This is a genomic window from Dethiothermospora halolimnae (genome assembly GCF_037577855.1).
In the GTDB taxonomy this organism is placed as follows: Bacteria; Bacillota; Clostridia; order Tissierellales; family VENL01; genus Dethiothermospora; species Dethiothermospora halolimnae.
This window is the reverse complement of sequence record NZ_JBAKFX010000016.1, coordinates 1-57,671: the sequence shown is the minus strand read 5'-3', so window position 1 is coordinate 57,671 and position 57,671 is coordinate 1. Positions and strand designations below refer to the sequence as shown.

Genomic DNA, 57,671 nt, shown 5'->3' with positions numbered 1-57,671 from the left:
TTAAGCTCTCAGAAATAAGATTAAACTTATGTCTATCATCATCATCATGTTTAGAGTGGATTACCTCAATGCCATCAAACTTAAATTTTAATATCTCATCTAATGTAATGTTATTTCCTATAAGACCAGGGTGAGCTAATACTGCTACTCCCCCTGTAGCATGTATAATATCTATAGCTTCTGGTATAGTTGGCTTAAATCTTTCCACATAACCAGGCTTATTATTACCTAGATATTTATCAAATGCCTCGCCTATAGAACTAACATAGTTTTTATTAACTAAAACTCTAGCAATATGGGGCCTTCCTATATAATCTTCACTGGATATTTCATTAACTTCATCTATGGATATATTAAGCCCCATAGCATTAAGTTTATCTACTATCTTTTCCCCTCTTTTAACCCTATCATCTTTTAATTTTTTAGTTAAATCGGACAGTATCTTTGAGTTATAATCTATAAAATATCCAAGGATATGTATTTCATTATTTTTATAATCACAACTTAGCTCTATACCTGGTATAACTAAAAAATTTTTATACTCCTTTGATCTATCAATTGCTTTAGCTATTCCCTCAACCGTGTCATGGTCTGTTATAGCTATAGCTTTAAGTCCCTTCTTTACAGCAGTATCCACCACTTCCTCAGGAGATAAAATTCCATCTGAAGAGGTAGTATGCATATGTAAATCAATTTTATCCATAATATCATCCTCTTAAAATAGTTTATAAAATATCTTTTATAACCCTTACAAAGTTATTTCCCATAACTTTATTAATGTCATCATGGGAAAAGCCCCTTTTCTTCATTTCATCCTTAATCTTATAGGTTTTAGATATATCAGAAATGTCCCCAGGAGTCTTAGCACCATCAAAGTCTGATCCTAGACCCACTGACTCTATTCCACCCACATTAGCTATATACTCTATATGATTTACTATAGATTTAACATTGGCTTTTTTAGGATCATTCTCTAAAAATTCAGTATAATAATTAACTCCAATTACTCCTCCTAATTCAGATATTTTTCTAATCTGATGGTCTTTAAGATTTCTTTTGTGATTACATAGCCTATAGGCACAGGAATGGGAAGCTATAATAGGCTTTGTAGTTAAATCTGCAACGTCCCAAAAACCAGGTTCAGATAAATGGGATACATCTATTATTATACCCAATCTATTCATTTCTTTTACTACTTCTTTTCCGAAGTTAGTTAAACCACCATTTGTTATAGATTCTCCTACTCCATCAGCTAAATTATTTCTATGGTTCCATGTTAGAGTAATACATCTAAGTCCCAACTTATATAAAACCCTAAGTACTGCTATATCATCGGTTAAAGCTTCTCCACCCTCCAAGGAAAGTAGAAGGGATATTTTACCTTTAGATTTATTTTCTTTAAGTTCTTTATAGTTAGTGATTAATGATACATACTCACTATTATTATCTACCTTTCTATTTAACAAATCGATATAATGTAAGCACATCTTCAAAGAGGAATGGGGATTAAATATCGGACTTATAAAGACAGCCATAAACTGGAGATCATGATTAGCTTCTTGCATCTTGCGTATATCAACCGCTATAGAATCATTACTATAAAAGCTTCCTTCTCTAGAATCTGATTTTATAAAGGATTTGTCAAGACCTAAAAGAGTATCACAATGGGCATCAACTCTATAGTTTTCCACAAAAACACCTCCATACTTTATATAACTACACTAAAAAAGATAAAAACCTGCTTAGCAATTAGCAGGTTTTTTAACAATTATCTAGGTTCTACAATTAATTTTATAGCAGTTCTTTCTTCACCATCAATCTCAATATCGGTGAATGCTGGAACGCAAATTAAATCTACACCACTAGGAGCGACAAAACCTCTGGCAATAGCTACAGCTTTTACAGCTTGATTTAAAGCTCCTGCACCTATAGCTTGTATCTCGGCATTACCTCTTTCTCTTAATACGCCAGCTAATGCTCCTGCAACAGAATTTGGGTTTGATTTCGCTGATACTTTTAATACATCCATTATTAAAGCCCCCTCTAATTATTTTATTTTATATTATATCTCCTATTCTTTATTCTACAAATAACAAAAAAATCCTCTTTTTCCATTGAAAAAATTTCTAATAGTAGATAAAAAAATAAAGAGGAGATAATTCTCCTCTTATTTTGCATATTCTATGGCTCTTGTTTCCCTTATTAAGTTTACTTTTATTTGTCCAGGATATTCTAGCTCATTTTCTACCTTCTTAACAATATCCTTGGCTATATGAATCAACTCAGTGTCATCAATTATTTCAGGTTTGACCATAATACGTATTTCTCTACCAGCCTGTATTGCATAGGATTTCTCAACACCTTCAAAGCCATCAGCAATACCTTCTAGTTTTTCCAAACGTTTTATATAGGCCTCTAGGGTTTCACGACGAGCACCTGGTCTCGCTGCGGAAATGGCATCTGCTGCTTGTACAATAACTGCTTCTATAGTATTAGGTTCTACATCACCATGATGGGCCTCGATGGCATGTAGAATGTCTTTGCCTTCACGATATTTTCTTGCTAAGTCCACACCTATAGCTACATGGGGACCTTCCATTTCGTGATCTACAGCTTTACCTATATCATGTAATAAACCTGCTCTTTTGGCAATTTTCACATCAGCACCTAACTCAGATGCCATAATTCCAGCCAAATGAGAAACTTCTATAGAGTGTTTAAGTACATTTTGACCATAACTAGTTCTAAACTTCAATCTTCCTAATAATCTTATGAGTTCTGAATGAAGTCCATGAACTCCTGTATCAAATGCAGCTTCTTCCCCTTGTTCTCTAATATGGCTATCAACTTCTTTTTTCGCCTTCTCAACCATCTCTTCTATTCGAGCTGGATGTATTCTACCGTCTACAATTAATTTTTCCAATGCTATTCTAGCTATCTCTCTCCTAATAGGGTCAAATCCTGAAAGTATTACAGCTTCAGGAGTATCATCTATTATTAGATCGATTCCTGTAAGGGTTTCTAAAGTTCTGATATTACGTCCTTCTCTACCGATTATTCTACCTTTCATTTCGTCATTTGGTAATGACACTACTGTTACAGTTGTTTCTGCAACATGGTCAGCTGCACATTTCTGAATTGCATATCCAACGATTTCCCTAGCCCTCTTATTAGCTTCGTCTTTAGCTTTATTTTCAATTTCTTTAATCATTAATGCTGCTTCGTGGCTAGTTTCTTTCTTAACATCGTTTAATAATAATTGTTTAGCTTCTTCTGAGGTTAAACCAGACAGTCTTTCAAGTTCTTCTAATTGCTTATCATACAACTCGTCAATTTGTTTTTCTTTATTTTCAAGTTGTTTGATCTTCCTATTTAAACGTTCATCTTTTTTCTCTAGGTTTTCACTTTTTCTATCTATAGTTTCCTCTTTATGAACAAGCCTTCTTTCTAGCTTTTGAAGTTCATATCTTCTTTCTCTACTTTCTTTATCAATTTCATTTCTCATTTTATGAACTTCTTCTTTAGCTTCAAGAAGGGTTTCCTTTTTTGTTGTTTCAGCTTCTTTGTTGGCATCTTCAACTATTTTTTTAGCTAATTCCTCTGCGCTATTGATTTTACCTTCAGCTATTGTTTTTCTAATATAAATTCCTACAAAAGCACCTACTACAACACCTAGTACTCCTATTGCTAAATAATAAATGGTAAAGCACCTCCTTCGTATTCAGTTTTCAAGTTACATTTTCTTTTTACATTTAATCATTACATCAGAAATAAAGCATAGACCAGTTAATATCAGTCTTTTAAATTTAACAATGACACTTGATATTAAAGTAAATATAATAAAATAAAATACTAATATTCGTATTTTATTTTATTACTTTTACGTAAATATGTCAAGATGTATTACTATGGTTCCATAGTAGATACTATGCTTTCGCTTCCCTTTAATTCTACTCTGTAAGAGTTTGGAGATATGGAAGCTAAATGGACGTTATGGGTAACCATTATTATTTGTCTATTAAACATTTCAGATATTTCTTTTAGGAAGTTTGCTACGTTAAAAATATAATCTTGACTAACATGTTTTGCCGGCTCATCTAAAATTATTGGGCCCTCCACATTTGGCTTATGTATTTGTAAGAAAGCAATCCGAAGAGCCAAAGAAATTATATCTATAACACCCCCACCCCTTGATAGCTCTGGTTTAGTTTCTATGGTCTCATCTTCATATTTAGATATTACATAAAACTCCGCATTTGGTTTCCCGTATAATTCCTCTATTTCAATTTTAAATTCTATATCCGATTCAAAAATATATTTCAAACAATTTGTCACTAGCTTTTCAATCTGCTTTTTAGATTGTTCCCTTGCATACTCTGAAGTTTTTTGAAGAAGAATATTAACTTTTTCTAATATATCTATGTCTTTTATTAAAACCTTAAGTTTTTTAGAATTTTCTTTAAGTTCCTGTTTAATTCTCTCCTTTTTTATAGACTCCCTAGTATAAAATTCTTTAATATGGACTAAATATTCATCCAACTCTTCAATATTTTTAACAGAATTTTTCATCTTAAACACCTTACTTTCTATTTAAAATATCCCTTGGCAATAGTTTATTAGCTTCCTTAAATAATTCTGTTATTTCATTATCTAATTTTTTAATTTTATCATCAACTTCATCGGGTTTAACTCCTAATTTATTTAATTCCTTAGTCAGTTCTTCTTTTTGTTGCGTTAATTGTTCTAGTTTTGCTTCTGCTCTATATTTTAATGATTTCGCCTTTTCTAAATCTTCCTTTAAAGACGTTAATTTTTTTTCATGATCTGTCATCCTTCTTACCTCCAGTTTATTATTTATAACTATTAACTATTTTTTTTATGGCATCAATATCAATTTTATTAAAACACACAGGACAAACCTCTATCTCACCTAATAGCTTTTCATAATCCTTTAATAAATAAGTTATATCTTTACTATATCTTGCTAAGCTTTTTCTTGTATTTGAGATTTCTTTATTATTATAATTTACTTTATCCTTAAGTCTAATCATTTCATTTAAAGTGTCTACCTTTTTTTTGATATTATTAAGATAAGATATAACCATATCTATAGATTTAAACTTTTTAACATACTTTTCTCCTAAGGTTAGTCTTTCAAATATATCTTTGATTTTTTCATTAACTTTTTTCAGATCATTATAAATTGTACATGTGCTTTCTAAATTAGCAATTAAAGAATCGATTTTATTAATATGTTTTAATTTTTCTAAATAATGATTTATATAATTTATATTATTATTTAATGTTTTATATTTTTCTGCCAGTTCTACTATTTTTTCTTCCGTTGATATTCTATCCTGTAATTTTTCAATTGTAGTATTAAGTTCTGAGGTTTTAGAAAGTTTCTTTTCAATTTCATTATATAGTTCAATATCAGATATAACTCCATTATACTGTTTATATATTTCCTTAAGTCTAGCTAAATTATAGATTTTCTTTTCTATTGTAAAGTTTATCTTTTCTATTTGTTCCACAGTATTAAGTTTATTTATTAGTTCTTTAGTTTTTAATATTTCCTGTTTATTTAATTGTAATTTTTCTTTTATTTCATTCAAATTTTTATGTCTTTCTTTTTTTACAGCTATCTTTGATTTTAATTTTTCTAATTTATCAATTTTATTCTTTAAATCATCTAAGTAGTCATATTCATTTAGTTGAGATTCCAATGATTTTACTTTATCTGAAATGTTTCTCTTCTCCATATTAAAATTTCTTAAATCTTTTAATGTGTCTGAAACAGCTTTATCCACGATATGAACACCAACAAGTCTGCCTATGGCATTAGCCCTTGTGGAATTCTTTTCTGATAATAGAAATGGTCCTTCTAACTGTTCCCCTATATTTATAGCCGACGAATTATTTCCACTAAGTAGAATTTTTTTTATTCCCGTTGCTATTAAGATTTCTTGGGGAACATTTGTTCCAAACCCTTCATACGTTGACTCTTTTCCATCTTTATCGTATAAAATATATAGGTTTTTACTAGGTGTTCTTAACCTTTTTATCTTTGTTCCATCATTTAATATTAATATAACACTACATTCCTTTTCCCCTTGTCTTATGAAAAAAGTTCCCGTGGGTTCATTAAAAAGCACCCACTTTATACCCCTTATTATTGCTGACTTTCCCTGATCTGAAGGTCCGACTATAACATTCAAATCCTTTGTTAGCTCTATTTCACTATATTTATGAGACTGGAAGTTATTTAAAACTACCTTTTTTATATATTTCATCTTTAGTTCTCATCCTCTCTATAGGACATTTGAGCCTGTGTTATTCTTCTTATGGCCTCTTCTTTTATTTCCTTTGATACTCCATCATTTATTGTTATACCCTCTAGTATATGATTTATATCTAGCTTATTAAAACTTGATGTCTCATCAATGGACTGTTTAAATTTATTTATTTTTTCCTTTCTAAACATTGATAATTCTATTTGCTTCCTATCTAAAACCTCTTTACCAGGTTTAGCAGTGTTTAATGGTATCATATCTACATTTATGCCATTAGAAAAGTCTATTAATACAATTTTAGGAGTCCTATCTATTTCTCTTAAACTATTAGTTATTCGAATTAAGCTACCGGGATTAATAAAATATTTATCATTTTTCGTTACAACACCAAACCCGGAATGATAATGACCACTTAAGGTTATATCAGCTTTTGTTTTATCAATATCATCCACTAATGTATAAGGAATTCCTTCTATAAAAGGCTTATTTAAAAGCATCCCATGAACCATATGTATAGAATAGTCTACTTTATTTTCTATTCTATCTATTATATATCCTGATCTTTTAGGGTCACTATCTAAATCATAGACATATGGCTGTCCTGTAAGCTGAACTTTAATATTATTCTTTTCTAGGATAATAGTTTCTTCCCTACCTATAATATTAATTAAATTTATAGCATCAAAAATACCTAACATTGTCCTATGTATAGTGTTGGGATTATGTCCAAAGGTATCATGATTTCCCGCTATAGCATATATGGGAGCATTAAATTTCCTCAAGATAATAGCAAATCTTCTAACAATAGAAGGGGAAATATCAGGTCTATCAAATAAGTCTCCACCATGGAGAATGTAATCGACCTTATGGATTTCGGCTAACTTTATCACTTCTAAAAACTTTTCTTCTAAAGTTTCAGTTAAATTATCTTTTCTGTTTTTAGGAGTTGTACCCCTAATATGGGTATCAGTAAAAAATAATAGTTTCATATATAAAACACCTCTTTTGGTTTCCATAAAAGTATTATGGAAACTTCTCATACTTATATTTAAATCTTAATATATATTATAACAAAATATAACCTCCTATAATAGGAGGTTATATTTTGTCTTTATTTTTTAGTCTTTTTATTGTCATTTTCCTTTTCTTTATTATTACTATCCAATTCAGGTACATCTAATCCATTTTGTTTTCTTACTTTAAGTTCTATTTCCCTAGCTATCTTAGGATTCTCCTTTAAGAAATCCTTAGCATTTTCCCTTCCTTGACCTAGCTTATCATCGCCATAGCTATACCATGAACCGGCCTTCTTTATTATTTCACATTTAACTGCCACATCTAAGATATTACCTTCCCTAGATATTCCTTGTCCATACATAATATCAAATTCAGCTTTTTTAAATGGAGGGGCAACTTTATTTTTTACAACCTTTACTCTGGTTCTATTACCTATCATCTCATCACTATTTTTTAGAGTTTCTATTCTTCTAACGTCAAGTCTTACCGAAGAGTAGAATTTTAATGCCCTTCCTCCGGGAGTAGTTTCAGGGTTACCAAACATTATCCCAACTTTTTCCCTTAACTGGTTTATGAATATGGCTGTTGTATTTGACTTTTTTATAGCTCCCGCTAATTTTCTCAAGGCCTGGGACATTAATCTTGCCTGTAATCCCACGTGACTATCTCCCATTTCTCCTTCTATTTCTGCTTTAGGAACTAGGGCTGCCACCGAGTCAATTACTATTACATCTATAGCTCCACTACGTACTAAAGCCTCTGCTATCTCTAAACCCTGTTCTCCAGTATCCGGTTGTGATACTATTAGGTTTTCAACATCTACTCCAAGTTTTTTAGCATATCCAGGGTCTAGGGCATGTTCTGCATCAATAAAAGCTGCAGCTCCACCATTTTTTTGAGCTTCTGCAACAATATGTAATGCCACAGTAGTTTTACCCGATGATTCTGGTCCAAATATCTCCACAACTCTTCCCCTTGGAACTCCTCCGATTCCTAGGGCTATATCCAACTCCAACGAACCTGTAGAGATGGACTCAATATTTAATTTAGTATCTTCTCCTAGTTTCATTATAGAACCTTTTCCAAAGTTCTTTTCAATTTGATTTATAGCCATGTCTAAGGCTTTTTTCTTTTCAATCATATATACCCAGATTTCTCTGGTTCTCACCTACCTTTCTAAAGGTTGCGAACGTCTGTTCTGATACTATTATATAACATTTATATATTTTGGTCAAATATTATATAACATTTTTTCTTCTTTTATAAAGTCCAGTACTATAAACTCTACTTCATACTAAATATTTGCTTAAATACCAATCATTTAGTAAGTATTTCCATTTAAAAGAAAAATATAATGCTTAGTAAATTGATTATTTTGAACTTGATAAAAATACATTTCTATTGCCATATAAATAGTCCACACCGGATATAATCGTAAAAATAACAGCTAGAGCCACCGATATTTTATCAAATGGAATCCCTATATACTTAAATGGATAATTATCAAGTAATAATGCTACTATTGCCACTATTTGAGTAATGGTTTTTATCTTACCCCACCAATTGGCAGCAAGGGTTATGCCCTCTGAAGCAGCAATAACCCTTAATCCTGTTATAGCAAATTCCCTAGCTATAATTATAACAACAATCCAAGCTGAAATTTGATCCTTTTCTATTAAGGATATTAGAGCCGAAGAAACTAGTAGCTTATCAGCTAAAGGATCCATGAGTTTGCCAAACTTAGTTATCTGATTTCTGCTTCTTGCAATATACCCATCTAGACTATCGGTTAATGCCGCCAATATAAATATCCCCGCTGCAATATACTCTCCATAGGGTATATTTACCAATAAAAAAAACATAAATATAGGAACCAGAAAAATTCTAACCAAAGTTAGCTTATTTGCTAGATTCATTCTCGATCTCCCCCATTAAATCATATTCTAAACAATCCTTTATTAAAACCTTTTGAAAACTTCCAATTTCTAAATTTTTGTCAGAATCTATATAAACAATGCCATCGATTTCTGGACTATCCATATAAGTTCTTCCTATATATACTTTTTCATTTTCTATTTTTTCTTCAATTATAACTTCAAAGTCAGACCCTATCTTATCTTTATTTTTCTCGTATGATATGGTCCTTTGTAACTCCATTATTTTACTTTGTCTATTAGATTTAATTTCTTCATCAATTTGGTCTTCTAGCTTTGCTGCGGCAGTACCTTCTTCTTTAGAATAGGTAAAGGCTCCTAATCTATCAAACTTAATTTCCTTAGCAAAATCATATAACTCATTAAATTGGTCATCTGTTTCTCCTGGAAACCCTACTATAACTGTGGTCCTTATTATAATATTAGGGATTTCTTTTCTTATTTTTAAAATAAGTTCCTTTATCATCTCTTTTGAAGTATTTCTATTCATTCTCTTTAATACTGTATTATTTATATGCTGTATCGGCATGTCCACGTATTTAACTACCTTATTATTTCTTTTAATACTATCTATTAGATTTTGATCGAATGCATCTGGATACAAATATAGTATTCTAATCCATTTAAGTTTTTCTATTTTATTTAATTCATCTAATAGTTTAGGAAGCATAAATTTATCATATAAATCTATCCCGTATCTACTTGTATCTTGAGCAATTAATATTAATTCTTTAACCCCTTGGTCTGCTAATCTTGATGCTTCATCTATTATTGACTCTATTTTTCTACTTCTGTATTTACCCCTTAGTTTAGGTATTATACAGTAAGTACAATAATTATCACAGCCTTCAGCTATTTTTATATATGCTGTAGCAGATTTTGATAAAGGTAATCTAGTTAAATCATCATCATATTCAATGTCTACTTTCCCTGTTCTAATTAATCTATTACCCTTTAATGTTTCATTAATTATTTCAGGAATTTCTTTAATGTTCCCTGTTCCTATTATTGCATCAACCTCTGGAAGTTCATCTAATAGCTCTTGCTTATATCTTTCTCCTAAACATCCACACACAATTAACACCTTGCATTTTCCATGCTCCTTATACTGTCCCAACTCAACTATTGTATTTATGGACTCTTCTTTAGCAGCATCAATAAAGCCACATGTATTAATAACAATTATATCTGCCTCATCCATTTCTTCTGTTAAATTAAATTGGTGTTTTTTCAGTATTCCTAACATTATTTCTGAATCTATTAAGTTTTTAGAACACCCAAGTGACACCATTGCTATGTTGTAACTCATATAAATATCTCCCTTCAGCTAATATGTTCTTTGGCAAATTTAATTAATTTATCCTTAGCTTCTTCTATAGTCTCATACTGAATTATTGTATCATATTCTTTGATTTTATCAATGGAATAGTCATAAAGAGGATCATAATAGTCTGTCATTAATGTCTCTATGACAAAATTATAATCCTTATTAGTTATACTTTCAATCAGTTTATTAGTTTTAATTTTCCCAAGTCTCTTATTTAACTTTTTAATAGCTTTTATTATTTTTTCATCTTTATCATTAATATCACTACTTATATAATCTTCTACAATATTATTAACCCTATTTTCCATATTTGTTTTTATTAAAACATGATAACCATCTTTCATATTTTTATGCAGAAAATTAGGCAATATAACCTTACCTATTCTTTTACTTTCACTTTCTATGAAAAAGTATCCATGATCTGAATTATAAAGGTTATTAAACAGTAATGTTTCAAATTTTTTTTGTGAAGTAGAAGGGTTATCATATGTCATTTCTCCAAAGACAGATCCACTATTACTTGCAAGCTTCTCTAAATCCACTACTGGATGTCCCTCGTCTTCTAGTCTTTCAAGAATCTTTGTTTTACCAACACCGGTGTACCCATGGATTACTATATATTTAAATTTATCTTTATATTTAGGTAAATTGTTAACTATAAATTTTCTATAACTTTTATAGCCTCCATTTAATACGGAAACATTGACCCCCATTATATTCAAAACATTAGCTACTGAATTACTTCTCATACCCCCTCTATAGCAAAATAGAACTATTTTCTTACCTGTTTCTTTGATTTCTTTAATTCTCTTATATATATCAACTAATTTTTCAGAGGCATAACCTAATCCAAGTTCTTTAGCTTTATTAGAGTCTACCTGTTTATAAACATAGCCAACATATTCCCTTTCTTTATCGGATAATATGGGAATATTAATAGCTCCTGGTATAGAGTCATTATCAAATTCCTTAGGACTTCTAACATCAATTAAAGAATAATCTTTATTAAATATTACTTTATCTATATTAATCAAATTTATCATTTGCTTCACCTTCTTTTCTATGCTAACCTTCTAATTCGTCCTCTGTTACTAGCACTCTTCTAGGTTTACTTCCCTCATGTCCCCCAACGATTCCCCTTTCTTCCATTTCATCTATAATTCTTGCTGCCCTATTATATCCTATTCTAAGCTTTCTTTGAAGCATTGATATGGATGCTTGCTGATCTGATATTACTATATCTATTGCTTTAGGCAATAATTCATCGGAATTATCGGTATCTAAATTAACATCTTTTTCTATATCATTGATTACTTCTTCCTTATAATCTACATTATATTGTTGCTTTAAGAAGTCCACTATACTTTCTACCTCTTTTTCATCTATAAAGGCTCCTTGGATACGTTTAGGTTTAGCCGCCCCCACAGGATAAAATAACATATCTCCTTTTCCCAGTAGTTTCTCTCCTCCGCTCATACCTAAAATCGTCCTAGAATCCTGTTGTGACGATACTGAAAAGGATATTCTAGAGGGAATGTTTGCTTTTATTGTTCCTGTAATTACATCCACAGAGGGTCTTTGGGTTGCAATTATTAAATGTATTCCTGCAGCTCTAGCCATTTGGGCAAGTCTACATATGGAATCTTCAACCTCTGATGGAGATGCCATCATTAAATCTGAAAGCTCATCTATCACTACAACTATAAGTGGTAATTTATCTTGATCTTCTGTTTTTTCAATTTTATTATTATAGCTTGAAAGATCCCGAACACCTTCTTTTGCAAATAATTTATATCTTTTTGTCATCTCTTGGACTGCCCAATTTAGAGCTCCTGCAGCCTTATTTGGATCTGTAACTACGGGAATTAGAAGATGGGGTATCCCATTATATACACCAAGCTCAACTACTTTCGGGTCTATCATAAGGAGTTTTACTTCCTCTGGATTTGATTTATATAATATACTAGTTATTAATGTATTTATGCAAACACTTTTCCCTGAACCCGTCGCCCCAGCAACCAATAAATGGGGCATTTTATCTATACTTGCTATAATAGGTTTTCCTCCTATATCTTTTCCCAATGCAAATGGTAATTTAGAAGAAATATTTTTATATTCATCGGATTCAATTACCTCCCTAATGGGAACTGATATTTTCTTATCATTTGGGACTTCTATCCCTATTGCAGATTTTCCAGGTATCGGAGCTTCCATTCTTATACCAGAAGCGGCTAAACTAAGGGCTATGTCATTAGATAAATTAACAATTTTGCTAACTTTAACTCCCGGTGCCGGTTGTAATTCAAACCTTGTAATTGTAGGTCCTTTACTAACTTGAGTAATATTAGCCTCTATCCCAAAATTACTTAATGTAGTTTCTAGTTTTTTTGCTTTATTTAAAATTTCCTTCTTTTCATATTTATCTGTCTTAGTTTTTACATCAGATAATAAATCTATAGGGGGTATTTGATAATTTTTATATTCATTACTAAAAGTTATTTCTAGTTCTTCTATATCTTCATTGTTTTCCTTAGTTTTCTTTAAATTTTCTTTCTCATTAATATCTTTTCTATCAACAGCCTCTACAGCGGTAGACGCCACTTCTTCAGTGTTACTTTTAGTATAATCTAGTATTTTAATTTTTTGCTCTATTTCATCATCCTTTTCGGATATTTCTTTTTTATTCATCCTGTTTTTTGAATTTTTAAATTTACCTTTTTTAGTTTTCTTTAACTTATTGTTATTTTTATTATCTACATATACAAAATTCTTTAAACCTGAATAGGAGTATGAAAATAATTTTCTTAATTTTATCATAAATGTTTTAATGACATCTATTATACTTGTATTAGTTATTATTAAAAAGCAAACTATAAGCATAGAGGCTATTATTATGTAAGTCCCTATAACTCCAAATATCTTTAATAGGAAAAATGAAAAAATGAAACCTAATATACCACCGCCTTCTCCAATCTTCCAGTATTCAACCGATAATTTAATTTTTTCAATTAAATTTATCTCTGTATAAGGAATATTTTTAATATCTAATATGATAAGGTAACATAAAAATATTATGCTAATAGATAGTATTTTTTTATTATAATCTATCTTTAATCTATTAATTATAAATAAAATACCAATTACTAATACTACAAAGGGAATAATATAACCTCCATAGCCGGTTATATAAAATAAAATATTTTTTATTATCTTTCCAAAAGGTCCCGTTCTATCTGTATGAAGACTTAGTAATGCAAATATACCCATTGTCACTATAATAATCCCTAATATTTCTTTATTAATTTCTTTATTAGCCTTCTTATTTTTACCTTTTTTATTTTTTAAACTTCTAGCCATTAAAATCACCCCATAGAACTAATTCTACATCTATTACTATAATCCTTTTATACATAGGGAAAAGTAATATTAAGACCAATATTGACTTAATATTACTATTACTCCAAGTGCCCATACATAATAAGAAAAATAATGTAACTTACCCTTTTCAAGGGCTTTTGTTAATATTTTAATAGCAAAAATACCTGTTACAGCAGATAATATAATACCTATTATTAAAGGAGCATTAAATGCAGCTCCACTACTTTCTTTTAATGCATCAGGAACTTCAACAATTGTTGCTCCTAATATAGCAGGTATAGCCAATAAGAATGAAAACTTCGTTGCTAGCTTTTTATTTAAGCCTCTAAAAAGTCCTCCCACAATAGTGGAGCCTGATCTAGATACCCCGGGTATAATTGCGAAACTTTGAAAAAGGCCAACTATTATAGCATCTTTAACCTTCAATTCAGAAGCACTCTTTCTTCCTGATGCTTTTTTCTCTGAAACCCATAATAGTATACCAGTTATTATAAGGGCTGTCCCCACTGCAGTAAGTGAGTCATATAGACCTTCAAAAAAGTCTTTAAAAAATATTCCTATTAATCCAGTTGGTATTGTAGCTATAATTATCATGATTGCCAAAACCCTATATTGATTATTTAGCAATAATCCCTTTTTAGAAAATACCTCTTTAACCATCTTTAAAAACTCAATAACTATTTTAACTATATCTTTAAAATAGACAATAAAAATTGAAATTAATGTGCCGAAGTGTAGCATGACACTAAAAAAAAGTTTACCCTCTTCTACAGTTAATAAGTTTTGCAATAATACTAAATGACCAGAACTACTAATTGGTAAGAATTCAGCAACTCCTTGAAAAATTCCTAATATTATTGCATGTAAAATGGACATATATATTCCTCCCTTAAACGAAGTTAAAGTGCTAATGGCAACCATTAACACTTTACTAAATAATTATATCACAATCTATTCAATTATACTATTGTTACCTATTCCTTAGTTTCTTTTTTTTCATCTATCATACCTTTTAATTTATTAAGTGCCGAACTAAATCCTCCAACTTCATTTATTAATCCATGCTTTACAGCCTCTTCACCTATCAAAATAGTTCCTATATCATTTGCAAGTTCATCGGTGTCATACATAAGTTTCATAAATGTTTCTCTACCTATTGTCGATGTTCTTAATATAAAGTCAACTATTCTTTCTTGCATTTTCTGAAAATATCTAAAGGTTTGGGGTACTCCTATAACTAAGCCAGTCATTCTTATGGGATGAATAGTCATACTGGCTGTTGGAACAATAAATGAATAATCACTTGATGTAGCAAGGGGTACCCCTATACTATGTCCTCCTCCTAATACCAAGGATACCGTTGGCTTACTAACACTATTTATCATTTCAGATAATGCTAGACCAGCTTCCACATCTCCTCCTACAGTATTAAGTATAACGAATATGCCCTTTATCTTAGGATTTTGCTCTGCCGCTACAATAAGGGGCATTATATGTTCATATTTAGTAGCCTTCTTTTGAGGTGGTGATACATTATGACCTTCTACCTGGCCGATTATTGAAATAAACTGAATATCTTCCTTTGGAGTTGGAAGATTAGGAACTCCTACTGCTTTAAGATTTTGTAGTTTTTTATTCGTTACATTTATTTTTTTGTTGGGATTCCCTCCAGGAGGCTTAATTTTTCCAGAGTTTTCATATATATTTTCATTTGTTTTGTTATAGTCCATATTAGACCACTCCTTATATTTTATTATATCTAATTGAGAAATTTATTTTTAAACCTATAATTATATTGTTTACTAAAGATATTATTATATGCTAAAAATAAAGGGAGAAAAATCATTTCTCATTTAATTGAAATTCTTTATGGAGAGATCTAATTGCTTTAGTAGCATTTTTTTCTTTTATTAAACACCATATGGTAGTATGGGAATCCGATGTTTGCAGGATGTCAATATTTTCTTTACACAATGACTTTACTATTTTATTCATGACCCCGGGACGTCCCTTCATTCTATGGCCAATTATACTTATCTTAGAACAATTATTGGTTATTTTAAATTTATCATAATTATTTTTAAGAATCTCTTCTATTGTTTCTAAATCATCACTGTCTATGGTAAATATTATTTTATCCCATAACAGATTAATCAAATCAATACTAATATTATTTTTTGATAGTTTATCCATTAATTTTTCTATAGAAGGATTTCTTTTATTCCTATATATTATTATCTGGGATTTATTGTTCTTACAAGTTATTGCATTTATAATTTTGCCACGGGGCTCAGCTAAATTATCATTTTTCTTATTATTAATTATAGTGCCTTTAGAATCTTTTAGTGTATTCTTTATAACTAAATTTAAATTACTTCTCTCTGCCACTTCCACTGCTCTTGGATGAATTACTTTAGCTCCATTTTCAGCTAACTGATAAACATCTTTATAGGATAATTTCTCTAACAATTTGGCATCGGGAACCACCCTAGGATCTGCTGTCATAATTCCATTTACATCAGTATAAATTTCTATACATTTACACCCCATAGCTTCACCTAATAGTACTGCAGTGGTATCACTGCCGCCTCTACCTAATGTGGTCACGTTACCATCTTTCGTAATTCCTTGAAAACCTGTTACAATTACTATATTATCCTCTTTTAATTTATTCACAATAGCATTGGGATTAACTTGTAATACTTTAGCATTTGTAAATGTGTCGTTTGTTACTATACCTGCTTGACTTCCCGTTAACACTGTATTTTTCATATTCTTAGAATTTAATAGGCTTGATAGTACCGCTGCAGATATTATTTCTCCACAAGACATTAATAAATCTAATTCTCTTTTTTTAATATTCCGTTTATCTATTAAGGAAATTAATGAATCTGTAGAGTAAGGATTTTCTTTTCTACCGATAGCCGATACTACTATAACCATTTTGTATCCTTCTCTATGTTTTTTTATTATCTTTTCTGCTACTTTCTCTCTATTTTCTTCATTAGCTAAAGATGTACCTCCAAATTTTTGAACTAGTATCTCCATTCTATCACCTTCTAAGATAGTCATATTATAATGATGTTAATATTACATTATAATATATTATATGATAATCTTAGAATAAGGTAACTAAAACCATCCTTCTTTATTATTTTCATCAAACTCAATTATAATCATATCATTACCTATTTTTCTAATTGAGTTCCAAGGTATTTCTATTTCACTTTTATCCCCAAATAATTTAAACTGACCCCTTCTATCAGGTATAGACATAGATATTATTTTTCCAGACTTTTCATCTATTATTAAATCTGAATCTGCTATAACCCCTAATCTACCTCCGTCGTTTAGATTTACTATTTCCTTTCCACCTAATTTACTTAATCTCATTCTCTCACCATCCTTATTTTGATTTGTTTATTATTATATTTTATTTCTTCTTCTCTTTAAATATTATTTTATCATTTATGATAACATTAGATATGATATTAAAGGGAATAAATTAGAGGATTATAAATCCCCTAATAATATTAACAAATTACCATATTTTATTTCCCTGTATGTCCAAATCCCCCTTTTCCTCTATCAGTTTTACTAATATCAACAACATTTTCTAAGGAAACTTTTTCGTATTTCATTATAACCATCTGAGCTATTCTTTGACCCCTTTCTATAGTGAAGTTTTCATTTCCTAAGTTAATAAGTATAACCTTTATCTCTCCCCTATAATCGCTATCTATGGTTCCTATTCCATTTACCAATGATATACCATGTTTTAAAGCTAAGCCACTCCTAGCCCTTATTTGTCCTTCAAAACCTTTAGGGATTTCAACAAAGATCCCTGTTGATATTAATTTTCTCTCCATTGGTTTTAAAGTTACTTCTTTTTCAATATTAGCATAAAGGTCTAGTCCCGATGAGCCTTCCGTTTTATATTTAGGTAATGGTAAATCACTTTTATTCATTATCTTCATTTTCATATAATCACCTCTTAAGTATATATAATAATAAAGATCACTGAATATTAAACAGTAATCTTTATTTAAAACAAATATTATTTAATTTTTTATTTGTCTGTTTTTCATCCTTAACTTTTCCCACATATGCAACATTAAGTTTATCTAGATCAAACACTTTATTTGTTACCCTCTTAATATCTGCTAGATTTACTTTATCGATTTTGTCTATAATTTCTTTGGGAGAGTGTATTTTCCCATAGAGTAATTCAGATTTACCAAGGGAAGTCATTCGACTTGATGTACTCTCTAGACCTAATATATAATTTCCCTTTAATTGTTCCTTAGATTTTGTTAATTGGTCATCTGTCAGATAGTTATTCTTTATTTGATGTATATCGTCAATTATTAATTCTGTGACATTTAATAGCTGATTAGGGTTTAAGCCTGCATAAATAGTAAATATTCCTGTATCCTTATAGGAAGATGGATATGAGAAAATTGAGTAAACCAAGCCCCTATCTTCCCTTACCTTTTGAAATAAACTAGAACTCATACTTCCACCAAAGACATTGTTTAATACTAACAAAGAGTATAAATCTTCATCTCCCTGGGATATACCTTCTAGACCCAAACACAAATGTAATTGTTCAGTCTCTTTATCTTTAAATTTTAAGTTTTGTGTTAAAACAGGAGGAGATTCTAACTCTTGATTTTTCTTATTACCTTGCCAATGACCAAAATAATCATTTAGTAATTTCCTACTTTCTTCAACATCAAAATTACCCACCATGGAGATTACTATATTTTCAGGAATATATTTTTCAGTAAAATAGTTTAATATTTTTTCCTTTGTTAACCCCTTTACACTCTTTAAATCTCCCAGTATAGGAAGTGCCAATGGGTGACTATCAAAAATAGTTTTTGATAGTAAATCATGTACTTGATCCTCTGGTGAATCATCATACATATTTATCTCTTCTATCACAACACTTTTTTCTTTCTCTATATCTTCTTGTGAAAACCTTGAGTTAAATAACATATCCGCTAAAACGTCTACTGCAATAGGTAAATGATTATCTAGCACCTTTGCATAGAAACAGGTACATTCTTTACTAGTAAAAGCATTTAGTTGACCTCCTATATTATCTATGCTTTCTGCTATTTTTTTTGCAGTCCTATTATCAGTTCCTTTAAATAACATGTGTTCTATAAAATGAGACACTCCACTATTTCCTATATTTTCTTGTCTAGATCCTGTTTCAATCCAAATTCCTATGGAAACAGACTTTACATGGGGTATGTATTCAGATACTACCCTTAATCCATTGTCTAAAATAAATTTATTGTACATACTTTCCTCCTATGCTCTTTCAATAATTGCTCTAGTCTATTATAAGATAAATAATGAAAACTTTCAACAAATACAATCCTATTCTATTACATCACTTACCCTACCAATCTCATATCCCTTATTTTTAAGGGCTTTAATAATAATAGGCAGAGCTTTAATAGTTTCACTTTTAGGATGCATAAGAACAATAGCACCATTATGGGGTTTTTTTATAACCCTCTCTACTATTTTATTCTTTGTACTATCTTTTCTCCAATCTATAGTATCAATACTCCACATTATTAATTTGTAATCTAAATCTTTAGATGCTTGTATGGTATGTTTATTATATGCTCCCGACGGTGGGGCAAAAAATCTAAGTTCTCCCTTTGATATTTCCCTCATTACCTTATCTGCTTTAGTTATTTGTTCTTTATTTCCTTCATAGTTTAGTTTACTATAATCCTTGTGGAAATATCCATGGTTTCCTATTTCATGACCATATTGACAAATTTTTTTCACTATATCTTTATTTTTCTCAGCCCACCTTCCTGTTATGAAAAAAGTGATCTTTATTTCATTTTTTTTTAATATTTCCAACATGGGAGTTATATATTCTTTGCCCCAATCCACATTACATGTAAAAGCTACTACTTTATTATTTGTATTACCCTGATAATATACGTCTTGATTGTTAAATGTTTCAACGGCATCATCTCTAGATAAAAGTAACCCCACCATAATAATAATTGCTATAGCAACTATTATTATGGTATATAGTATTTTCTTCTTTAAAAAAAATATTTTCAAAAAAATCCCTCCAATAATTTTTTCTTTATTATAAATACTATTTTATTAGAGAGTATTTTATCCTATGTTTCTTAAAGAATTTATAATAAAAAAAGACATAAACCCTTTATTGGTTCATGTCTTTATTCTTCTTCCTCCGGTAAGGCATCTTTTCTTGATAAATTTATTCGACCTTGTTTATCAATTCCAGTTACTTTTACTAATATTTCGTCATCAACTGATAGTACATCTTCCACCTTTTCAATTCTTTCTTTAGCTATTTTAGATATATGAACTAAACCTTCTTTTCCATTTAATATTTCAACAAAAGCTCCGAAGGAAACTATTTTTACTACCTTACCTAAGTAAATTTCTCCTACTTCAACTTCCTTTACTATATTTTCAATTATCTCTTTTGCTTTATTTCCACTGGCAGTATCTTCCGATAGTATCATAACTTTACCATCATCGTCTATATCTATTTTTACTCCAGTTTCATCTATTATTTTATTTATCATCTTTCCTCCTGGACCAATGATATCTCTAATCTTGTCTGGATTAACATTCATAGATATTATTTTAGGTGCATAAGGAGACATCTCAGGATTTGGTTCAGAAATAACTTCTTCCATTTTATCTTGTATATATAATCTACCCTTATTAGCTCTACTTAGCGCTTCTTTAAGTATTTCTCTATCTATTCCTTTTATTTTTATATCCATTTGTATAGCAGTTATTCCCTTTCTAGTACCAGCAACCTTAAAGTCCATATCTCCTAAAAAGTCTTCCATTCCCTGTATATCAGTTAATATAACTACTTTTTCATCAGACTTAATAAGTCCCATTGCTATTCCTGCAACAGAAGATTTAATTGGTACCCCTGCATTTAATAAAGATAAGGTACTAGCACATACACTACCTTGGGATGTAGAACCATTTGATCCTAAAACCTCTGAAACTAATCTTATAGTATAAGGGAACTCTTCTTGACTTGGTATAACCGGTTCTAAGGCTCTCTCTGCTAAGGCACCATGACCGATTTCCCTTCTACCAGGACCTCTTAAGAAACCTGTTTCTCCAACAGAATAGGGTGGAAAATTGTAGTGATGCATGTATCTTTTTGATTCTTCTTCACTTAGACCATCTAATATCTGAACGTCTCCAGCTGCTCCTAATGTTGCTATTGTCATTACTTGAGTCTGCCCTCTATTAAATAATCCTGAACCATGGGTTCTTGGTAATAAACCCACCTCACAAGAAATAGGTCTAACCTCGTCAATTTTCCTATTATCAGGTCTTATACCCTTTTCAACAATAAGTTTTCTAACTTGTTCCTTTGTTATGTTATAAATAACCTCATTAATATCCTTCTCATTTTCTGGATACTTTTCTATAAAGTATTCATAGGTGTCTTCCTTAACCTTTTCCATGTTCTCTTGTCTTTCTAATTTTTCAAAGGTTTGTATTGCTGATTCCATTTTTTCAGTGGCATATTCTCTGATTTCTTTATCTATATTTTTATCTGCCTCAAATACAGTGACGTCCATCTTTTCTTTTCCAACTTCCCCCACTATATCATTAATAAAATCACATATTCCCTTTATCTCCTGATGACCAGCCATTATTGCATCAAGCATAACATCTTCTGGAATCTCATTAGCACCAGCCTCTACCATCATAACTGCATCTTCGGTTCCTGAAACAACAAGGTGCAGTTCTGATTCTTCTCTTTCCTTACTTGTTGGATTAATTATAAGCTCTCCATCAATCAAACCTACACTCACTGAACCTGTTGGCCCATCAAATGGTATATTTGATATGGACAATGCTATGGAAGAACCTATCATTGCAACTATATCTGGGGAACAATCTTGATCCACCGACAACACAGTGGCAATAACTTGTACTTCATTTCTAAATCCTTTAGGGAATAATGGTCTTATAGGTCTATCTATAAGCCTAGAAGTTAATACTGCCTTCTCACTGGGTTTCCCCTCTCTTTTTACGAATCCCCCTGGTATTTTTCCCACGGAGTATAATCTTTCTTCATAATTTACACTTAATGGGAAAAAGTCTATTCCTTCCCTTGGTGAACTGGATGCAGTAGCTGTTACTAATACTACAGTATCACCATATTGTACCAAACAAGAACCTCCCGCCTGTTGAGCAACTTTGCCCGTGGTTACCTTTAGAGGTCTGCCTGCTAAAGTACGACTAAATGTTTTTTCCATAATATACCTCCTGTAATAAAGTTATTGCTATTTTATTATTATATCCTTAAAAATATAAAAATAAAAAGTTTATTAAAACAAAATTATAATTTAATAATTTGTTTCAATAATTATAGCTTAAAAGTTATTTAATAATCCCTCTATTAGTTATTTTTTCCTATAAATCATAAAACAATAGAGCGGGTATACCCGCTCTTATTATTTTCTTAATCCTAATCTAGAGATAATACTACGATATCTCTCGATATCATTATTTTGTAAATAATTAAGTAAACCTTTACGCTTACCAACCATTTTCAATAAACCTCTTCTTGAATGATGATCTTTTTTGTGACTTTTAAGATGCTCATTCAACTTGTTTATCCTATTAGTTAAAATAGCAATTTGTACTTCTGGAGAACCAGTATCTCCTTCATGAGTCTTATACTCTTCGATTATTTGTGTCTTTTCTTCTTTACTTAAATTCATATTATAAAACCTCCTATTTTTTATTCGCCTAAAGCCACGTATACGGCGAGGTTATCGTATACAGAGCAAAAGGTAACTACCACTAAACATTTTATCATATGAAAGTGGGTTTGTAAATGTTTTTTACTTTGAATATCTTACGATCTCAATATCTTTTTTTACCTGTTTTATCAAATCTTCTTTATTATCAAACTTTCTTTCTTCTCTTATAAACTTCTCAAACCTTATACTAATATTTTTATCATATAACTCATTAACAATGTCAAAAATATGGGTTTCTATATTAACCCCCTTATCATTAAATGTTGGATTTTCACCTACATTGGTAATGCTTAAATAGTATTTGTTATCAATCTTTGACCATGTCTTATAAACTCCAAACTTTGGTATTACAAAGTTTGACCTAAGCTTTAGATTAGCTGTAGCAAATCCCATGCCTTTACCTCTACCTCTACCTTTAATAACCTTACCACTAATTTCATAGGGACGTCCAAGTAGAGCATTAGCCTTTTCTATTTTTCCCTGGGATATTAATTTTTTTATTGAAGAACTACTAATAACTTTATCATATTTTTTTACAGGCTCTATAACCTCCACATCAAAATCAAACTCTTGTCCCAATGCTTTTAAGTAATCAGTGTCACCGCTTCCTTTATATCCAAATGTATAGTTAAAGCCCACTATTACTTTTTTAGCATTTAATTTATCTACAATTATATTTTTTATAAATTCTTTAGCAGTCATGGTTTGTATATATTCATTGAAGTTTACCATAAAAAGATTATCTATACCTATTTCCCTTAACAATCTTACCTTTTCCCGATTATCCACCAAAAGATATTCCGTCTTATGACTATCAATGAGATGGGCTATGCTATTATTAAATGTAAATAAAACGTTGGGAATTTTATATTCCTTAGAAGATTCAACTAACCTTTCTAATAAATATTGATGTCCCAAATGTATCCCATCAAAATATCCTAGCCCCACAACAGTTGAGCCTTTCATTTCTTCATTCAAATTTTTTATTAAATTCATAAATATCACCTTTGATATAAAACTTTTTCCATTCTTAATACTATATCATTTTTATAATTTACTATTTTACCTATACCTATAAACTCATTATCACAATAAACTCTAAGCTTAATATCCCTTATTATAGGAACTTTCATGTCTTTAAGTTTTTCTATTGGTATTTTTCCCCCATTAATAATAGTCTTAAAAGCGATTTGGGGTAAATTTATAGAAGGAAAATGTGTTAGTGCAAAGTCCATAGGTATGATCTTATCTTTTAACCTATCACTCTCATAAAATTCTTTTATCTCATCTAAAGTCATGGAATTATCTAAGGTAAAGTTATCAACTTGAGTTCGTATTAAAAAAGACATGTATCCATAAGTTCCTAACCTCTCTCCTATATCATTACATAAAGTCCTTATATAAGTTCCCTTTGAGCATTCCGCATCAAATAAAATCCTATTATTATCTATTGTAATTATATCTAGTTTATATATTTCTACTTCCCTAGGCTCCCTTTCTACAACTTCCCCTTTTCTAGCTAATTCATATAACCTTTTCCCTTTGTGCTTAACAGCAGAATACATAGGAGGGGTCTGTTTAATTTTACCGTTAAACTGTTTAAATACTTCTATTATTTCGGAGTCTTCAACTTTTCTATCAGATGTATCAATAGCTTTTCCATATCTATCTTGAGTATCTGTGGACTTTCCTAGAGTCAACTCCCCCCTATACACTTTCCTTTTGTCCAATAGATATTGTGATACTTTAGTTGCTTTTCCAATACAAATAGGTAGAACACCGGCAGCATTAGGGTCTAATGTACCAGTATGTCCTACCTTTTTAAAGTTTATAGTTCTTCTAATATATCCTACAACATCATGGGATGTCATTCCAGTAGGTTTTAAAACATTAATAATTCCATTCATCATTATCACCTTATATAATTTTGTATTTCTGATAATATTTTATCCCTGGCTTCATCTATCGTTCCTAAAAAGGTGGCCCCAGATGCCTTCTTATGACCTCCACCATTTAAGTTCTTAGCAATTTTAGAAACATCAACATATTCCTTTGATCTCAAACCTATTTTGACTTTATTATTATTAATTTCTTTTAATATACATGCAACTTCAACTGTATCTATATCTCTAACAAAATTAATGATACCATCCATGTGCTCTATTTTAGCACCGCATCTCTTAATCATGGCTTGGGTTATATATATAATACCAATACTATTATTATTATATAATTCTAAATTCTTTAATGTTTCTATAAACAATTTTGCCTTAGATAAGGGGTTATTTTGGTATAACTTATTATTAATATACTCATTATCAATCCCCTTTTTAAGTAAATTAGATGCTATTTCATGGGTATGATATGAAGTATTGCTATACTTAAAACTTCCCGTATCAGTTGATATTGCCATGTAAATACTATTATTTATTTTATGATTAAATTTTAAATTCATTTTTTCTATAAGATCATATATCATTTCACCGGTGGAACTAGCATCAGAGTTGACTAGATTTAGATCGCCAAAATAATTATTACTTATATGATGATCAATATTAATCACTGTTTTAGCTTTATTAGCCAACTCTTTGAACTCTCCAAGTCTATCTTGGTCTCCACAGTCTAAAGTGATAAGTAATTCCACAGGTTTTATTTCATCAAGCTTCTCTATTTCTGATATATTTGATAAAAAAGAATATCTATCTGGTATATCATCGGAAGCCACCATAGTTACACTGCTATCTAACTGCTTTAATGCTTCCCCCAAGGCCAAAAGAGAACCTAAACTATCTCCATCAGGGTTTATATGGGATATTAAGTAAATTTCTTCACTAGCATTAATCTTTTCAATTATTAAGTCTATATCATCATTGAGATTTTTCTTCTGGTTTCTCATCATCGTTCCCACTCTCTTTATTAACCTTATCTATCAATTTAGATATATAAATACCATGTTCTATAGACTCATCTAAGTAAAATAAAGGTTCTGGGGTATATCTTAAGTTAATAGTTTCTCCTATGCCCCTACGAATAAATCCTTTAGCGCTTTTTAATCCATTTAAACTATCTTTTTTTTCTTTTTCATTTCCAAGTACCCCCACATAAATCTTAGCATATCTTAAGTCTCTAGTTACTGTTACTTTTGTAATACTAGTCATAGTAGATATTCTTGGATCCTTTAGTTTGTTAGCAATAATGCTACTTACTACTTTTTTTATTTCTTCTGCAATTCTATTTAACCTCTTTGAGCCCATATACGTCACCTCTTATAATTACTACTTTCTCTCAACTTCTTCAAATATAAAGGCTTCAATTACATCTCCCTCTTTTACATCATTGTAATTTTCTATACCTAGTCCACCTTCATATCCGCTTTGTAATTCCTTAGTATCATCTTTAAATCGTTTTAATGAAGATATTTCTCCTTCATGGATTACTATATTATCTCTTAATAAACGAACTTTAGATTTTCTTGTAATCTTTCCATTCTGAACATATACTCCAGCCACAGTACCAGCATTAGGAACTTTAAAGGTAGCCCTTACTTCTGCTCTTCCTATTACCACTTCTTTAAATTCTGGTTCTAACATACCCTTAATAGCCGCCTCAATATCTTCTATAGCTTTGTATATTATTCTATATGTTCTAACATCTACATTTTCACGATCTGCCAAATTCATAGCCGTAGATGTAGGTCTTACATTAAATCCAATTATTATAGCATTAGATGCAGTGGCTAACATAATATCAGAGTCAGATATCGCACCAACACCACCATGAATAGGGTTTACTCTAACTTCATCAGTACTTAATTTAACTAAAGATTGTTTAACAGCTTCTATTGAACCACTTACATCGGCTTTTATAATAACATTAAGTTCTTTTACTTCACCGTCATTTATTTGATCAAATAAATCATCCAATGAAACATTTTGTTTAGATTTTAGCTGTTCTCTTCTTTGTTTTGCTAATCTACCTTCTGAGATTTCCCTGGCCTTTTTGTCGCTTTCAACTTCATACAAATGATCTCCTGCCACAGGAACATCGGACAATCCTAAAATTTCAACTGGTGTAGAAGGTCCTGCTTTTTTAATCCTTTTACCTGTGTCATCTAGCATGGCACGGATTTTACCATGGGCTGTACCTACCACAACTGCATCTCCTACAGATAATGTCCCTTTTTGAATCAACACAGTTGCCACTGAACCCCTACCTTTATCAAGTTTTGATTCAATTATTACTCCTTTAGCTTTTCTATTAGCATTAGCCTTTAATTCTTGCATCTCAGCTACAAGAGTTATCATTTCTAATAATTCATCTATACCCTCTCCTGTTATAGCTGAAACAGGTACAGAGATTGTTTCTCCACCCCATTCCTCTACTATTAGACCATGCTCTGTTAATTCCTGTTTTACCCTTTCAGGATTAGCTTCTAGTTTATCCATTTTATTTACAGCAACAATTATAGGAACCCCTGCTGCTTTAGCATGATTTATTGCTTCTATAGTCTGGGGCATAACACCATCATCGGCCGCCACTACTAATATTGCAATATCTGTAACTTGGGCACCTCTAGCACGCATTGAAGTAAAGGCCTCATGCCCTGGTGTATCTAAAAATACTACAGGTTTATTATCAACTTTAATTGTTGACGCACCAATATGCTGAGTTATACCTCCAGCTTCTCCCTCTGTAACATGGGTTTTTCTTATAGAGTCTAATAATGAAGTTTTTCCGTGGTCAACATGACCCATAACTGTTACTACAGGAGGTCTTGGTTTTAGATCTTTTTCATCATCTTCAAAATCTAATTCTAAATCCTCTTCTTCGTCATCTTCTTCCACCTCGTTTTGAATAACTTTATACCCATATTCATCTGCTATAATGCCAGCAGTATCAAAATCTATTTCTTGATTTATGTTAGCCATTATACCTAATGATATTAGTTTAGTTATTAATTCGGTTCCATTGACCTCTAATTTATCTGCCAAATCACTAACCACTATATTTTCTTCAATTTCTATAATTTTTGTATCTTCAATTGTATCTTTTTTTACATCATTATTAGTTTCTATATCCATCACTTCCTCATCTTTTTCCTTTGTATCTTCAAATAGTATTTCTTTTAATAAATCTATCTCTTCATCTTCAAGAGTACTCATATGACTTTTTATTTCTAAGTCGAGACTTTTCATATTCTTCATTAACTCTTTACTAGACATACCAAATTCCTTTGCAACTTCATACACTCTTTTCTTTGTCAAAATCGTCACCCCCCAATATTTTAAAGGTGATACTTTAGCCTATTTTATCCATAATTGCCTTAGAAAAGTTCTCATCTAATATTGATATTATAGCCACAATATCTCTACCAATGGCTTGCCCAAGACTTTCCTTATCACCAAAAAACACATACCTTACATTCTTTCTATCACATAGTTTTATAAACTTTTCTTTAGTATTATCAGATGTATCATTAGCTATTATGAGCAATTTGCATTTATTCCTTTTAATAGCTTGATTACATCCATCTTGACCTAATGATACCAAATTAGCTCTTCTTGCTAACCCTAATAAGGAGTATATCTTATTCACTTTCTTTAACTTCCTTTAATAAGTCTTCATATATTCTGTTATCCACATTAGACTTTAGACCTCTATTTAATTTATTTCCTTTTTGAGCTTTTTCAAAACATTTAATGTTAGGGCAAATGTAAACACCCCTACCATTTGCTTTTCCCTTTAAGTCAATGCTAATATCTCCTTCTTTACTTTTAACAATCCTTATTAAGTCAGACTTAGCCTTTCTTTCTCCACAGCCAACACACTTTCTAATCGGTTGTTTCCTCTTCATCTGTATCCTCCACCTCTCTACTCTCTTGTAAAGATTGGCTTTCACTTTTTATATCTATCTTCCAGCCAGTTAATTTAGCCGCTAATCTAGCATTTTGACCTTCCTTCCCTATGGCTAATGATAACTGATAGTCGGGCACTATAACCAATGCCGATTTTTCATCTTCATTAATATCCACACTAATTACATTAGAAGGACTAAGACTATTGGCAATAAAAACTTTAGGGTCTTCATCCCATGTAACAATATCAATTTTCTCTCCGTTTAATTCATCCACTACGGCTTTAACCCTACTGCCTTTAAACCCTACACAGGCACCTACAGCATCCACATTTTCATCGGTAGAATAAACTGCTAATTTAGTTCTTGAACCAGCTTCTCTAGATATACTAAATATATCTACAATCCCATCATGAATTTCTGGCACCTCTAGTTCAAATAATCTTTTTACTAATCCCGGATGGGTTCTAGAAAGAAGAATTTGAGGACCCTTAGTTGTCTTTTTAACCTCTAATATGTATGTTTTAATTCTATCTCCCTGTTTATAGTTTTCATTTTTTATTTGTTCAGTAGGTGGTAGTACCCCCTCTGCCTTACCTAGATTTATTAAAATATTATTTTTACTAATACGCTGAACCTGTCCAGTAATAATTTCAGTTTCTCGATTTATATACTGATCAAACACTATCTCTCTTTCAGCTTCTTTTATTTTCTGCATAACTACTTGTTTAGCAGTTTGGGCAGCAATTCTTCCAAAGTTTCTAGGGGTTACTTCTATTCTTACCACATCATCTATTTCATAGCTACTATCAATGTTTTTTGCATCATTAATGCTAATTTCTAATATATCATCTTCCACATCTTCTACTACTGTCTTCTTAGAATATACTTTAACATCCCCTGTTTCATCATCAACGTTGACCTCAACATTTTGGGAAGAACCAAAGTTTTTCTTATATCCGGAAATTAAAGCTACTTCTAGAGCCTCTAATAGTAAAGCTTTGGAAATACCTTTTTCTTTTCCTATTTCTTCAATTGCTTCAATAAACTCAGTAGTCATCCCGCAAAACCTCCCTTTTAAAATTTAACAGCTAAATTAATTTTAGATATAATATTTCTATCTATCTTAAATTCTTTATCCTGTTCTGTATCTATTGTTACAGTTTCATTATCAAAGTCTATCAGTGTTCCACTGTATCTTTTCTGGTTATTTAAAGCTTTATATAATTGTAGCTCCACTTCATCATTTAAAGCTTTCTCAAAGTCACTATCAGATTTAAGAGGTCTATCTATTCCAGGAGAAGATACCTCCAAAAAGTAGTTTTCTTTTATTGGATCAACTTCATCTAACTTAGCACTTAATTGTTCACTAATTTTTTGACAATCATCTATATTTATTCCCCCTGGCTTATCTGCATATATTCTCAAATATTTGTGAGGTCCTTCTTTTACATATTCCACATCAACAAGTTCGAAATTTAACTCATCAAGAATAGGATGGGCAATTTCTTTAGAAAGCTTTTCAACCTGAGACTTCTTCATAATTATCACCTCCATGTTATACAATATATTTTTTCATAAAAAAAAATTATTATTCTGATATTAAAATCATATACCTATATTGCTTTAAATTATATTCAATTATATAAATACAAAACAATATTTATAATAATAAAACAAATTCAAACCATAGCTATAAGCTTAGCATAATTATATTTTAATAAAGCAAAGAGTGGGGTAATCCCACTCTTTGGTCATTTAGTACCTACTTGTCACAGTTAAGAATACCACATTTCTTATAAAAAATCAAATGCCAAATAAACTTAACTGATTCCTTTCTGATAAGCCTTCTAAACATCCGTGGATCGTTAGTGCCTCTACTACAGTTTTTGTAATCTTACAACGATTTGTCATATCTTCTATAGATATGAACTTACCATTTTCCCGCTCAGTAAAAATACTCCTTGCTGCATTTTCACCAACCCCTTGGAGAGACTTAAGGGGAGGTGTAATCCCGTTATCATCAATTATAAATATATCACTATGGGATTTATATAAATCTACTTTATTGAATCTAAGTCCTCTACAATACATCTCTAAAGCAACTTCAAGAACCGTTAATAGATTTTTTTCCTTTGCAGTTTTATCGTTTCCTAAAGCCTCTAATTCTTTAATCTTAGATCTAATCGCTTCTTCCCCTTTTACGATTAATTGGGCATCAAAATCCACAGCCTTTGTAGTAAAATAAGTAGCATAAAAGGCTTCTGGATAATGCACCTTAAAATACGCAATTCTAAAAGACATCATAACATAAGCCACGGCATGGGCCTTAGGAAACATATATTTTATCTTCTTACATGATTCTATATACCATTCTGGAATACCATTTTCCCTCATATAGCTTTCTTCTTCCTCTGTTAATCCCTTACCTTTTCTTACTTTCTCCATCATAGTAAATGATCTTTTTTTATCAAGACCATTATATATAAGATACATCATTATATCATCTCTAGTAGATATAACTTGACTTAATGTCGTAACTCCATTTCTCACAAGATCTTGGGCATTATTTAGCCATACATCGGTTCCGTGGGATAAGCCACTTATTCTAACAAGTTCTGCAAATGTACTCGGTTGTGTATCAATAAGCATTTGTCTAACAAATTTAGTTCCAAATTCAGGTATACCAAATGAACCGACTTTACTGTTTATATCTTCTTCTGTTATACCTAAAGTCTCAGTACTAGTGAATATCTTCATAGTATCCTCGTCATCTAAAGGTATATTTTGAGCATCTATCCCTGTTAAGTCTTCAAGCATTCTAATTATACTGGGAGTATCATGTCCTAATATATCAAGCTTTAGTATCCTACCACTAATTGAATGATAATCAAAGTGAGTTGTTATAACCCCAGATGATTTGTCATTAGCTGGATATTGGACAGGAGTAAAGTCATATACATCTTTACTTCTAGGTACAACCATTACTCCCCCTGGATGCTGTCCAGAGGTTCTTTTAACCCCGGTACATCCCCTTAATAGCCTACTAGTTTCTGCTTTACTTAATACCGTCTCCTTCTCATCAAAATATTTTTTAACAAAACCATAGGCTGTTTTATCCGCTATAGTACCTATTGTTCCAGCTCTAAATACATGACCCTCTCCAAATAATAATTCTGTATATTTATGGGCCACCGACTGTTCTTCCCCAGCAAAGTTTAAGTCTATATCAGGCTCCTTATCCCCTTCAAAACCTAAGAATACTTCAAAGGGAATATCATGACCATCTTTTATATATCTACTTCCACATTTAGGACAATCTTTTTCCTTCATATCCGCCCCTGAACCTACAGAACCATCGGTTATAAACTCACTATGTTTACAGTCTGGGCAAACATAGTGGGGAGGTAATGGATTTACTTCAGTAATATCACTCATTGTAGCAACAAAGGAAGATCCAACAGATCCTCTAGAACCTACCAAGTAGCCGTCCTCTAGAGATTTTTTTACTAGCTTTTGAGATATTATATAAAGAACTGCATATCCATTGCTAATAATAGAGTTCAACTCCCGTTCAAGTCTATTTTTAACTATATCCGGTAATGGATCTCCATAAATACTTATAGCTTTATTATAGGTTATAGTTCTAAGTTCCTCTTCTGATCCCTCAATAACAGGGGGAAAAGTTCCATCGGGAATGGGTAAAATTTCATCAATCATATCAGCAATCAAATTAGTATTTTCAATAACAACCTCCCTTGCTTTATCTCTACCTAAATAAATAAATTCTTCTAGCATTTCATTAGTAGTCCTAAAGTATAAAGGGGGCTGATTATCTGCATCAGAAAAGCCTTTTCCAGACATTAGAATCCTTCTATATACCTCATCCTCTGGATCTAAAAAGTGAACATCTCCTGTGGCTACTACGGGCTTATGGAATTTTTCTCCTAGATTAACTATTTTTTTATTAATATTTTTTATGTCTTCTGGACTCTTGAGTATTTCCTTTTCTATTAGGAAGTTATTATTTCCTATTGGCTGTATCTCTAGAAAATCATAAAAGTCAACTATCTCTCGAATTTCATTATAAGACTTATTTCTAAGTATAGCCCTAAATAACTCCCCAGCTTCACATGCTGTTCCTAAAATTAATCCTTCTCTATATTTATTTAATACAGATTTAGGAATTCTAGGTTTTCTATAAAAGTAATTTAAATGGGCCTCAGAAACTATCTTATAAAGGTTTTTAAGTCCAGTGTAATTCTTAGCAAATATCATAATATGATATGAATCAGCTGATTTGTAATTTACGTTACCGCTGAAAATAGTATTTATGTCCTCAAGCTTATTAACCCCTTTTTCCTTAATAAGTTCCAACGATTTTAATAGTATATTAGCTGTAGCCTCTGAATCATCAACAGCTCTATGGTGATTTTCCAGTGAAACATTTAAGTGTTTTGCAACTTTATTTAACCTATGACTTTTTAATTCAGTAAATAATTGTCTACTAAGTTGTAATGTATCCAATACTGGATTAGACAATATGATATCTAGTTTTGAAAACTTTTCATTAATAAAACCCATATCAAAGGAAGCATTGTGGGCTACCAATACACTGTCTCCTATAAAATTATGAAATTCTGGAAGAACTTCATTTATAGTAGGCTTATCCTTTACCATCTCATCTGTAATTCCAGTTAGCTTAACGATTTTTTCTGGTATTTTTCTCTCGGGATTTATAAGCTGACTATACTTATCTACTATTTTATTGTTTTTTATCTTTACAGCCCCTATCTCAGTTATTTCATCATGTTTTGGAGATAGTCCCGTTGTTTCTATATCAAAGACAACATATTCACAATCAATAGGCTCATTTCTAAAATTAACTACAACAGGTTTACTATCATTTACCACATATCCTTCTAATCCATATAAAACTTTAATACCATTTTTCCTTGAAGCCTCCATAGCCTCAGGGAAAGCCTGAACAACACCATGATCCGTTATGGCAATAGCCTTATGTCCCCATTTAGATGCCCTTTCTATAACCTTACTTACATTGGTCATTCCATCCATATCACTCATCTGTGTATGGAGATGTAGCTCAACTCTTTTTTCCTTACTATTATCAGTTTTCTCCTCTTTCTCCATTTTTACCATGGACTTACTTATCATTATCAACTCTTTCATAAACTTATCAAAAACTATGTCTCCTTTAACCTTTAAATATAAACCTTCCCTTAAGCTTTCATCTAATATAGGCTGAACCTTCTTATTTGCAAATATCTTAACTGTCATGGAACTGGTATAATCGGTAATATTAAAAGAATATATCTTCCTATTTCCTTTAATATCTCTAACTTCTAAATCAAAAATTTCCCCTTCTATTGTTGCTGTCCCTGTATTAGTATCTATCTCACAAATATCGACGGGCATTTCTTTTATACCTTTTCCAAGGATTATATTAGAGCTAACAGTATTTGTGTTTTTTGTATTTTTTTTGTTTTTGTTTGTACTTCCAATAGCTTTAGATATTGTGGATGAAAAAATTTTCTCTTCTTCTTTCTTCTTCTTTTCATGTATATCATGTAACTCACTATTATCACCGTTGCAAGTTAAACTAACAGGTATGTCAAAGTTAAATTCTTCCTTTAGTATATTAGATATTAGATTGTCAACTTTTTTATTTTTCAGCCATAAAAATCCCGTCTCATTTAAAATGTTTATTTCAAAAGAATTGTCTTTAACCTTGTAGTCAATAGAATTTATCCAAGCAGAACTAGATGGAATATCTCTTTTAATTATATATAATATATTTTCCCAATAGACTTTCATTATTTTTTCTAAATTTAAATCTTCTATGCTATATTTAACTTTTATTTCAATATTTTTAAAATCCCCTAATTTAATTTTCAATTCCTCAGTCAACTTATCTATTAGTTCTTTTTCAATTATATTATCCAATATAATAATAATTTTTAATTGATATTTTTTATTATTAACATAAACTTTATCTATAATTGCATTTCCTAATCTTTTATTATCTATATCAATGTCAATTCTCTTTAGCAATTGACCTAAAATTTTCTTATTATTAGTCATAAGTTTGTTGCCCCCTACTTAAGCTTAGAAACTTTTATTATATCCTCTTGCCTTTGCAATTTATTTATAATATCTAATTTTTTAGTCTTATCTTCCATTTTAATTAACAACTCAATAGAGATAAGTTCATCATCATCATTTTCTTCCAAATCAATGCTAACTATACTTCCTTTAAAACTCCCTATTATTTCACCAATTTTCCCCAGTTGTCCCGGTTTATTAAATGTTGTTATTTTTACTGTCATATAATTTTGTCTAGTTTTCAAGTCTCTTTCAGCTTTATTAAATACTGCTAAGGTTATTAGCACTAAAAATGTGGTAAGAATACCCCCTAAATAAAATCCTGATCCTATGGCAAGACCAATACAAGCAACTGCCCATAGACTAGCTGCCGTTGTTAATCCTTTTACAGTATTACCTTCTTTTATTATAGTTCCTGCTCCTAAAAAACCAATTCCACTAATAACCTGGGCTCCTAACCTATCAGGTTGTAAAGTTGTCTCACCGTTGTATTGATTAAATATATAGATGGAAACTAGCATAACTAAGGTAGAACCCACGCAAACTAATATATGGGTTCTAAAGCCTGCTGGTCGTCTTATACTTTCCCTTTCAATTCCAATTAATCCCGATAATACAATAGAAAGAACTAATCTAATTAGGATTTGCTCTGTAGATAACATTTTACAACTCCTATTCTCCAATAATTAAAAACTTTAAAATGTCCCTATACATTTTTAACCTTTCTGTTGCACCTTTTATTAACCCCATTTTTTCTTCCTTCATAACATGGGTTATATTCTCTAAAGTTACTGATTTTATATTTATGTTGTTTTTTGTAACATGCTTAGTTATTGCTACCTCTATGCCATACCTTGTTATTTCTATATTAGGAATATCATTAAATACCTCTGTTTTTATAGCTCTTTGTCCCGTCAAAAAAGGAGTTAATTTCTGTGCTAAGTCAGTTATAAACCTTCCATTGTCAAAAACCCCTATAGACATATCACATTCATCAGAAATAACCGGTAACAATAATCTGGTTACATGTTCAGATCTAAGACCTATTAGGTCAGCATCAAGAAAAAGCACTATATCTCCATGGGATTTTTCCACACCCCTTTTAACTGCCCCGCCTTTACCAATATTGTTAGATAATTCAACTACTTCAACGTTTAACGATTTAGCTATATCTATTGTCCTGTCGGTTGAACCATCACTAACTACTATAATTTCTTCAATTAGATCTATTTTCTTTATTGTTTTCAGTATATCTCCTATTGTTTCTTCTTCATTAAAGGCAGGAATAATAGCAGTAATCTTATACATAATCTATTCCCCTTTACTAAATCTTATCTATCTCTTTAACGAGCTCATCTAATAGACTTCCCTCACTAACTTTTTTAATTATCTTACCCTTTTTAAATATCAACCCGCAGCCCTTACCTCCAGCAACTCCTAAGTCAGCGTCCCTTGCCTCTCCAGGACCGTTTACAGCACATCCCATAATAGCAACTTTAATAGGCTTATTTATGTGTTCAATTCGTTCTTCTACTCTTTTTGTTAAATTTATTAAGTCAATTTGAGTTCTTCCACATGTTGGACAAGATATTATCTCAATTTTATCTTTTAAAAGACCTAAATTTCTTAGGATTTGTTTTCCTACCTTTACTTCCTGTATTGGGTCCCCTGTTAAAGATACCCTTATGGTATCCCCTATTCCCATAAGCAGTAATGCTCCTATACCAATTGATGATTTTATTGTTCCATTCCATTCTGTTCCTGCCTCTGTAATTCCAACATGGAGGGGATAATTGACCATCTTAGACATTTTCTTATAAGAGTTTACCGTAAGATTTATATCTGTGGCCTTTAATGACAGAACTATATCTTCAAAATTCATTTTTTCCAATATCTTAACATGGTCATAGGCACTTGCAACCATAGAATCTTCATTTACTCCATTAAATTTCTTAATATAATCATCTGAAATAGATCCTGAATTTACACCAATTCTTATGGGAACATTATACTCTTTACATGCCCTTACCACCTCTTCAACCCTATCTTCTGAGCCAATATTCCCTGGGTTAATTCTTAATCCATCCACACCATTTTTTACAGATTCTATTGCTAATCTGTAATCGAAGTGTATATCCGCTATTAATGGTATATTTATATTTTCTTTTATTTCAGAAATCTTCTTTGCTGCATCCATATCTAGAACTGCAACCCTTATTATATCGCATCCAACCTCTTCTAATTTTTTTATTTGATTTATGGTTCTTTTTGCATCCCTTGTATCGGTATTGGTCATTGATTGAACTGTAATCTGTTCTTGTCCACCCACTGCCACGTTACCATAATATATTTTTCTTGTGTTTTTCCTCATTTTAAACCCCCTAAAATAAGTCTAATCGAGCTATATCTTTATAGGTTACAAATACCATAAGGGTTAATAATAAAACAAATCCAATAAAATGGATAAACCCTTCCTTATCTGGATCAATAGGTTTTCCTCTAACTAACTCAATTAATCCAAACATAATTCTACTTCCATCCAAAGCTGGAATAGGCAATAAATTTAAAAATCCTAAGTTAACACTTAAAAATGCTGCCATATATAATACATTTAAAAATCCTACTTCTGCCGCTTGCCCTACTAAGGAAATAACTCCCACTGGTCCTGCAACTTGGTCACTTTTTACTTTACCACTGAATAATTGACCTAAGAAATCAAACATTAATATAATAAAAAATATAATCTTATTAAAACCATACTTAATCGCATCAAATAATGAGTTCGATACTTTAGGATTAAGACCTATATTTTGTTGTTTTCTAATTACTGTCTCCACATTATAGGATAACCTTTCACCATCTCTCAAAACAACAACATTAATATCTTTTCCCTCTGAATTATTAATAACGTTAACTATATCATCCCAGTTTCTAATTTCTTTGTTATTTATTTTGATAAACTTATCTCCCGACTGTATTCCAGCCTTATCTGCTGGCATATCCTTTTGGACTGATTCAATTATTGTTGTTGGTTTTGAGTCGGTAGATTTCGGTGAAATGCCGATCATTTTTTTATCTATTAATTCCGGTTTTACATTAAACTTTAATTTTTTATCATTTCTATTAACAACAACATTTAAGACATTATATTGTTTTTCCGTTGTTATAAAAGAATATTCATCCCAAATATTTATATTCTCACCGTTTATAGATTCTAATATATCACCACTTCGTATCCCTGCTTCATAAGCTGGGGATTTTTCATCGGTGATTAAAATTTCGTTAGTTGGAGCGCCGGAAGATATGGCTATACCAATAAAGATTAAAAGAGCTAAAAGAAAATTCATAATAGCACCGGCAGCAAAAACAGCTATCCTCGCAAATACTGGTATATTATTTATGCTTCTTTCATCGTCAGACTCTTCGTCTTCCCCTTCCATCCTGACATATCCACCTATTGGTAAAGCCCTTAATGTATAATCGGTCTCTCCCTTAGTAAACTTTAAAAGTTTTGGCCCCATTCCTATAGCGAACTCATGAACCTTTACACCTGAAAGCTTTGCTACTGCAAAGTGTCCCCCTTCATGGACTAAAACTATTATAAAAAATACAAAAATCGCAGATATTGCTGTTACCAAAATATACACCACCTATCTATTTATATTGTGATAATACCCTCTTTCTAGTAATACTATCTACATTAAGTATATTCTCCAATGTAACACTAATATTATTATGGTTTGAAATTTCATTTTCAACTATTTTAGGAATATCAGTAAAGTTTATTTTTTCCTCTAGAAATAGACCAACTGCAACTTCATTGGCTGCATTTAATACTGCGGTGGTGGTGCCCCCCTTCCTTAGTGAATCTATGGCAAGCTTTAAGCAAGGGAAAGTCTCCATATCCGGTTTTTCAAAGTTTAAACTTGCTATATTTGTTAAGTCTAATCTTTCTAATTTATTTTCAACCCTATTAGGATATGTAAGGGCATATTGAATGGGTATTCTCATATCATGTATACCCAACTGGGCCATAACACTACCATCTATAAACTCTACCATTGAATGTACTATGCTTTCAGGATGTACCACCACATCTATCTTATCTATGTCTATATCAAACAACCATTTTGCTTCTATTACTTCTAAACCTTTGTTCATTAATGTTGCAGAATCTATAGTTATTTTTCTACCCATGCTCCAATTGGGATGTTTAAGTGCATCTTTTAGACTAACATTTTCAAGATATTCTTTAGATTTTCCCCTAAATGGTCCTCCAGAAGCTGTAACAACCATCTTATTTATATCTCTTTTCTTTTCCCCATTTAAACATTGAAAGATAGCAGAGTGTTCACTATCAACAGGTAAAATATCCACATTATGTTTTTTTGCTTCATCCATAACTAGGGCTCCAGCAGTAACTAATGTTTCCTTATTGGCCAATGCAATAGTTTTTTTAGCTCTTATAGCTTCAATGGTTGGTAGTAGCCCTATCATTCCAACCACTGAAGTTAAAACTATATGAACTGACTCTTCAGTAGCTACTTCTATTAATCCATCCATACCTCCAACTACCCTTGTATCCATATGGGCTATTTTCCCCTTTAGTATTTTCGCTTTATTCTCATCTGCTACAGCAACAATCTTAGGGTTAAACTCATATATTTGTTTTTCTAATAATTCAATATTTTTATTGGCCGATAAAGCTACAACTTTAAACCCAAAATTATTTCTTATAACATCAAGGGCTTGAGTACCTATACTTCCTGTAGAGCCTAATATACTTATTCTTTTCAAATTATCACACTCCAATAAACAGATTTACTAATTATATTAAGTAAGTAACATAATAATATACTATAGGTGCGGTAAACAATATACTATCAAATCTATCAATAATTCCCCCATGGCCAGGCATTATATTTCCATAGTCTTTAACCTCTGCCAATCTTTTAATTCTAGATGCCGTTAAATCTCCAACTTGGGACATAATTGAACATATAATACTTAATAAAGAAAATTTAAGTATATTCCCCAAATTAAAATAATTAACAAAAATTATAGTTAATACTAAACTTCCTATAATTCCAGCAATAGAGCCTTCTATACTTTTTTTAGGACTTAAATTAGGACATAGTTTTCTCTTTCCAAAATTTACTCCAATAAAATATGCAAATGTGTCGGTTCCAAAAGCAATAATAAAGATTAACCATATTAATTTACTATCATTGATAAAAGCTATATGATAAATAAAAAAAACAACATATATACCAGAAAAAATTGTACTAGCCACATCTAATACAGTAGTATTTTCCCTAAAAACAAGCATACTAATAACCGATATAAAGTAAACAAAGAGAATCAATTGAGTTAACTCGATTCTGTCTATTGATACTATTAGAAAAAAGGCAAGGGCTAATAAATAATTAAAGCCCATAAATAATTTTTCATTTTTATATTTACTTAATACTCCATTTATCTCATATAGTCCAATCAACGATATAAGTAATACACCAATATTAAGAAATGTTCCTCCCTTGGTAACTATAATTATTAATATTAATAGACCTATTATACCACTAATTATTCTTTTAAGCATAGTATCCCCCTTTTAAATCCCACCGAATCTTCTATTTCTATTTTGATAGTCAATTATAGTTTTATACAAATATTTTTTAGAAAAATCAGGCCAATAAATATTAGGAAATGAAAACTCTGTATAGGCAATTTGATATAATAAAAAATTACTTATTCTCAGTTCCCCACTGGTTCTTATAAGCAGGTCTGGATCCGGTTGTTTCCCAGTATATAAATAATTTTTAAATGTTTCTTCATCTATATCATCTATAGATATCCTATTTTCTTCTACATCCTCTATAATCTTTTTAGTAGCTCTAATTATTTCATTTCTTCCTCCATAGTTTAAAGCAATATTTAAATTAAGGGTATTATTGTTTTTAGTTTTTTCTATAGCTTTAATAACCTTTTCTTTTGGTAATGAAGGAAGTCCTGTTAAATCTCCTAAAACAGTAATCTTTACATCATTTTCATGTAATGTATTAAGTTCTTTATCTAAATATTTAACCAGTAATTTCATCAAAGAATCTATTTCGTCCTGTGGTCTATTCCAATTTTCAGTGGAAAAAGTATAAAAGGTCAGATGTCCAATCCCTAAATCTCCAACAGCTTTTACAACTTCTTTTACCCTTTCAACCCCTGCCTTATGACCTGCTGCCCTGGGTAAAAATTTTTTCTTAGCCCATCTGCCATTACCATCGGTAATTATAGCAATATGACTTGGCAACCTTTCCATATCAATTTTATTTCTAAGTACATCTTCTTTTTCTAAATCATCATTATTTTGAAACATACTATTACCTCCAAGGTATAATCACTAAAAACCCCTTCTTATATAAAAGAAGGGGGATTAAAAATATCCTACAAATACATCTATACTATTATTTCCTTTTTTTACATTTAAAATACGACCTTCTTTAAGGTTAACATCTAATTTCTTATTAGTTCCTCTAAGCTCAAAAATATTAACTGGTTGTTTAAGCTGTGATGTAAGTATCTCTATACCTTTTTCTACTTTATAACCGATTACATCAATGTCCTTCAACTATCTTAAACCTCCATTAACTCTTCTTCTTTTTTATCTCTAATTTTATCTATTTCTTCTATATATTTATCTGTCAACTCCTGAACTTTATCTTCTCCTTGTCTTAAATCATCTTCAGTTATTTCTCCAGACTTCTCCATTTTCTTTAATGCATCATTTGCATCTCTACGCTCATTTCTTATGGCAACTTTAGCATTCTCAGTTGTTTTCTTAAGTCCTTTTACCAGATTTTTTCTTCTTTCCTCAGTTAATTGAGGAATTATCAGTCTAATTACTTTTCCATCTGACGACGGATTAAGACCTAAGTCAGCTATCTGTATAGCTTTTTCGATATCAACCATTGCATTTGTATCATATGGCTGTATAACCAGTGTCCTGGCTTCAGGAGCAGATACATTTGCTATCTGTCTTAATGGAGTAGGTGTGCCATAATATTCCACCATAACTTTGTCTAATATAGCAGGATTAGCCCTTCCTGCTCTAATTGACTTTAAATCTTCTGTAAAAGCTTTAACAGTTTTTTTCATTTTTTCCTCAGCTTTCTTATGAGCTTCTAAATACATAAAATCACTCCTCTTTTATAAAAGTACCTATTTTCTCACCACTTATTACTCTAACAATATTACCAGGGTCATCAATACCAAACACTATTGAAGGTATTCCATTGTCCATACATAATGAAGTTGCCGTTGAATCCATAACCCCTAATCCCATATTTAATATATCTATATACCTTAACTTATCAAACTTCTTAGCATTAGAATTTTCACGGGGATCAGAGTCATATACTCCGTCTACTCCTTTTTTTCCTAATAATATAACATCAGCTTCTATTTCTGCAGCTCTTAGTGCCGCTGTAGTATCTGTGGAAAAGTATGGATTTCCTGATCCAGCAGCGAAAATTACTATTCTACCTTTCTCTAAATGTCTAACTGCCTTACGCCTAATATATGGTTCTGCTATCTGTCTCATTTCAATAGCTGTCTGAACTCTAGTCTTAGTCCCAATATTTTCTAGTGCATCTTGTAATGCCAGTGAGTTAATTACTGTACCTAACATCCCCATATAGTCAGAAGTGGTTCTATCCATTTCCCTAGCACTTATTCCTCTCCAGAAGTTTCCACCACCTACTACTATAGCTACCTCTACTCCTAAGTCTTGAACCTTCTTAACTTCTGATGCTATTTTATTAATTGTATTTTCATCTAGTCCAAAACCTTTATGTCCTGATAAAGCTTCTCCACTTAATTTCAATATAATTCTATTATAGTTAGGTCTACTCATTAAAACACTCCTATTATTTAAATATTCTACATCTAATAAAAAATTCCTTTATTTAATGAATCTAATTATAATAAACTACAACTTGTTACTCAAATGGAGAACACAGGGTGTTCTCCATTTAGAATTTATTGATTCATTTGCTTTGCAACTTCTTCTGCAAAGTTTTCTTCTTTTTTCTCTAGTCCTTCTCCTACCTCAAACCTAACAAATCTTCTTATTTTTAAGTTTTCACCGATTTTAGCTATTTTATCCTTCAATAATTCTTTTATTACTTTATCAGGATCTTTAATAAATTCTTGCTCTAATAGACAAATCTCTTTATAGAATTTCTCAATCCTTCCTTCAACCATTTTTTCAACTATATGTTCTGGCTTACCTTCATTAAGTGCCTGTTGCTTTAATATTTCTTTTTCTTTATTTATCTCTTCTTCAGGAACGTCTTCCTTTGCAACATATTTAGGATTTTGTGCTGCAACTTGCATAGCCATGTCCTTAACAAATTGTTTAAACTCATCATTTTTAGCAACAAAATCTGTTTCACTATTAACTTCTATTAGTACACCTATTCTACCACCATGTATGTATGACTCTACAATACCTTCAGCAGCAACTCTTCCTGCTTTCTTCTCGGCCTTAGATAGTCCCTTTTCTCTTAATAATTCTACAGCTTTATCTATATCTCCATCTGTCTTTTCTAACATCTTTTTACAATCTAGCATACCTGCACCTGTACGTTCTCTTAAATCTTTAACCATAGCAGCTTTTATAGCCATTTAATCCGCCTCCTTAATAATATTAGTAAATAAAAAAGGTAAGAGCAGTAAGGGAGAATTCCCTTAAACCCTTACCTTTAGATTACTCTTCTATTTGTTCGCCTTGTTTTCCTTCTATAACCGCATTGGCCATAGTTTCAGTAAGTAATTTGACAGCTCTTATAGCATCATCATTACCTGGAATAATGTAATCAATTTCATCAGGATCACAGTTAGTGTCCACGATACCAATTACAGGTATTCCTAATATCTTGGCTTCTCTAACAGCGATTTTTTCTTTTCTTGGATCAACAACAAATAAAGCATCGGGAATTCTCTTCATGTCTTTAATTCCACCTAAGAACTTTTCAAGTCTATCAGCTTCATGTTTTAGCATTATTACTTCTTTCTTAGGCAACACATCGAATAAACCTTCTTCTTCCATTTTGTTCAATTCATGAAGTCTAGCAATTCTTTTATTGATAGTTTTGAAGTTTGTTAACATACCACCTAACCATCTTTGGCTTACATAATGCATACCACATCTTTTTGCTTGAGCTTCAATAGAATCTTGAGCTTGCTTTTTTGTTCCAACGAAAAGAACCTCTCCATTATTCTCCGCTATCTCTTTTACTACATTATAAGCATCATCTATCATGCCAACTGTTTTTTGTAAATCAATTATATATATGCCATTTCTTTCAGTGAAGATGTACTCAGCCATTTTAGGATTCCATCTTCTTGTTTGGTGTCCAAAGTGTACACCAGCTTCTAATAGTTGTTTCATAGTTACCACTGACATATATTTTCACCTCCCTTTGTTTTTCCTCCACTCTAATCATTTTTTTAAGAGACCCTAAGGCACACTCTCAAAAATTATAGAATGTGTGTAATTCCACCTCAAATAGTATATCATATACATATGCCTTTATCAATAACTTCTTTAAAAAATTATTGAATTTTATCGTTTTTTATAAAATTAACGATTATATTTATTATATTACTCTTATTATTATTTCCAATTAATTGATATATATGCATAAAATAAAAAATAATGTAAACACAAAAGTTAATTTACATTATTTTTCATCGTATGCATCTTTAATATTATATTGATCTCTCTTATACCCTTATTTAATGTTTTAGCAATCTCCTCATTAGTTAAACCAATTTCATGTAATCTGACTATCTCATTTTCATAACTAGTTTCTACGTCTAATTCCTTCTCTTGTACTATATTACTTGTATCTTTTATATCAATTGTAGACTTTTGTTTAATGATATCCTTACTCTTATTCCTTCCTTTAACTCCAACATTATTTGCCTCGGTCATCAAAAGAAACTTATCGACTATATCCTCCATATCATTTACTATAATTTCAATATTGTTAGAATAATCTTTTATTTTTTTATACATAATATTTACTTCATCGTATATATTTTGATATTCTTTGTTATTTTTAAATATAACGATAGTCGAAATAATAACTACTAAAATTCCTATTAAAATTAATATACTGCTAATATTAACCACCTCTTATAAGTGTATATACATTAGATTCTTATATCTATGCTGCACCTAGTTTCTTCAGTGTTTTTTTTGCTTTTATTTTCTTTTTTATTTCTATTTTTCCTTTTCTTATTCTTCTTATTATTTTCTTTTTTCTTATCCCTGATCTTTGACTGGTCTGTTTTTTTTGTATCATTAACCCTATTAAGATTTTTATCGACTTCTTTATTTTGGGAGTTCTGATTATTGTATGCTATATTTTGACTTTTATTATCTTCCGACTGTTGTTGTCTTGAAATTTCTAGGGTTTTAGGTACCAGTTGTTGCATATCAATAGGTCTTACTGACATTTTCATACCCTCCCTTATTATTATATTATAACTGATAACCTCCTACTATTATTTCACCTTTTTCTTTATAGATAGTACAGTGATTATAATCTCTTTTTACAAACATAACAGAGTTTCCTATTATAATTTTTACTCCTGAATGGACTACATCATCTACATGTACTTTCCCATCTGATAGTGCTTCGATGTCTGTTTCTAATTCTTCTAACTCTATTTGCAGCAGGTTCAATTTTTTCTCTAAAGTTTCTTTAGTTTCTATAGACTTTTTTAACATTACCTGCTTTTCAGGAGATAATTGATTTAGTCTTTCCATCTTATTTAAAAGTTTTATTGATTTCTGTAGCTTTGTAATATTTTCCTGCAGATTTTCAATTTCTTTTTTTGTGTTTTCAAATTCTTCCTTTAGACCCGGAGATACTCCCACTTCCAAGACAGTATTAGTTGCCATTGAGGACCCTATTATATTAGCACGTATCTCGGACTTAGCTTTACAAGATCCGCCTACTATTAATCCTTTTTTACCAGTTACCTCAATACTTCCTCCAGAAATTATATCACTATGCATTATAGCTTCTGCTTTTATATCATTTTTTGCTTTTAATTTAGAGTTTTCAATATACTTAGCCACTATATTATTATTAGCATATAGTTCCCCCTTATTGTGTCCTTGCATACCTCTTTTTAGCAATATATCATTTCCACTACTAATATAAGCTCCCTCAACTACTCCATTTACCTCTATATCTTTATCTGCCTTTACCATGAACCCAGTTCTCACATTCCCCTTTATTTTCACTGTTCCCTTAAAGTCTATATTTCCTGTAGAATTATCAACATTGCCGGATATTTCGTAAACCTGATTTACCACAATTTTATTTCCTTCTAATGACACTTGTCCATTACACTGGGATATGATTTTATCCCCTTCATCATTTAAGACTGTATTTTTGCCACAACCAATATTAGCAGCTTTTCCATCCTTTGCCTTTAATTCTTCTCCAGATATTAAATATCCAGACGTTCCTTCTTTAGGCTCAATTATTTCTGCAAGAACATCTTCTTTTTTTACATTATTAATTAAATCTAAATCTCTAAAGTCAACACTACCGTCTTCTAATACTTTTATTTTTGCTTCATTTTTTATATCAAAATTGAACTTTATTCTTCCATCTTCTCCATTAATCGCTTCTTTGCCTTGAGCTATAAGTATCTCCTTATTGTAAATATCATTATCTATTACTTCCCTAACTTTATTTTTCATAAGACCAAGTTTAATTTTATCTTTAATTTTTTCCATGGCATCGTCAAAACTGATTTTTCCCCCTCCTTCTGGAGGATTATATACCAAGTATCCCTTCATCTTATCAGCGGTTACAAATACATCTATAGAAGAATCAATTAATTTCTCTTCTTGAGGTGGTGCAATTTTTTTTGTTATTTCACTATCTAATTTAGTGGGTATGTTTTTAATAGCATTTAAGTCATAATCTTTTATTTGTTTTCTTTCTAACTTTGTTAAAATTTTATCCCTAATATTATTCAAATTATTACCAGCAGGTATATTTAGATATACACCATCTTCTAAATATAATAGTTTAAATTTCATATGTTCTCTATCTAATCTTTTTATCTCTTCTTCAGCATCATTTATTATATTATTAAAATTAGAATTATCTTCAATCTCTTTCTCTTTTATCGTAAATTTAACTCTTTTCTTTTTAAAGCTAAGACCCATTATTTTTTTACCATCATCGATTACTTCAATATCTACCTCATCTCTAGTCTTATTTAATTGTTTTAATCCTTTAGCAATTATTTTTTCTAAACTTTTCCCTTCTAATATAAGTTGTGAACTCATCTCTAATAGCCCCCCATATTTAAAACACCATTTTTCTTTAATAAATTTTTTATACCCAGTATAGCTTTACTATGTATCTGGGATATCCTTGATTCTGATAAATCTAATACTTTTCCTATCTCTTTATATGTTAACTCGTCATAATAATATAAAGAAATAACCATTCTCTCCTTATTAGGCAATTTATCAATTGTAGCCTTTATAATCTTTTTTAATTCTTTTTCATCAAATATTTCTTCTGGATTATCACGTGAATTACCTCTTATATTAACCCCTGATTTTATATCTAATATCTCTTCAAATGAAACTAAGTTAAATGTTGAAATCTCAGAAAAAATATCTTCCACTTCTTCTTTGGTTATCCCCATTTCCATAGCAATATCGTCATTAGTTATAGTTCTAGATAAACTATTTTCTAACTTATTGACTACCTTTTCTAATTCCTTAGCTTTTTTCCTTAAAGATCTAGGTACCCAATCTAATTTTCTTAAATTGTCAATCATAGCTCCCCTTATTCTAATTTGAGCATAGGTTTCAAACTTTAAATTTCTATCTAAATCAAACTTATCAATAGCATCAATTAATCCAAATACTCCAAAACTTATTAAATCATCATATTCAACATTTCCCCCATAAAAATTATACATCCTGCCAGCAACAATTCTAACCAAATGAATATATTCCTCAATTATTATTTTTTTAAGATCTATATCTTTAGTTTTTTTAAACTTTTTCCATACTTCATCAATTGACATTTGGATGTACCTCCATTAAATCATACTCGAATTGCTTATTTAAAATCATTATATTACTTTAGTTCCATGCCCTATAGTTTTTACCAAAAGAGAACCATCTTCTGAATTAATTTCAATGGTTCTTCCATAATTTCCTCCTGTATCTGCAGAAATTATGGGAATATTACAAGATTGCAATTTTTCTTTTGTAGCTTTAACATTCCTTGCTCCTATTTTTAACACATCATTTTTGGTGTTAAATGAAAACATCTGGGATCCACCAGCTATTTTAGCAGAAATACTTCTTTTTCTAGCACCCAAAGATAGCATTTCTTCAATTAGAATATCTATAGCTGTATCTGCAAACTTAGCTTTATTAGAGTTATTTTTTATTTCTAAACTGGATGGTAACATAATATGTGCAAGTCCAGCTACTTTTTTAAACTTATCATATAAAACAATTCCAACACAGGACCCTAACCCCAAAGTTATAAGTTTTCCGGGAGAACTTGTAGCAGCTAAGTCTGCCATTCCCACTTTAATACTTTTCATCATTAATCTACTCCTAATTGTTTCATTATTATGTTAAAAGAATCTATATCTGGTACTAAAAACAAATCTCCTGTGACTTCTTTATTATCTTCATTGAATTGGGTTTCTATAAATAAAACTTTATCTCCAATATATCCAAACTGTACAGCCGGTACACTCAAAATTGCTCCAGCCATATCAATACTTACCGACGGTACAGAAATTTTAATAGAAAGTCCAGTCAAGTTACTTAAAGAGTTAGTATAGGAGGCTGCTAAAATATTACCTATTTCAGACAGTGCTGAAATATCCATCTCTTCTAAGTCTTCGCCTTCACTATTTTTATTAAACAAGATATCTACTAGATTTTTACTAGATTTAATATTTAATATAAACATTATATTTCCTACAATGTCACCTTCCATTTGAAAATATATTCCCACAACTGGTTCCTCTGCTCCACCTAAAATCTCATTAACTTCTTTAAAGTCTAGTATCTTCACTTGAGGAACATTCATATCCACACGCTTATTTATCATTTTAGCTAGAGCTGTAGCTGCATTACCAGAACCTATATTGCCCAATTCTTTTAATACATCTATTAATGTAGAGTTCAAATTATTAATATTCATATTAATCACCTCTAGCTTTCTTCATCTATATTCTCTATTTTTAATACCTTTTTTAGATTTAATAATATGATTAATCTACCATCTTTTTTCCCTATACCCTTTATAAAATCTTCTGAAACTTTTTCCCCTATGTCCGGTGGGTTGTCAATATCCGTTTTTTCTAATTGTATAACTTCTGATGACGAATCGACTATCATGCCTACTTGCATATCACTAATTGATACTATTATTATCCTCGATTCACTGTCAATATCCTTAGTCTTAATACCAAATCTCTTAGCAAGATCTACCACAGGTACTACCTCACCTCTAAGATTAATTACTCCTTTAACATATTCAGCAGCATTGGGTACTCTAGTGAATTTTGTTACTTTCTCTATAACATCAACATTTTTTATGTCAATTCCGTAGTATTCACCACTGAGACTAAAAATCACATATTTATTTTCAGAAATTCTATTTGTCATATCCATTTTTCCACCTCCCATTAAAATAGCGAATTAACATCTAAAATCATTGATATGCTTCCATTTCCTAATATTGTAGCACCTGCTATATGATTAACTCCTGTTAAATATTTTCCTAAAGATTTCATCACTATTTCTTGTTGCCCCATTAGGTCATCTACTATAAGTCCAGCCTCTTTATCTCCTTTTTTCACAATTACTGAGATTAGTTCATCCTTTTCTCCATCTTTTTCAATTCCTAATATATCCTTTAGTCTAATTATAGGTAGTGTTTTATTCCTAAATAAAACTACTTCTTGATCTTGAACTGTTCTTATGTCTTTACTGGAAATAGGAATAATTTCTTTAATAGAACCTAAAGGTAACGCATATATTTCATCACTTATTTTAATTAATAATGCTTGTATTATAGATAAAGTAAGAGGCAATCGAATAATAAACTTAGATCCTTTTCCCCTTGTGGTTTCCACCTCAACGTTACCACCAATTGATTGTATCTTAGTTTTTACAACGTCTAATCCAACACCTCTTCCTGATACGTCAGATATTTTATCTGCAGTACTAAAACCAGCATCAAAAAGGAAATCAACGATTTCTTCATCTGACAGATTTGAGGCTTCCTCTGCTGAAACTAAACCTCTTTCTATGGCTTTCTGTTTTACCTTTTCTACATTTATTCCTCCACCATTATCTGTAACCTCAATAACTACGTTATTGCCATCGGGATATGCAATTAATTTTACAGTTCCAGCTTCTTCTTTTCCTAATTCTTTTCTTTCCTTTGGACTTTCTATCCCATGGTCTATAGAGTTTCTAATTAGATGTATTAATGGATCTCCTATCTCATCTATAACCGTTCTATCAACTTCAGTCTCTTCCCCTGACATCTGAAGATTTATTTTCTTATCTAATTCCTTTGCTAGGTCTCTAACCATCCTTGGGAATCTGTTAAATACCCTTTCTATGGGAACCATCCTTACTTTCATGACAGCATCATGTAGATTACTGGTTATACGCTCTAAATATTCAATAGTTTCATTCATATTTTGTCTTTTGGATGATGAGCCTATATCTTCCATACGAGTCTTTATAATTATTAACTCGCTTACTAAATTCATTAAATTATCCAATCTTTCTATGTCCACTCTAACAGTCTTACCAAATTTATGGCCTTTTGCTTTTTTATTGGCTGCTTTCTTAGGCTTGGAATCCTTCTTCTCAGCCGATTTCTCTTCCCTTATTTCCTTTTTTTCCTCTTTGACAGATACATTTTCTAAATTTATTTCATTAGCTTCTACTTTCTCTATTTCAGAAATTGAAAGTATATCCTCTCTTACTTCACTAACTGTTTTTTCAGTAACCAATGTTAATGAAAAAGACAGATCAAATTTTTCATCTTCAATATCTTCAGCAGGAGGAGTAGATTGTATTATCTCAGAATATTCCTCAAGTCTATTAAATATAATAAATGCCCTTGCTGATTTCAACATACAATTTTCTTCGATAGTTATTTTTAATTTTAAAGTATTTAAACCTTTTTCTTTAGCTTTATTTAAAACATTTACAACATACTCATTATATTCATCCTCTTTATTATCTACTTTTTCTGAGCTCATTGTACTTTCGTTTACTATTATATCATCATCCTTTGAGCTATCCTCTGAAATGGACTTTCCTTGCTCTATCATGCTTAACTTCTCTATTATATGGGTACAATCAAGTTCTCCTTCGGAACCCTGTTCAATTATATTATTTGTATAGGCTTCTAGTGTATCAAAACATTCAAACAGAACATCTACTAAGTCAGTTGTAACCTCTCTTTCACCATTTCTAATGACATGTAAGACATTTTCCATTTTATGCGTTAAATCAGCTATTTTAGTGAAGCCCATGGTACCAGCCATTCCTTTCAACGTATGGGCTACTCGAAATATCTCATTTACTAAGTTAAGATCCTTTGGTGAGTTTTCTAGAGTCAGCAGATTATCATTCATATGTTGTAAATGTTCCTTTGATTCTTCTATAAACATATCTAAGTATTGATTCATGTCCATAATTACACCCCCACTTTATCAGTTAAGTATTTAGCCATATTATTTAAGGCTATTATTTTATCAATAGCTCCAGAATTTATTGCTGCCTTTGGCATTCCAAATATTACACTACTTTCTTCATCTTGGGCTACGGTAAATCCACCATTATCGTTAACCTTTTGTATACCCTTTGTGCCATCTGAACCCATACCTGTTAAGATAGCACCTATTGTTTTATATTTTTTGATATGGGAAATTGAATTCATTAAAACATCTACTGAAGGTTTATGTCCTGATACGTTTTTACCATCATTAAGTTCGATTCTTAGCTCATTAAACTTTTCCTTAATAAGGACATGATAGTTTCCAGGGGCTATATAACAATATCCCCTCTTCAGCACTTCATCCGCTTCTGCTTCTTTAACCTTTACCTCTGATAATGAGTCTAACCTCTTAGCTAAGGATTTTGTAAATCCTGGAGGCATGTGCTGAACTATAACAATAGAAGCATTGATATCCGCCGGAAAAAAGGGAATTATCTCTTGTAAAGCCCTAGGTCCCCCTGTAGATGTTCCTATCCCTATTAATGTGGAAAATCTTTTCTCACCTTTTTTTAATGTTTTTATGTTATTTTTCCTTCTTTTTACTGCAGTAGTAGGCTTTTTATGTATAGTAGCCTTTGTAGCTGCTTCTATTTTTTCTAGTAACTCTTCTTTTTTACTATCCATTTCAAATATACTACTAGGCTTAGCTATAAAGTCCACTGCACCTAACTCAAGGGCTTCCATTGTAGCTTCAGCCCCGTCTTGTGTTAAACTACTAAGCATCACTACAGGTGTTTTATAGTTCGACATAATTTCCTTTAATGTCTCAATGCCATTTAAAATCGGCATTTCAACGTCTAATGTAATAACATCGGGTTTTAGGCTTTTTATTTTTAATAGTGCTTCTTTTCCATTCTTTGCCGTTTCTATTACTTCAAATCTATTATCTTCTTTTAAGATGTCAGTTATTATTCTTCTCATAAATGCTGAATCATCAACAACTAAAACTCTTTTTTTCATTTATATCAAACCCTTTTTCCTTAGTTTTCTTTGTTGCTTAAAAATAAACTTAATTATTTTATCCCTCTTTTCTGCGTTCATATCAAAAAAGGCTATTCCAGCAGAATATTTGTAATTTGAGTTTTTTGTACTATCAAGTCTTAGTACTTTGCCAGAAACATCAATATCGATTTCATTATCTAATATTTTTAAATCTACTACATCTCCTACATTATGCTTATAGTTTGTTAAAATTCCTAATCCACCTCCGCTAATATCATCAGCTTCACACTCTTCCGTTATTTCATCAATATCCTCCCTTTTAGAGCTATGACTTTTTTTTATCGGAACCTTTAGTGGAAGTCTATAATATTCCCTTTCTTGTATTCTAACTATTTCATTGATTTTTTCTACTTCCAGTTTATAAACAGGGTCCTTAGACCTTTCTTTAACCACACAGTCAAATAGAAATCTACCTTTTTCTTCAATAATATATATGATTTTCATTTTACTATTCTTAGCAATTGGAATAAAGGTTCCCTTTTCCATTGGTCCAAGAATAATAAATCTATCGTCTACTATATCTATCAATCTACTACTATATTCTTTATCCCTATATCTAACTTGAATTATATTACCTATACTAGGAAGGTAGCTATCCTTTGCCATCTATTAATTCGCCTCCTTTGTAAAAAAGTTTTTAAATTTTTTTATAAAACTATCAAATCCCAATCCCTTTTCCTTTGATTTTTGACCCTCAACAATTTCATTAGCCATATGAATAAGATTTTTAGAAGTCAAAGAATTAGGATATAAAGAAGTAAATGGCTCCTGCCTTTTAACAGCCTTGAATACAAGTTTACTCTCATTTAAAAAACCTAATTTGTTTATATTTATATCTAAAAACTTATTCGAAACTCTGTTAAGTCTATCAAATATTATATTTGCCTCTTTTTCATTTTTCACTCTATTTATAACAATATTAAAATCTGTGTGATGACTAGAGGTATCTAAAGTTTTTATCATTGCATAAACATCAGTCAATGAGGTAGGCTCTGGAGTAGTTACCAATATTACTTCATTTGCCGCATTTACAAAACTTATTACTGTATTTGATAATCCTGCTCCAGTATCTATTATTATAAAATCAAAGGAGTTTTTAAGCTTTTCTAGCTGATTAACTAGAATATCAACTTTTCTATTATCCATATCAATTAATTCTTCAATACCGGAGCCCCCTGGGATAATTTTCAATCCTTTAGGCCCATCTAGCATAATATCCTCAATATTTTTTTCACCATTTAAAATACTAGATATATTATATTTCGATGTTAAGCCTAATAAAATATCAACATTAGCCAAACCAATATCAGCATCAAATATTACAACACGGTGACCTAAGTTATTCAACGTCACTGCTAGATTAACTGTAAAGTTAGTTTTACCTACGCCCCCCTTGCCACTAGTTACTGCTATAATTCTAGTATTATCATTATCTTTTTTGCTGTTATCTCCTTTTTTATGTTTTTGTTGGGAATGTTTAATAAGTTCTCTTAGTCTATAGGCTTGATCATTCATTGTTATTTACTCCAATCAACTTATTTATCAAATTATCTAGATTAATAATTTCAATATCCTCTGGTACATTTTGTCCAGTTGTAATATAAGATAATCGTTTATTAGTATAAGCTCTTGTATTCAAAATAACACCTAAATTTGCTACTTCATCGGTTTTAGTGAAGATAATTTTATAATCATCAATAAAATCATATTTTTCTATTATTTCTTTTATAGTATCTGTACTGGTAGCAGCACTAAGAACTAGATAAATCTCTTTATTGACTCCAGTATTTAGCAGACCTTCTATTTCTTCCATCTGCTCCTTATTATTATGGCTTCTACCAGCTGTATCTACCAATATAACATCTTTATCTATAAAATTCGACAATACATTATCAAATTCCTGCATTTTATATATAATTTTAATAGGTATATTTAATATTTTACTATAGGTTTTTAGCTGCTCAACCGCGGCAATCCTATAGGTGTCTGCAGTAACAAGCCCCACTTCTTTTTGTTTCTCAAGAACATAATGAGCAGCTATCTTTGCCAAAGTGGTCGTTTTCCCAACTCCAGTTGGACCTATAAAGAATATTATCTTTTGTCCTTGTCCATCTGTAGGTTTATAGGGGTCCCCTAGATAGTTTTTTATACTATATCTAACAATATTTGATATAGTATCTTCATCTTTGCTATTAACATCAATATCATTACTAATTTGTGACAATATTTGTTCTGCTATTTCTAACTGAACTCCATTTTCTAACATTTTTTTCCTGTAATAACTTAATGGTTCTGGTAAAGTTAAGACTTCCTTATTTTTAATACTGCTTATAAAATCTTCTACTGTTTCTTTAAGTTTTTTTATATCATCATTAGTAGTATTTTCATTACCACTATTTTCTTTTTTTCTAGGATAATTGTTGTTCGAACCTATTATATTAGTGTTGTTATTTAATTTACTATTAAAAGCTTTTGATAATTCTCTATTAAATTCCTTTTTATAAGCTCTCTCAACTTTTGGTTTCTTTACATTATCATCTATTGCTGCCACTATTTCTACCAAAGGTTTTTTTAAAAATCCTAATATTCCCGATTGCTTTATTTTTCTTGTATGGAGTATAATGGCATCAGAACCCAGTTGTTTTTTTAATTTATACATGGCTTCTTTATTATTTTTACCAACAAATCTTTTTATTTTCATTATAGTGTCACCATCCCTATAGACTGTACTTCAACAGATGAATCAATTTCATTATAGGATAATACTATTAAGTCTTGAGAAATCTGCTCTGTAAGTTTTTTAAAATATATTCTCACAATAGGTGCTGTTAACACTATAGGCTGTTCCCCTATAGAAGTTAGCCTTTCTATATTTCCCATTAAACTATCCAAAATCCTCTGCACTTTATCCGGAGGAAGGGACAAATAGGAACCAGCTTCTGTTTGCTTTATGGATTCCATAATCAATTGTTCCAATTGGCCATCTAAGGTAAGGGCATTTAGTCTTGAATTTTCAACATATTTATTTGTTATATATCTGGCCATTCCTTGTCTCACATACTCAGTTAACATATCTGGATCTTTAGTTACATTACCGTAATCGGCTAAAGTTTCCAAAATAGTAACCATATCCCTTATGGAAATTTGTTCTTTTAATAAATTAGCTAAAACCTTCTGAATTTCTCCTATTGAAAAGAATTTCGGCACAACTTCTTCAACTAAGGCTGGATATTCTTCTTTTACATTATCAATAAGAACCTTTACATCCTGTCTTCCCAGTAATTCATATGCATTATTTTTAATAATTTCAGTTAAATGGGTGGCAATGACAGAGGGTAAATCAACAACAGTGTATCCTAATATTTCAGCCTTCTCTCTATCTTCTTGGCTTATCCATTTAGCAGGCAGACCAAAGGCAGGTTCTATTGTATCTACTCCATCTATATCCTCTTCCACAGTACCTGGGTCCATCGCAAGATAATGATCAAACATAACCTCTCGTCTACATATTTGATTGCCTTTTATCTTTATTACATATTCATTTGGATTTAACTGTATATTATCTTTTAGTCTTACCATAGGTAGTACTATTCCTAGTTCAAGGGCAATTTGTCTTCTTATCATTACGATCCTATCCAACAAATCTCCCCCTTGATTTGCATCTACTAATGGGATAATACCATAGCCAAATTCCAACTCGATATCTTCGACTTTCAATAAGGACATAACACTTTCAGGTTCCCGTATATTCTCAGATTCTTCTGATTCTTCTTCAATACCTTCTTCCTCCATAGCTTTCTTTTTTGTAGAAACCATGGAGAACCCAAGAAATCCAAAAAAAGAAGCTAGTAAAATATATGGTATATTAGGTAATGGTGTACCTACTCCTAAAAGTAATAGAACAATGCTTAGTATAAACATTATTCTTGGATTTCTTCCAAAGAGTTGTTTAAGTAAATCTTGACCTAAGTTAGCTTCTGATGCAGCTCTTGTAACCACAATACCCGCAGATACAGATATTAGTAATGCAGGCACTTGACTAACCAGACCATCTCCCACAGTTAATAGAGTATATTTTGATAAAGCCTCTCCAAAAGATAATCCTTGTTTCAATATTCCAATACCAAATCCAGCCCCAACATTAATTAAGGTTATAATTATACCCGCTATTGCATCTCCCTTAACAAATTTACTTGCACCGTCCATAGCCCCATAAAAATCAGCAGATCTTTGTATGTCTTTCCTTCTAACTTTCGCCTCTTGTTCTGTAATAAGACCAGAGTTCAAATCTGCATCGATGGCCATCTGTTTACCTGGCATCGCATCCAATGTAAATCTAGCTGCCACTTCCGCAACCCTTTCTGATCCCTTGGTTATTACGAGGAACTGTATAAGTACAATTATTAAAAATATGATAAATCCAACTATAGCATTTCCTCTAATAACAAAGCTTCCAAAGGCTTCTATTACATTACCAGCATCTCCTTCTCCTAAAATGTATCTAGTCGTAGATATGTTTAGTGATAGTCTAAATAATGTCGTAATTAATAATAAGGATGGAAATATGGAAAACTGAAGGGCATCTTCTGTATACATGGATATAAGAAAGACTAATAGTGCTAACGATATATTTAGACTAAGAAGGATATCTAAAGCCCCCTTGGGCACTGGTATAATAATTATTATTACTACTAAAATCATTGCAACTGCAACGACCACATCACCAAATTTCATAATATATCCCCCTTACATTAATTCTTTAAATTATAAACATAGGCTAAAACTTCTGCCACAGCCTGATATAATTCCTCAGGTATTATGTCCCCTATATCGACACTACTATATAAAGTTCTTGCCAATGGTTTATTCTCTACTAGAGGGACATTTGACTCCTTTGCAACCTTTTTTATATTTTGTCAGAAATTTCGCATCTAATTTCCAGTAAAAATTTTACTCATACAAAAAATGTTTATTATACACATTTTACTATTAATGGGTATCAAAAGACCGTTTGGCCCTAAAAAAGGATACACTTTCCCCCTCC

58 protein-coding genes (1 of these 58 running past the window's edge) are annotated in these 57,671 nt (G+C 30.9%); all 58 read right to left on the bottom strand.

What is annotated here, in order from left to right; translation table 11 throughout:
* Window positions 1-703: the 5' portion of a PHP domain-containing protein gene (locus V6137_RS08620; RefSeq protein WP_425447506.1), read on the bottom strand. The gene continues 131 nt to the left of window position 1, outside the view; the window shows 703 of its 834 coding nt (coding positions 1-703); it begins with the start codon at window positions 701-703; its stop codon lies beyond the left edge, outside the window.
* Between the two features lie 22 nt (window positions 704-725).
* Complete coding sequence (locus V6137_RS08615; protein WP_425447505.1) at window positions 726-1,691, bottom strand: dipeptidase; 966 nt, start codon at window positions 1,689-1,691, stop codon at window positions 726-728.
* Between the two features lie 77 nt (window positions 1,692-1,768).
* On the bottom strand, window positions 1,769-2,029 hold the full coding sequence (locus V6137_RS08610) for a stage V sporulation protein S (RefSeq protein ID WP_425447504.1): 261 nt from the start codon (window positions 2,027-2,029) through the stop codon (window positions 1,769-1,771).
* A 138-nt stretch (window positions 2,030-2,167) separates the two neighbouring features.
* Window positions 2,168-3,700, bottom strand: a complete 1,533-nt coding sequence (gene rny / locus V6137_RS08605) for a ribonuclease Y (RefSeq protein ID WP_425447520.1) — start codon at window positions 3,698-3,700, stop codon at window positions 2,168-2,170.
* A 206-nt stretch (window positions 3,701-3,906) separates the two neighbouring features.
* Window positions 3,907-4,569, bottom strand: a complete 663-nt coding sequence (locus V6137_RS08600; RefSeq protein ID WP_425447503.1) for an AAA family ATPase — start codon at window positions 4,567-4,569, stop codon at window positions 3,907-3,909.
* A gap of 10 nt (window positions 4,570-4,579) precedes the next feature.
* Window positions 4,580-4,831, bottom strand: coding sequence for a hypothetical protein (locus V6137_RS08595; RefSeq protein ID WP_425447502.1), 252 nt, complete (start codon window positions 4,829-4,831; stop codon window positions 4,580-4,582).
* 19 nt (window positions 4,832-4,850) lie between these two features.
* The gene (locus V6137_RS08590) at window positions 4,851-6,293 is read right to left on the bottom strand and encodes an AAA family ATPase (RefSeq protein ID WP_425447501.1); all 1,443 of its coding nucleotides are present in this window, start codon (window positions 6,291-6,293) and stop codon (window positions 4,851-4,853) included.
* 2 nt (window positions 6,294-6,295) lie between these two features.
* The gene (locus tag V6137_RS08585) at window positions 6,296-7,282 is read right to left on the bottom strand and encodes a metallophosphoesterase family protein (protein ID WP_425447500.1); all 987 of its coding nucleotides are present in this window, start codon (window positions 7,280-7,282) and stop codon (window positions 6,296-6,298) included.
* Window positions 7,283-7,404: 122 nt separating this feature from the next.
* A complete protein-coding gene (gene recA, locus V6137_RS08580) occupies window positions 7,405-8,451 on the bottom strand; it encodes a recombinase RecA (RefSeq protein WP_425447499.1) in 1,047 nt (348 codons plus the stop codon).
* A 229-nt stretch (window positions 8,452-8,680) separates the two neighbouring features.
* Window positions 8,681-9,226 carry a CDP-diacylglycerol--glycerol-3-phosphate 3-phosphatidyltransferase gene (gene pgsA / locus V6137_RS08575; protein ID WP_425447498.1) on the bottom strand — a complete coding sequence of 182 codons (546 nt, stop codon included), beginning with the start codon at window positions 9,224-9,226 and terminating at the stop codon, window positions 8,681-8,683.
* Window positions 9,210-10,553 carry a 30S ribosomal protein S12 methylthiotransferase RimO gene (rimO, locus tag V6137_RS08570; RefSeq protein WP_425447497.1) on the bottom strand — a complete coding sequence of 448 codons (1,344 nt, stop codon included), beginning with the start codon at window positions 10,551-10,553 and terminating at the stop codon, window positions 9,210-9,212. The genes pgsA and rimO overlap by 17 nt, the downstream gene beginning before the upstream one ends.
* A gap of 14 nt (window positions 10,554-10,567) precedes the next feature.
* Window positions 10,568-11,614 carry a tRNA 2-selenouridine(34) synthase MnmH gene (mnmH, locus tag V6137_RS08565; protein WP_425447496.1) on the bottom strand — a complete coding sequence of 349 codons (1,047 nt, stop codon included), beginning with the start codon at window positions 11,612-11,614 and terminating at the stop codon, window positions 10,568-10,570.
* Window positions 11,615-11,636: 22 nt separating this feature from the next.
* Complete coding sequence (locus V6137_RS08560; RefSeq protein WP_425447495.1) at window positions 11,637-13,928, bottom strand: FtsK/SpoIIIE family DNA translocase; 2,292 nt, start codon at window positions 13,926-13,928, stop codon at window positions 11,637-11,639.
* A gap of 69 nt (window positions 13,929-13,997) precedes the next feature.
* Entirely contained in the window at window positions 13,998-14,825 is an 828-nt protein-coding gene (locus V6137_RS08555; protein ID WP_425447494.1) for an undecaprenyl-diphosphate phosphatase, read from the bottom strand.
* Between the two features lie 98 nt (window positions 14,826-14,923).
* Window positions 14,924-15,679, bottom strand: a complete 756-nt coding sequence (locus V6137_RS08550) for a ClpP family protease (protein ID WP_425447493.1) — start codon at window positions 15,677-15,679, stop codon at window positions 14,924-14,926.
* 112 nt (window positions 15,680-15,791) lie between these two features.
* Entirely contained in the window at window positions 15,792-16,997 is a 1,206-nt protein-coding gene (gene dapG, locus V6137_RS08545; protein ID WP_425447492.1) for an aspartate kinase, read from the bottom strand.
* Between the two features lie 84 nt (window positions 16,998-17,081).
* Window positions 17,082-17,342, bottom strand: coding sequence for a YlmC/YmxH family sporulation protein (locus V6137_RS08540; RefSeq protein ID WP_425447491.1), 261 nt, complete (start codon window positions 17,340-17,342; stop codon window positions 17,082-17,084).
* 158 nt (window positions 17,343-17,500) lie between these two features.
* On the bottom strand, window positions 17,501-17,932 hold the full coding sequence (dut, locus tag V6137_RS08535; protein WP_425447490.1) for a dUTP diphosphatase: 432 nt from the start codon (window positions 17,930-17,932) through the stop codon (window positions 17,501-17,503).
* 58 nt (window positions 17,933-17,990) lie between these two features.
* Window positions 17,991-19,262 (bottom strand): M16 family metallopeptidase, encoded by a 1,272-nt coding sequence (locus tag V6137_RS08530; protein WP_425447489.1) that lies wholly within the window; start codon window positions 19,260-19,262, stop codon window positions 17,991-17,993.
* Window positions 19,263-19,340: 78 nt separating this feature from the next.
* A complete protein-coding gene (locus tag V6137_RS08525) occupies window positions 19,341-20,051 on the bottom strand; it encodes a polysaccharide deacetylase family protein (protein ID WP_425447488.1) in 711 nt (236 codons plus the stop codon).
* 122 nt (window positions 20,052-20,173) lie between these two features.
* Entirely contained in the window at window positions 20,174-22,261 is a 2,088-nt protein-coding gene (locus tag V6137_RS08520; RefSeq protein WP_425447487.1) for a polyribonucleotide nucleotidyltransferase, read from the bottom strand.
* 198 nt (window positions 22,262-22,459) lie between these two features.
* A complete protein-coding gene (gene rpsO / locus V6137_RS08515) occupies window positions 22,460-22,729 on the bottom strand; it encodes a 30S ribosomal protein S15 (protein ID WP_425447486.1) in 270 nt (89 codons plus the stop codon).
* A gap of 123 nt (window positions 22,730-22,852) precedes the next feature.
* Window positions 22,853-23,767 carry a bifunctional riboflavin kinase/FAD synthetase gene (locus V6137_RS08510; RefSeq protein WP_425447485.1) on the bottom strand — a complete coding sequence of 305 codons (915 nt, stop codon included), beginning with the start codon at window positions 23,765-23,767 and terminating at the stop codon, window positions 22,853-22,855.
* A 5-nt stretch (window positions 23,768-23,772) separates the two neighbouring features.
* Entirely contained in the window at window positions 23,773-24,678 is a 906-nt protein-coding gene (gene truB, locus V6137_RS08505; protein ID WP_425447484.1) for a tRNA pseudouridine(55) synthase TruB, read from the bottom strand.
* Between the two features lie 5 nt (window positions 24,679-24,683).
* Entirely contained in the window at window positions 24,684-25,667 is a 984-nt protein-coding gene (locus V6137_RS08500; RefSeq protein WP_425447483.1) for a DHH family phosphoesterase, read from the bottom strand.
* On the bottom strand, window positions 25,639-26,025 hold the full coding sequence (gene rbfA / locus V6137_RS08495) for a 30S ribosome-binding factor RbfA (RefSeq protein ID WP_425447482.1): 387 nt from the start codon (window positions 26,023-26,025) through the stop codon (window positions 25,639-25,641). Before rbfA ends, V6137_RS08500 begins: the two co-directional genes overlap by 29 nt.
* 21 nt (window positions 26,026-26,046) lie before the next feature.
* Window positions 26,047-28,038 (bottom strand): translation initiation factor IF-2, encoded by a 1,992-nt coding sequence (gene infB, locus V6137_RS08490; RefSeq protein ID WP_425447519.1) that lies wholly within the window; start codon window positions 28,036-28,038, stop codon window positions 26,047-26,049.
* 31 nt (window positions 28,039-28,069) lie between these two features.
* Entirely contained in the window at window positions 28,070-28,366 is a 297-nt protein-coding gene (locus V6137_RS08485) for a L7Ae/L30e/S12e/Gadd45 family ribosomal protein (RefSeq protein WP_425447481.1), read from the bottom strand.
* A complete protein-coding gene (gene rnpM, locus V6137_RS08480) occupies window positions 28,359-28,625 on the bottom strand; it encodes an RNase P modulator RnpM (protein WP_425447480.1) in 267 nt (88 codons plus the stop codon). Before rnpM ends, V6137_RS08485 begins: the two co-directional genes overlap by 8 nt.
* Complete coding sequence (nusA, locus tag V6137_RS08475; protein ID WP_425447479.1) at window positions 28,603-29,685, bottom strand: transcription termination factor NusA; 1,083 nt, start codon at window positions 29,683-29,685, stop codon at window positions 28,603-28,605. The genes rnpM and nusA overlap by 23 nt, the downstream gene beginning before the upstream one ends.
* A gap of 17 nt (window positions 29,686-29,702) precedes the next feature.
* Complete coding sequence (rimP, locus tag V6137_RS08470; protein WP_425447478.1) at window positions 29,703-30,167, bottom strand: ribosome maturation factor RimP; 465 nt, start codon at window positions 30,165-30,167, stop codon at window positions 29,703-29,705.
* A 264-nt stretch (window positions 30,168-30,431) separates the two neighbouring features.
* Complete coding sequence (locus V6137_RS08465) at window positions 30,432-34,727, bottom strand: PolC-type DNA polymerase III (protein ID WP_425447477.1); 4,296 nt, start codon at window positions 34,725-34,727, stop codon at window positions 30,432-30,434.
* 14 nt (window positions 34,728-34,741) lie between these two features.
* A complete protein-coding gene (locus V6137_RS08460) occupies window positions 34,742-35,410 on the bottom strand; it encodes an MgtC/SapB family protein (RefSeq protein WP_425447476.1) in 669 nt (222 codons plus the stop codon).
* A 10-nt stretch (window positions 35,411-35,420) separates the two neighbouring features.
* Window positions 35,421-36,056 carry a glycosyltransferase family 2 protein gene (locus tag V6137_RS08455; protein WP_425447475.1) on the bottom strand — a complete coding sequence of 212 codons (636 nt, stop codon included), beginning with the start codon at window positions 36,054-36,056 and terminating at the stop codon, window positions 35,421-35,423.
* 16 nt (window positions 36,057-36,072) lie between these two features.
* Window positions 36,073-37,119, bottom strand: a complete 1,047-nt coding sequence (gene ispG / locus V6137_RS08450) for a flavodoxin-dependent (E)-4-hydroxy-3-methylbut-2-enyl-diphosphate synthase (protein ID WP_425447474.1) — start codon at window positions 37,117-37,119, stop codon at window positions 36,073-36,075.
* Window positions 37,120-37,129: 10 nt separating this feature from the next.
* Window positions 37,130-38,386, bottom strand: a complete 1,257-nt coding sequence (gene rseP / locus V6137_RS08445) for an RIP metalloprotease RseP (protein ID WP_425447473.1) — start codon at window positions 38,384-38,386, stop codon at window positions 37,130-37,132.
* Window positions 38,387-38,402: 16 nt separating this feature from the next.
* Window positions 38,403-39,545: a 1-deoxy-D-xylulose-5-phosphate reductoisomerase gene (locus tag V6137_RS08440; RefSeq protein ID WP_425447472.1), complete on the bottom strand. Its 1,143-nt coding sequence runs from the start codon at window positions 39,543-39,545 to the stop codon at window positions 38,403-38,405.
* A gap of 31 nt (window positions 39,546-39,576) precedes the next feature.
* A complete protein-coding gene (locus V6137_RS08435) occupies window positions 39,577-40,347 on the bottom strand; it encodes a phosphatidate cytidylyltransferase (RefSeq protein ID WP_425447471.1) in 771 nt (256 codons plus the stop codon).
* Window positions 40,348-40,359: 12 nt separating this feature from the next.
* Complete coding sequence (locus tag V6137_RS08430; RefSeq protein ID WP_425447470.1) at window positions 40,360-41,118, bottom strand: undecaprenyl pyrophosphate synthase; 759 nt, start codon at window positions 41,116-41,118, stop codon at window positions 40,360-40,362.
* Window positions 41,119-41,175: 57 nt separating this feature from the next.
* Window positions 41,176-41,370, bottom strand: coding sequence for a hypothetical protein (locus V6137_RS08425; protein WP_425447469.1), 195 nt, complete (start codon window positions 41,368-41,370; stop codon window positions 41,176-41,178).
* 5 nt (window positions 41,371-41,375) lie between these two features.
* A complete protein-coding gene (gene frr, locus V6137_RS08420) occupies window positions 41,376-41,933 on the bottom strand; it encodes a ribosome recycling factor (protein WP_425447468.1) in 558 nt (185 codons plus the stop codon).
* A gap of 4 nt (window positions 41,934-41,937) precedes the next feature.
* Entirely contained in the window at window positions 41,938-42,654 is a 717-nt protein-coding gene (gene pyrH, locus V6137_RS08415) for a UMP kinase (protein ID WP_425447467.1), read from the bottom strand.
* 125 nt (window positions 42,655-42,779) lie between these two features.
* Window positions 42,780-43,427 carry a translation elongation factor Ts gene (gene tsf / locus V6137_RS08410; protein WP_425447466.1) on the bottom strand — a complete coding sequence of 216 codons (648 nt, stop codon included), beginning with the start codon at window positions 43,425-43,427 and terminating at the stop codon, window positions 42,780-42,782.
* A gap of 82 nt (window positions 43,428-43,509) precedes the next feature.
* Window positions 43,510-44,208 carry a 30S ribosomal protein S2 gene (gene rpsB, locus V6137_RS08405; RefSeq protein ID WP_425447465.1) on the bottom strand — a complete coding sequence of 233 codons (699 nt, stop codon included), beginning with the start codon at window positions 44,206-44,208 and terminating at the stop codon, window positions 43,510-43,512.
* 267 nt (window positions 44,209-44,475) lie between these two features.
* Complete coding sequence (locus V6137_RS08400; protein WP_425447464.1) at window positions 44,476-44,940, bottom strand: DUF6115 domain-containing protein; 465 nt, start codon at window positions 44,938-44,940, stop codon at window positions 44,476-44,478.
* A 20-nt stretch (window positions 44,941-44,960) separates the two neighbouring features.
* Entirely contained in the window at window positions 44,961-45,266 is a 306-nt protein-coding gene (locus tag V6137_RS08395) for a hypothetical protein (RefSeq protein ID WP_425447463.1), read from the bottom strand.
* 25 nt (window positions 45,267-45,291) lie between these two features.
* Complete coding sequence (locus V6137_RS08390; protein ID WP_425447462.1) at window positions 45,292-47,124, bottom strand: FapA family protein; 1,833 nt, start codon at window positions 47,122-47,124, stop codon at window positions 45,292-45,294.
* Window positions 47,125-47,126: 2 nt separating this feature from the next.
* A complete protein-coding gene (locus V6137_RS08385) occupies window positions 47,127-47,879 on the bottom strand; it encodes a FliA/WhiG family RNA polymerase sigma factor (protein ID WP_425447461.1) in 753 nt (250 codons plus the stop codon).
* Between the two features lie 48 nt (window positions 47,880-47,927).
* Entirely contained in the window at window positions 47,928-48,413 is a 486-nt protein-coding gene (locus V6137_RS08380) for a chemotaxis protein CheD (RefSeq protein WP_425447460.1), read from the bottom strand.
* Complete coding sequence (locus V6137_RS08375) at window positions 48,413-49,021, bottom strand: chemotaxis protein CheC (protein ID WP_425447459.1); 609 nt, start codon at window positions 49,019-49,021, stop codon at window positions 48,413-48,415. The genes V6137_RS08380 and V6137_RS08375 overlap by 1 nt, the downstream gene beginning before the upstream one ends.
* An 11-nt stretch (window positions 49,022-49,032) precedes the next feature.
* Window positions 49,033-49,494, bottom strand: coding sequence for a chemotaxis protein CheW (locus V6137_RS08370; RefSeq protein ID WP_425447458.1), 462 nt, complete (start codon window positions 49,492-49,494; stop codon window positions 49,033-49,035).
* A gap of 14 nt (window positions 49,495-49,508) precedes the next feature.
* Complete coding sequence (locus V6137_RS08365; protein WP_425447457.1) at window positions 49,509-51,542, bottom strand: chemotaxis protein CheW; 2,034 nt, start codon at window positions 51,540-51,542, stop codon at window positions 49,509-49,511.
* 2 nt (window positions 51,543-51,544) lie between these two features.
* Entirely contained in the window at window positions 51,545-52,585 is a 1,041-nt protein-coding gene (locus tag V6137_RS08360) for a protein-glutamate methylesterase/protein-glutamine glutaminase (RefSeq protein WP_425447456.1), read from the bottom strand.
* Window positions 52,586-53,233, bottom strand: coding sequence for a flagellar brake protein (locus V6137_RS08355; RefSeq protein ID WP_425447455.1), 648 nt, complete (start codon window positions 53,231-53,233; stop codon window positions 52,586-52,588).
* A 3-nt stretch (window positions 53,234-53,236) separates the two neighbouring features.
* Window positions 53,237-54,142 (bottom strand): MinD/ParA family protein, encoded by a 906-nt coding sequence (locus tag V6137_RS08350; RefSeq protein WP_425447454.1) that lies wholly within the window; start codon window positions 54,140-54,142, stop codon window positions 53,237-53,239.
* Window positions 54,135-55,328 carry a flagellar biosynthesis GTPase FlhF gene (gene flhF / locus V6137_RS08345; RefSeq protein WP_425447453.1) on the bottom strand — a complete coding sequence of 398 codons (1,194 nt, stop codon included), beginning with the start codon at window positions 55,326-55,328 and terminating at the stop codon, window positions 54,135-54,137. The genes V6137_RS08350 and flhF overlap by 8 nt, the downstream gene beginning before the upstream one ends.
* Window positions 55,328-57,361, bottom strand: a complete 2,034-nt coding sequence (flhA, locus tag V6137_RS08340; protein ID WP_425447452.1) for a flagellar biosynthesis protein FlhA — start codon at window positions 57,359-57,361, stop codon at window positions 55,328-55,330. Before flhA ends, flhF begins: the two co-directional genes overlap by 1 nt.
* A gap of 17 nt (window positions 57,362-57,378) precedes the next feature.
* Complete coding sequence (locus tag V6137_RS08335) at window positions 57,379-57,537, bottom strand: EscU/YscU/HrcU family type III secretion system export apparatus switch protein (RefSeq protein WP_425447518.1); 159 nt, start codon at window positions 57,535-57,537, stop codon at window positions 57,379-57,381.
* Window positions 57,538-57,671: the final 134 nt, after the last annotated feature.

What these genes read in the sequence shown, in the direction of transcription:
- V6137_RS08610 (WP_425447504.1), bottom strand. Translation starts at nt 2,029, where the DNA reads ATGGATGTATTAAAAGTATCAGCGAAATCAAACCCAAATTCTGTTGCA.
- V6137_RS08600 (WP_425447503.1), bottom strand. Translation starts at nt 4,569, where the DNA reads ATGAAAAATTCTGTTAAAAATATTGAAGAGTTGGATGAATATTTAGTC.
- V6137_RS08595 (WP_425447502.1), bottom strand. Translation starts at nt 4,831, where the DNA reads ATGACAGATCATGAAAAAAAATTAACGTCTTTAAAGGAAGATTTAGAA.
- V6137_RS08590 (WP_425447501.1), bottom strand. Translation starts at nt 6,293, where the DNA reads ATGAAATATATAAAAAAGGTAGTTTTAAATAACTTCCAGTCTCATAAA.
- V6137_RS08585 (WP_425447500.1), bottom strand. Translation starts at nt 7,282, where the DNA reads ATGAAACTATTATTTTTTACTGATACCCATATTAGGGGTACAACTCCT.
- recA (WP_425447499.1), bottom strand. Translation starts at nt 8,451, where the DNA reads ATGATTGAAAAGAAAAAAGCCTTAGACATGGCTATAAATCAAATTGAA.
- pgsA (WP_425447498.1), bottom strand. Translation starts at nt 9,226, where the DNA reads ATGAATCTAGCAAATAAGCTAACTTTGGTTAGAATTTTTCTGGTTCCT.
- rimO (WP_425447497.1), bottom strand. Translation starts at nt 10,553, where the DNA reads ATGAGTTACAACATAGCAATGGTGTCACTTGGGTGTTCTAAAAACTTA.
- mnmH (WP_425447496.1), bottom strand. Translation starts at nt 11,614, where the DNA reads ATGATAAATTTGATTAATATAGATAAAGTAATATTTAATAAAGATTAT.
- V6137_RS08560 (WP_425447495.1), bottom strand. Translation starts at nt 13,928, where the DNA reads ATGGCTAGAAGTTTAAAAAATAAAAAAGGTAAAAATAAGAAGGCTAAT.
- V6137_RS08555 (WP_425447494.1), bottom strand. Translation starts at nt 14,825, where the DNA reads ATGTCCATTTTACATGCAATAATATTAGGAATTTTTCAAGGAGTTGCT.
- V6137_RS08550 (WP_425447493.1), bottom strand. Translation starts at nt 15,679, where the DNA reads ATGGACTATAACAAAACAAATGAAAATATATATGAAAACTCTGGAAAA.
- dapG (WP_425447492.1), bottom strand. Translation starts at nt 16,997, where the DNA reads ATGGAGATACTAGTTCAAAAATTTGGAGGTACATCTTTAGCTAATGAA.
- V6137_RS08540 (WP_425447491.1), bottom strand. Translation starts at nt 17,342, where the DNA reads ATGAGATTAAGTAAATTAGGTGGAAAGGAAATAGTAAATCTAAACGAC.
- dut (WP_425447490.1), bottom strand. Translation starts at nt 17,932, where the DNA reads ATGAAAATGAAGATAATGAATAAAAGTGATTTACCATTACCTAAATAT.
- V6137_RS08530 (WP_425447489.1), bottom strand. Translation starts at nt 19,262, where the DNA reads ATGTACAATAAATTTATTTTAGACAATGGATTAAGGGTAGTATCTGAA.
- V6137_RS08520 (WP_425447487.1), bottom strand. Translation starts at nt 22,261, where the DNA reads ATGGAAAAAACATTTAGTCGTACTTTAGCAGGCAGACCTCTAAAGGTA.
- rpsO (WP_425447486.1), bottom strand. Translation starts at nt 22,729, where the DNA reads ATGAATTTAAGTAAAGAAGAAAAGACACAAATAATCGAAGAGTATAAG.
- V6137_RS08510 (WP_425447485.1), bottom strand. Translation starts at nt 23,767, where the DNA reads ATGAATTTAATAAAAAATTTGAATGAAGAAATGAAAGGCTCAACTGTT.
- truB (WP_425447484.1), bottom strand. Translation starts at nt 24,678, where the DNA reads ATGAATGGAATTATTAATGTTTTAAAACCTACTGGAATGACATCCCAT.
- V6137_RS08500 (WP_425447483.1), bottom strand. Translation starts at nt 25,667, where the DNA reads ATGAGAAACCAGAAGAAAAATCTCAATGATGATATAGACTTAATAATT.
- rbfA (WP_425447482.1), bottom strand. Translation starts at nt 26,025, where the DNA reads ATGGGCTCAAAGAGGTTAAATAGAATTGCAGAAGAAATAAAAAAAGTA.
- rnpM (WP_425447480.1), bottom strand. Translation starts at nt 28,625, where the DNA reads ATGAAGAGGAAACAACCGATTAGAAAGTGTGTTGGCTGTGGAGAAAGA.
- nusA (WP_425447479.1), bottom strand. Translation starts at nt 29,685, where the DNA reads ATGACTACTGAGTTTATTGAAGCAATTGAAGAAATAGGAAAAGAAAAA.
- rimP (WP_425447478.1), bottom strand. Translation starts at nt 30,167, where the DNA reads ATGAAGAAGTCTCAGGTTGAAAAGCTTTCTAAAGAAATTGCCCATCCT.
- V6137_RS08465 (WP_425447477.1), bottom strand. Translation starts at nt 34,727, where the DNA reads ATGACTAATAATAAGAAAATTTTAGGTCAATTGCTAAAGAGAATTGAC.
- V6137_RS08460 (WP_425447476.1), bottom strand. Translation starts at nt 35,410, where the DNA reads ATGTTATCTACAGAGCAAATCCTAATTAGATTAGTTCTTTCTATTGTA.
- V6137_RS08455 (WP_425447475.1), bottom strand. Translation starts at nt 36,056, where the DNA reads ATGTATAAGATTACTGCTATTATTCCTGCCTTTAATGAAGAAGAAACA.
- ispG (WP_425447474.1), bottom strand. Translation starts at nt 37,119, where the DNA reads ATGAGGAAAAACACAAGAAAAATATATTATGGTAACGTGGCAGTGGGT.
- V6137_RS08435 (WP_425447471.1), bottom strand. Translation starts at nt 40,347, where the DNA reads ATGCTTAAAAGAATAATTAGTGGTATAATAGGTCTATTAATATTAATA.
- V6137_RS08430 (WP_425447470.1), bottom strand. Translation starts at nt 41,118, where the DNA reads ATGTTTCAAAATAATGATGATTTAGAAAAAGAAGATGTACTTAGAAAT.
- frr (WP_425447468.1), bottom strand. Translation starts at nt 41,933, where the DNA reads ATGTATTTAGAAGCTCATAAGAAAGCTGAGGAAAAAATGAAAAAAACT.
- pyrH (WP_425447467.1), bottom strand. Translation starts at nt 42,654, where the DNA reads ATGAGTAGACCTAACTATAATAGAATTATATTGAAATTAAGTGGAGAA.
- tsf (WP_425447466.1), bottom strand. Translation starts at nt 43,427, where the DNA reads ATGGCTATAAAAGCTGCTATGGTTAAAGATTTAAGAGAACGTACAGGT.
- rpsB (WP_425447465.1), bottom strand. Translation starts at nt 44,208, where the DNA reads ATGTCAGTGGTAACTATGAAACAACTATTAGAAGCTGGTGTACACTTT.
- V6137_RS08395 (WP_425447463.1), bottom strand. Translation starts at nt 45,266, where the DNA reads ATGTCAGTAAGACCTATTGATATGCAACAACTGGTACCTAAAACCCTA.
- V6137_RS08390 (WP_425447462.1), bottom strand. Translation starts at nt 47,124, where the DNA reads ATGAGTTCACAACTTATATTAGAAGGGAAAAGTTTAGAAAAAATAATT.
- V6137_RS08385 (WP_425447461.1), bottom strand. Translation starts at nt 47,879, where the DNA reads ATGTCAATTGATGAAGTATGGAAAAAGTTTAAAAAAACTAAAGATATA.
- V6137_RS08380 (WP_425447460.1), bottom strand. Translation starts at nt 48,413, where the DNA reads ATGATGAAAAGTATTAAAGTGGGAATGGCAGACTTAGCTGCTACAAGT.
- V6137_RS08375 (WP_425447459.1), bottom strand. Translation starts at nt 49,021, where the DNA reads ATGAATATTAATAATTTGAACTCTACATTAATAGATGTATTAAAAGAA.
- V6137_RS08370 (WP_425447458.1), bottom strand. Translation starts at nt 49,494, where the DNA reads ATGGATATGACAAATAGAATTTCTGAAAATAAATATGTGATTTTTAGT.
- V6137_RS08365 (WP_425447457.1), bottom strand. Translation starts at nt 51,542, where the DNA reads ATGGACATGAATCAATACTTAGATATGTTTATAGAAGAATCAAAGGAA.
- V6137_RS08360 (WP_425447456.1), bottom strand. Translation starts at nt 52,585, where the DNA reads ATGAAAAAAAGAGTTTTAGTTGTTGATGATTCAGCATTTATGAGAAGA.
- V6137_RS08355 (WP_425447455.1), bottom strand. Translation starts at nt 53,233, where the DNA reads ATGGCAAAGGATAGCTACCTTCCTAGTATAGGTAATATAATTCAAGTT.
- V6137_RS08350 (WP_425447454.1), bottom strand. Translation starts at nt 54,142, where the DNA reads ATGAATGATCAAGCCTATAGACTAAGAGAACTTATTAAACATTCCCAA.
- flhF (WP_425447453.1), bottom strand. Translation starts at nt 55,328, where the DNA reads ATGAAAATAAAAAGATTTGTTGGTAAAAATAATAAAGAAGCCATGTAT.
- flhA (WP_425447452.1), bottom strand. Translation starts at nt 57,361, where the DNA reads ATGAAATTTGGTGATGTGGTCGTTGCAGTTGCAATGATTTTAGTAGTA.